At 60.4% G+C, this 57,671-nt stretch carries 41 protein-coding genes and 1 tRNA gene (1 of these 42 only partly in view); 14 read left to right on the top strand and 28 right to left on the bottom strand.

The features are described from left to right. Positions 1-543 precede the first annotated feature (543 nt). From JW929_00505 to JW929_00475, 7 genes are all read right to left on the bottom strand, one after another. Positions 544-3,609: a type I restriction endonuclease subunit R gene (locus tag JW929_00505; protein ID MBN1437863.1), complete on the bottom strand. Its 3,066-nt coding sequence runs from the start codon at positions 3,607-3,609 to the stop codon at positions 544-546. Next, positions 3,573-4,637, bottom strand: a complete 1,065-nt coding sequence (locus JW929_00500) for a macro domain-containing protein (GenBank protein ID MBN1437862.1) — start codon at positions 4,635-4,637, stop codon at positions 3,573-3,575. The genes JW929_00505 and JW929_00500 overlap by 37 nt, the downstream gene beginning before the upstream one ends. 11 nt (positions 4,638-4,648) lie before the next feature. Next, positions 4,649-5,056: a DUF4433 domain-containing protein gene (locus JW929_00495; GenBank protein MBN1437861.1), complete on the bottom strand. Its 408-nt coding sequence runs from the start codon at positions 5,054-5,056 to the stop codon at positions 4,649-4,651. 12 nt (positions 5,057-5,068) lie between these two features. Next, positions 5,069-5,161 carry a DUF4433 domain-containing protein gene (locus tag JW929_00490; protein MBN1437860.1) on the bottom strand — a complete coding sequence of 31 codons (93 nt, stop codon included), beginning with the start codon at positions 5,159-5,161 and terminating at the stop codon, positions 5,069-5,071. 128 nt (positions 5,162-5,289) lie between these two features. Beyond that, on the bottom strand, positions 5,290-6,642 hold the full coding sequence (locus tag JW929_00485) for a restriction endonuclease subunit S (protein MBN1437859.1): 1,353 nt from the start codon (positions 6,640-6,642) through the stop codon (positions 5,290-5,292). Continuing rightward, entirely contained in the window at positions 6,639-6,872 is a 234-nt protein-coding gene (locus JW929_00480; GenBank protein MBN1437858.1) for a hypothetical protein, read from the bottom strand. The genes JW929_00485 and JW929_00480 overlap by 4 nt, the downstream gene beginning before the upstream one ends. Before the next feature lie 455 nt (positions 6,873-7,327). After that, positions 7,328-9,310 carry an SAM-dependent DNA methyltransferase gene (locus JW929_00475; GenBank protein ID MBN1437857.1) on the bottom strand — a complete coding sequence of 661 codons (1,983 nt, stop codon included), beginning with the start codon at positions 9,308-9,310 and terminating at the stop codon, positions 7,328-7,330. Positions 9,311-9,465: 155 nt separating this feature from the next. Here JW929_00475 and JW929_00470 point away from each other — a divergent pair, with 155 nt between their 5' ends. From JW929_00470 to JW929_00455, 4 genes are all read left to right on the top strand, one after another. Next, positions 9,466-10,368, top strand: a complete 903-nt coding sequence (locus JW929_00470) for a hypothetical protein (protein MBN1437856.1) — start codon at positions 9,466-9,468, stop codon at positions 10,366-10,368. A 988-nt stretch (positions 10,369-11,356) separates the two neighbouring features. Then, positions 11,357-15,691: a tetratricopeptide repeat protein gene (locus JW929_00465; protein ID MBN1437855.1), complete on the top strand. Its 4,335-nt coding sequence runs from the start codon at positions 11,357-11,359 to the stop codon at positions 15,689-15,691. Further along, the gene (locus JW929_00460) at positions 15,691-17,931 is read left to right on the top strand and encodes a hypothetical protein (protein ID MBN1437854.1); all 2,241 of its coding nucleotides are present in this window, start codon (positions 15,691-15,693) and stop codon (positions 17,929-17,931) included. The genes JW929_00465 and JW929_00460 overlap by 1 nt, the downstream gene beginning before the upstream one ends. Further along, positions 17,924-20,122 carry a protein kinase gene (locus tag JW929_00455; protein ID MBN1437853.1) on the top strand — a complete coding sequence of 733 codons (2,199 nt, stop codon included), beginning with the start codon at positions 17,924-17,926 and terminating at the stop codon, positions 20,120-20,122. The genes JW929_00460 and JW929_00455 overlap by 8 nt, the downstream gene beginning before the upstream one ends. Positions 20,123-20,488: 366 nt before the next feature. On the opposite strand, the gene JW929_00450 is transcribed toward JW929_00455, so the two are convergent. From JW929_00450 to JW929_00425, 6 genes are all read right to left on the bottom strand, one after another. Then, positions 20,489-21,133: a hypothetical protein gene (locus tag JW929_00450; GenBank protein ID MBN1437852.1), complete on the bottom strand. Its 645-nt coding sequence runs from the start codon at positions 21,131-21,133 to the stop codon at positions 20,489-20,491. A gap of 347 nt (positions 21,134-21,480) precedes the next feature. Further along, positions 21,481-21,849: a hypothetical protein gene (locus JW929_00445; protein MBN1437851.1), complete on the bottom strand. Its 369-nt coding sequence runs from the start codon at positions 21,847-21,849 to the stop codon at positions 21,481-21,483. Positions 21,850-21,933: 84 nt separating this feature from the next. After that, positions 21,934-22,299 carry a hypothetical protein gene (locus tag JW929_00440; protein ID MBN1437850.1) on the bottom strand — a complete coding sequence of 122 codons (366 nt, stop codon included), beginning with the start codon at positions 22,297-22,299 and terminating at the stop codon, positions 21,934-21,936. Between the two features lie 261 nt (positions 22,300-22,560). Next, positions 22,561-24,141: a HAMP domain-containing histidine kinase gene (locus tag JW929_00435; protein ID MBN1437849.1), complete on the bottom strand. Its 1,581-nt coding sequence runs from the start codon at positions 24,139-24,141 to the stop codon at positions 22,561-22,563. Beyond that, positions 24,138-24,842, bottom strand: coding sequence for a response regulator transcription factor (locus JW929_00430; protein MBN1437848.1), 705 nt, complete (start codon positions 24,840-24,842; stop codon positions 24,138-24,140). Before JW929_00430 ends, JW929_00435 begins: the two co-directional genes overlap by 4 nt. 460 nt (positions 24,843-25,302) lie before the next feature. Beyond that, complete coding sequence (locus JW929_00425) at positions 25,303-25,527, bottom strand: hypothetical protein (GenBank protein MBN1437847.1); 225 nt, start codon at positions 25,525-25,527, stop codon at positions 25,303-25,305. 96 nt (positions 25,528-25,623) lie between these two features. Between JW929_00425 and JW929_00420 the strand changes: the two genes are divergently transcribed. The 7 genes from JW929_00420 (at position 25,624) to JW929_00390 (ending at position 32,482) form a co-directional block, all read left to right on the top strand. After that, positions 25,624-26,298, top strand: a complete 675-nt coding sequence (locus JW929_00420) for a hypothetical protein (protein MBN1437846.1) — start codon at positions 25,624-25,626, stop codon at positions 26,296-26,298. A gap of 875 nt (positions 26,299-27,173) precedes the next feature. Continuing rightward, a complete protein-coding gene (locus tag JW929_00415; GenBank protein MBN1437845.1) occupies positions 27,174-27,728 on the top strand; it encodes a hypothetical protein in 555 nt (184 codons plus the stop codon). A 132-nt stretch (positions 27,729-27,860) separates the two neighbouring features. Next, positions 27,861-28,673, top strand: coding sequence for a 16S rRNA (cytidine(1402)-2'-O)-methyltransferase (gene rsmI / locus JW929_00410; GenBank protein MBN1437844.1), 813 nt, complete (start codon positions 27,861-27,863; stop codon positions 28,671-28,673). Positions 28,674-29,239: 566 nt separating this feature from the next. Continuing rightward, positions 29,240-30,304, top strand: a complete 1,065-nt coding sequence (locus JW929_00405) for a bifunctional phosphoglucose/phosphomannose isomerase (GenBank protein MBN1437843.1) — start codon at positions 29,240-29,242, stop codon at positions 30,302-30,304. Positions 30,305-30,429: 125 nt separating this feature from the next. Next, positions 30,430-30,516 (top strand) — tRNA-Ser (locus JW929_00400). A gap of 48 nt (positions 30,517-30,564) precedes the next feature. Beyond that, positions 30,565-31,473 carry a glutamate formimidoyltransferase gene (ftcD, locus tag JW929_00395; protein MBN1437842.1) on the top strand — a complete coding sequence of 303 codons (909 nt, stop codon included), beginning with the start codon at positions 30,565-30,567 and terminating at the stop codon, positions 31,471-31,473. A 61-nt stretch (positions 31,474-31,534) separates the two neighbouring features. Next, positions 31,535-32,482, top strand: a complete 948-nt coding sequence (locus JW929_00390) for a hypothetical protein (protein MBN1437841.1) — start codon at positions 31,535-31,537, stop codon at positions 32,480-32,482. A 98-nt stretch (positions 32,483-32,580) separates the two neighbouring features. Here JW929_00390 and JW929_00385 read toward each other — a convergent pair whose 3' ends face one another. The 3 genes from JW929_00385 to rpoC form a co-directional block, all read right to left on the bottom strand. Then, positions 32,581-33,708, bottom strand: coding sequence for a PD40 domain-containing protein (locus tag JW929_00385; GenBank protein MBN1437840.1), 1,128 nt, complete (start codon positions 33,706-33,708; stop codon positions 32,581-32,583). A gap of 399 nt (positions 33,709-34,107) precedes the next feature. Then, complete coding sequence (locus tag JW929_00380) at positions 34,108-34,419, bottom strand: hypothetical protein (GenBank protein MBN1437839.1); 312 nt, start codon at positions 34,417-34,419, stop codon at positions 34,108-34,110. A gap of 153 nt (positions 34,420-34,572) precedes the next feature. Then, positions 34,573-38,787: a DNA-directed RNA polymerase subunit beta' gene (rpoC, locus tag JW929_00375; protein ID MBN1437838.1), complete on the bottom strand. Its 4,215-nt coding sequence runs from the start codon at positions 38,785-38,787 to the stop codon at positions 34,573-34,575. A 570-nt stretch (positions 38,788-39,357) separates the two neighbouring features. Here rpoC and JW929_00370 point away from each other — a divergent pair. The 3 genes from JW929_00370 to JW929_00360 all read left to right on the top strand — a co-directional run bounded on the left by JW929_00370 (position 39,358) and on the right by JW929_00360 (position 43,629). Next, a complete protein-coding gene (locus tag JW929_00370) occupies positions 39,358-40,668 on the top strand; it encodes an MFS transporter (protein MBN1437837.1) in 1,311 nt (436 codons plus the stop codon). A 76-nt stretch (positions 40,669-40,744) separates the two neighbouring features. Then, a complete protein-coding gene (locus tag JW929_00365) occupies positions 40,745-41,710 on the top strand; it encodes a DUF4349 domain-containing protein (protein ID MBN1437836.1) in 966 nt (321 codons plus the stop codon). 296 nt (positions 41,711-42,006) lie between these two features. Further along, positions 42,007-43,629, top strand: coding sequence for a glycosyltransferase family 39 protein (locus JW929_00360; GenBank protein MBN1437835.1), 1,623 nt, complete (start codon positions 42,007-42,009; stop codon positions 43,627-43,629). 184 nt (positions 43,630-43,813) lie between these two features. Here the strand turns inward: JW929_00360 and JW929_00355 are convergent, their stop codons facing one another. The 12 genes from JW929_00355 to JW929_00300 all read right to left on the bottom strand — a co-directional run. Continuing rightward, positions 43,814-44,440 carry a hypothetical protein gene (locus JW929_00355; protein MBN1437834.1) on the bottom strand — a complete coding sequence of 209 codons (627 nt, stop codon included), beginning with the start codon at positions 44,438-44,440 and terminating at the stop codon, positions 43,814-43,816. A 234-nt stretch (positions 44,441-44,674) separates the two neighbouring features. Continuing rightward, positions 44,675-46,405: a putative DNA binding domain-containing protein gene (locus JW929_00350; protein MBN1437833.1), complete on the bottom strand. Its 1,731-nt coding sequence runs from the start codon at positions 46,403-46,405 to the stop codon at positions 44,675-44,677. A 6-nt stretch (positions 46,406-46,411) separates the two neighbouring features. Continuing rightward, positions 46,412-46,837, bottom strand: a complete 426-nt coding sequence (locus tag JW929_00345; GenBank protein ID MBN1437832.1) for a response regulator — start codon at positions 46,835-46,837, stop codon at positions 46,412-46,414. Between the two features lie 60 nt (positions 46,838-46,897). Next, positions 46,898-49,525, bottom strand: coding sequence for an endopeptidase La (lon, locus tag JW929_00340; protein MBN1437831.1), 2,628 nt, complete (start codon positions 49,523-49,525; stop codon positions 46,898-46,900). A 31-nt stretch (positions 49,526-49,556) separates the two neighbouring features. After that, complete coding sequence (locus JW929_00335; GenBank protein MBN1437830.1) at positions 49,557-49,985, bottom strand: Hsp20/alpha crystallin family protein; 429 nt, start codon at positions 49,983-49,985, stop codon at positions 49,557-49,559. Between the two features lie 102 nt (positions 49,986-50,087). After that, a complete protein-coding gene (locus JW929_00330; GenBank protein MBN1437829.1) occupies positions 50,088-50,840 on the bottom strand; it encodes a ribonuclease Z in 753 nt (250 codons plus the stop codon). Beyond that, complete coding sequence (locus tag JW929_00325) at positions 50,834-52,282, bottom strand: stage II sporulation protein M (protein ID MBN1437828.1); 1,449 nt, start codon at positions 52,280-52,282, stop codon at positions 50,834-50,836. Before JW929_00325 ends, JW929_00330 begins: the two co-directional genes overlap by 7 nt. Continuing rightward, positions 52,279-53,223, bottom strand: coding sequence for an ABC transporter ATP-binding protein (locus JW929_00320; protein MBN1437827.1), 945 nt, complete (start codon positions 53,221-53,223; stop codon positions 52,279-52,281). The genes JW929_00325 and JW929_00320 overlap by 4 nt, the downstream gene beginning before the upstream one ends. A 138-nt stretch (positions 53,224-53,361) precedes the next feature. Beyond that, a complete protein-coding gene (lgt, locus tag JW929_00315) occupies positions 53,362-54,213 on the bottom strand; it encodes a prolipoprotein diacylglyceryl transferase (GenBank protein ID MBN1437826.1) in 852 nt (283 codons plus the stop codon). 31 nt (positions 54,214-54,244) lie between these two features. Then, on the bottom strand, positions 54,245-54,862 hold the full coding sequence (locus JW929_00310) for a CDP-alcohol phosphatidyltransferase family protein (GenBank protein MBN1437825.1): 618 nt from the start codon (positions 54,860-54,862) through the stop codon (positions 54,245-54,247). Positions 54,863-55,267: 405 nt separating this feature from the next. Further along, complete coding sequence (locus tag JW929_00305; GenBank protein MBN1437824.1) at positions 55,268-57,604, bottom strand: DNA translocase FtsK; 2,337 nt, start codon at positions 57,602-57,604, stop codon at positions 55,268-55,270. Continuing rightward, on the bottom strand, positions 57,601-57,671 hold the 3' end of the coding sequence (locus tag JW929_00300; GenBank protein MBN1437823.1) for a S1 RNA-binding domain-containing protein. 1,084 nt of this gene lie beyond the right edge of the window; only the last 71 of its 1,155 coding nucleotides appear in the window; the start codon falls outside the window, past its right edge; it ends in the stop codon at positions 57,601-57,603. The genes JW929_00305 and JW929_00300 overlap by 4 nt, the downstream gene beginning before the upstream one ends.

The raw sequence follows: 57,671 nt of genomic DNA, 5'->3' as shown, positions 1-57,671 counted from the left end.
GCCAAAGCCCGCGGCCGATTCGCATTCTGGTGGAACATTACCCGAACACGGAGATTCCCCCTGGAGATCTCTTCGAAGAACGCATGGATAAGCCGTTTGTATTTTTCAAGATACCGATCGGTGACTTTCTCCCATTTGATCTCGCCAAACAGATTTTGACCGGTTTTAACTTCTCCAAGGCGCCTTGAAACGCGTTGATATTATGATGCACCTACCAGGACTCCGCCATAGAAATTGGAATAGTATTTGCCGCGCTTATCGGACTCGTCGCAGAATAGAATATATTCTTTTTCGGACACTGCTTCCCCTCGTCTATTTCGGCTCCCATTCGTTATCGGGCATCATATTTGGCGATGAAATCCAATTCCTCATCGTTCACCCCCCCCCCGATAACGAGCCGGTGTTGCGTCAACCTAATCCATTTATGGGTTAGCGAGACGCGGGTAATATTTCATCAGAAGTAACCCTTCCGGCTGTTTGATGCTCTGTGCATCTCGGTCCTTGCCTGCCGCTCAGTCTGAAAATTCCGGCATGTTACTCCGTCTATGGTCTTGGGGATTCATACGTCAGCCCGAACACCGTATCCGTCAGCCAGCGCCGGAATCCCTCATTATCCATGAACTGTTTGAACAACTCGGTGTCGTCCCTCAGCACCGTCGTCATCACCCGGGCGAGCGCCTTGTCGTGCTCGATCCGGGCGTTTTGTCTGTCGGAATTCAGTCGCGCATTTTGGTACGCCTTGTCCGCAGCGACCCGGCTGGGGATGTCCTCGGTGATCAGCTTGTGTACCCGGTCGGCATCGGACCAGGGGATGTTCCCGAATTGGTCATTGAAGGCTTTGATGATGTTGGAAAGCCGGTCGAGTTCGGGTTCGGGCAGGTGGCCGCCGCCGAGCGCGGGGACCGGGCCAATCTCCGCGTCAGCGTCGGGAAGCTGGATCCGGATGGCCGCCTGTTTTTCCACTCGATAACTGTCCATGTCGATCGCTTCGAGGATCCCACGCGCGAGGTCTTCTTCCACCGGCGCCGGTAATTTGGGAACCAGGAATGTTAAGAAGATTGAAAGCTTTTCCCAATCGGCATTGGTATACGGCAGGATCGAGGATAGGAATCCGTATGTCCGCAGGAAGGCTTTGGCCTTTCCCTTGAAATCGACCTGCCCGTCCTCGTTCAGCCGCCCCCGGTATTCCGCGACGCTGGCGTCGAGGATCGGGTCGAGCCGGTCGCGGTCGGCGCCGCCCAGATAGAGCGCTACGAGCTCTTCCACCTGCACGGGTGCATAGACCTGATAATCGTCGAGTGATGCCTTCAGGTCGTGCAGTTTGTTGGGATCGGTCTCCTCCGCCAGAATCGTCGTCCGGTAGTAGTCGGAGAACGCCAACTGGATCGTGTCGGAGTCGTTCATGAAGTCGAGCACGAACACGTCGTGCTTCTTCGGATGCGCCCGGTTGAGGCGCGAAAGGGTCTGCACGGCCTTGATCCCGGAAAGCACCTTATCCACGTACATCGTGTGCAGAAGCGGTTCGTCGTATCCGGTCTGGAATTTATCGGCGCAGATCAGAAAACGATACGGATCCTCCTGAATTTTGTCGGCGATTTGGCTGGAAGGGAAACCGTTGAGAGACGCCTCAGTGACCTTGACCCCGCCGTATTCGTGCTCGCCCGAAAACGCCACAATCGCCCGGTAACGGCTCTTGCGCTCGGCCAGGTAGTCGCGGATGGCGTGGAAGTACTGTATTGCGCGCTCGATGCCGCTCGTCACGACCATCGCCCGCGCCTCGCCGCCGATTTTATTCAGCGCCAAAACTTGCTCGTGGAAGTGGTCGACCATGATCTCGGCTTTGAGCCGGATGGCGTGTTCGTGGCTTTCGACGTAGCGGCGCAGTTTTTTCTTCGCCCGTTTGGTGTCGAATTCGGGGTCGCCCTCGATTTTCTTGACCAGCTTGTAGTAGCTGTCCACCGGCGTGTAATACTTAAGCACATCCAGGATGAAACCCTCCTGGATGGCTTGCTTCATCGTATAGCTGTGGAACGGCCGGTGCTTGACCTTGCCGTCCGGCTGCGGCTCGGGCTCGCCGAAAATCTCGAGCGTCTTGTTCTTGGGCGTGGCCGTGAAGGCGAAGTAGCTGGCGTTGGGCAGCAGCTTCTTGGATTCCATCAACCGGTTGATCTTGTCTTCCAGCGTTTCGTCTTCGTCCTCGGCTCCGGCCGCGGAGAGCGCCATCGACAACGCCGCCGAGGTGCGGCCGCCCTGGCTGGAGTGCGCCTCGTCGATGATGATCGCGAATTTCCGCCCGCGATGCTCGCTGCCGATCTCATCGAGAATAAAGGGGAACTTCTGCACCGTGGTGATGATGATCTTCTTTCCCTCGGCGATGAACTTGCGCAGGTCCCCCGAACGCTCGGCATGGCCGACCGTGGCGCTGACCTGGGCGAATTGTTTGATCGTGTCGCGGATCTGCTGGTCGAGGAGGATCCGGTCGGTGACGACGATGATCGAATCGAAGACAGCGGCGTCGTTCTTTTTCAAGCCGATCAGCTGGTGCGCCAGCCAGGCGATGGAGTTGGATTTTCCGCTCCCCGCCGAGTGATGGACCAGGTAGCGCCGGCCGGCGCCGGCTTCCCGGATGTCGGCGAGCAGTTTGCGCACCACGTCGAGCTGATGGAACCGCGGCCAGATTTGAACCGCTTTTTTCTTACCGGACTTCGGGTCCTTGGTTTCGATGATCTGCGCGTAGTTTTCGAGAATGTCTGTGAGGCCGTCGCGGGTGAGGATTCGCTTCCAGAGGTAGTCGGTTTTCAAGCCGTCCGGATTGGGTGGATTGCCTGCGCCGTCGTTCCAGCCCCGGTTGAAAGGCAGGAACCAGGCGCTCTTGCCGGCGAGGTGGGTGCAGAAACGCACTTCATGGTCGTCCACGGCGAAATGCGCCACGCAGCGCCCGAACTCGAAGAGCCTCTCGCGCGGATCGCGGTCGCGCTGGTACTGCTGGATGGCGTCCTCGACCGTTTGCTTGGTCAGGCTGTTCTTCAGTTCGAAGGTGGCGACGGGCAGACCGTTAATGAATAGGCACAGGTCGAGCGAATGCTGGGTTTCATCCCGGCTGTAGCGCAACTGGCGGGTGACGCTGAAACGGTCCGCGGCAAAGCGCTCGGCAGCTTTGGCGTTGCCCGGCGAGGGGGTTCCGAAAAACAGGTCGATGTGGTGCGGTCCGTGCTTAATGCCGTTGCGTAAGACGTCGATGGTTCCGCGCTTGCTGATTTCGCCCTGCAACCGCGCCAGGAACGAGCGGCGCGCAGGGCCGTCGCGGCCGAGTTCGAGCGCGTCGGCGGTTTCCGGCTGGGTCGCGTTCAGGAAAGCCGATAATTGGGCGAGGTCGACGCAATATTCGCGGTCGTAGGCTTCCGGATCGCCGCAGATCCATCCGGCTCCGTAGGCCGCCGGCCGTTCATGGACAGCTTGGGCGTCTCCCGTTTCGCCCGCCATCGCCGAGCCTTCGGCGGACAGACACGGCGAGCCGGTCAACGCCGCGCAGATCAGACTTTCGAGGCCGCGTTCGGAGATGTCGGTGACGCTCACTGCGAGATTTGCCCAGGCAGGGGAGACACCCATTCCTTTTCCATGAGGGTCTCCGCTGCGATTTTTATTTGACGGGGGGTAAACTGACGCTTGCGCTCGTTCCACGAATAGGTGCGATCGACTACCTCCTCCTGCGAACGCACCGGCTCGTTCTTCATCACCCAATGGACGGTGGAAAGCAATTCCAATCCAAACGGCGATTCGAAACCATCCACCAGCGAAGCCACCCGGTCGAAACGAACGCGTGTATCCTCATGCTCATTCAGGATAGTTTCGGCATCCGCCACCGCCCCGGGCACAAGAGTTAATTGCTTATGGGGCGCGTCGCCGCCGTTGTTGTATCCGGCGACCATGTACCCGTCGATTTCATGCAAAACGTGGCGTAAATTTTCCGCATACGGGCCAAAGAGACCTTGCTTATATCGAAGCTGTAAAGGCTCTCCGGCCTCCTGCATAAAATACATCAGTTTATGCAATTCCAGAAGAGTAATGAAAGGATCGAGCAGACCGCCGAGATAGCGGGACATCAATCCCACCAAGGCGGCCCGGCCGGGAGTCATTTTTGGCACATCACGGCGGTGCTTCATGACGTCCGACGCCGGCGCCCCTTCCGGCTTATAAATGAGAACGGTCACATCGGTCAGCGGACTCAATGCTTGCTCGATGCGCGGCCGCACCTCGCTGGCCCAATCCAGCCCGCCCAGACCGGCCCCCAAGGGCGGGATCGCAATCGAATGAATACCCTTGGAACGAATGACTCCCGCAAGCGCCGTCAATCCGGCTTCGATATCTTCGATCCGGCTCTTACCCCGCCAGTGGCGTTTGGTGGGGAAATTGATAATGAACCGCGGAGGGTCTATCCGGCCGGTTTCAAAGACAAACATGCGGCCGGGCTGAATTTCCTCCCGTTTGCAGGCCGCGGCATACGCTTTGAAGTTGTCCGGATAGGCGGTTTTGAACTGCAACGCGATTCCGCGCCCCATCACGCCGACGCAATTGACGCTGTTGACGAGCGCGTCGGCCTTGCTGTTCAAAATGTCGCCGCTTTTATATTCGATCATCGCGGTCTCCTTCATGGATAATACCATTCCGTGCGGATTTCCGCCCCCGGATGATGGCCCGTTTTCGGAAGGGCATTCGCCACCCTTTGGTAGATTCCCTGCGAATGTACCCCGATCCGTTCCACCAAGCTCCAGGGAAAGCTGCGTTCCAGAAGGAATTCGGCTTGTTTTCCGTCTTTGCATAACCTCCATTCGGTGGCTTCCACCGCGTCCCAATTTATTTCGCCAAGCCGGTCAAGGTCGCACCGGTCCTCAAAATACCGGGCGCCCGCGTTGGATAATGTGAAAGCCCAACGCCGGCCATTTGCATCGGCCCAGGCGACTACCGAACGCAGGTCGGCTTCGAGATGGATAATGGGATCCTGCCCGCCATGGTAGGTTAGTTCCGGATGATTGCCCTGGGCGATCATGTACAGCATGACCGAACGCGGTCAAAAGTAGAAAGGCACGCAATCCCCCACGAACAGGTCGGGATGGCTGGAAAGACGCAGCTCTTCAAGCCGCCGCCGCTTAACCCCGCTCATCCCGATGGGAGTTCCGGTAAGCGGATGCCTTTGTTTCTCCCGATCGCATCAGATTTGTCCGTCGGCAATGATGGATTCCAGCAGGTCCACATGAACGATATGATAAATCTTGGGCTGCGCCGGAACGGTCATGATTCGGCCTCCTCCGGCGCCTCATCCATCTCACCGGATTCCGCTTCTTCCGCGCCATTCTCCGATTCTTCTTCGATCGGCTCGGGTTCCTCCATCTCATCCGGCAGGCGCGCCGCCGCCTCGCGCACGTCGAGTTTGCCGGTGACCACGTCGGCGATAAGGCGGGTGCGGTATTCGCGGATAATTGAAATCTCGCGATGCATTTTTTCGATGGCAATCGCTAAACTTGTTGTTGATCCTTGGATTTTTTCAGCAATAAACTCCTGTTCTTGTCTGGGAGGAATTGGTATTGTAAGGTTCTGAATCCTTTCGACGGCAAGCCCAGGTTGTGCCGCTGCTATTGAATATTGATTAAGATTCATTATTCGTAATACTGCAGCTAACCAATTTAAATCGTTGGTTCCATGGAGTGTGGTTACTACTGCATGCTCTGAAGCCCAAAAACGGCCATGTGCAACATGAACATTTCCACATAATGCCCCTTGACGCCCGAGTAAAATAAAATTTCCATCATGTGTATATTGAGATGTATAACCTCGTATCCCGTTACCACCGAATACGGGATAATCACCCTTCGGCTCGATTGAAATTGCAGTAATGCCCTCACCACTCCTCATTGAGCATAGGTTTTTTAATCGCCTAATTTCCCAGTGCTCCGGCACCTCCCCCAACCACGCCACGCCGGACGGCTTGAGGCGGACGTTTGGATCGAGCCCGCGGGTGACGGCGCGGTGGATGATGGCCTGCTTCTGCTCCTCCAGCAGTTTGATCAGCTTCTGCTTGGCGCGAATGTATCGCCGTATCCGCCGGTCCATGTAGTCGAGGAAGCGGACGATGGCTGCTTGTTCGCCGCTCGGCGGAAGAGGCAATAATTGTGAAGAGAATTCCTCAAAACGGAAATCCGTTGATCTCTCCCGTATTCCCTTTGCTAGGGCTTGAATCCACGCGCTCCGAGCCATCTCTCTTACTGTAAATGCAAAGTAGTGCGAGTTAGCCGCCTGCATAGGCTTACATACCGAATAAACAGGTGTGCCCTTTCCATCGGAATCAGCAACCCCGATTGCACCCGCAAAGGCATCCATTGCATGTATTACAAGGTCACCCTGCCGAATTCCTTGATATCCGATTTCCTTCAAGGACTCGGTAAATCCACGTAGTCTTCTGTTCTTCCTTAATGTAACTGAGCCATCGCGAAAACAAGTAACCACTTCATCAAAATCGCGAACGATACGATTCATTTTTCGAAATAACCATTTCGCGCGCCTCATATTCCAATGGTACGGGATCTTCCCGAGCCACGGCACGCCGGAGTCCTTCATTTTAGGATAAGCCTTTAGCTCGGCGATCATACGTGTTTACCCTCGCCCGGAACCTGGAGCGGAATGCCGTCGGCCCGCGCGTGTTCCTGGTTTTCGGCATCGTACGCCCACCGCGCAGGATTCGCGGCGATATACTCGCGGATGCGCCGCAACGACGCCTCGTCGCGGATGATGTGTTCGTAATAGTTGCGTTGCCAGACGTTGGCGACGTCCGTGTTCGATCGGAACCATTTCGTCACGCCGATTTTAAACCCGCGCACAATGGATCCCACGGTCCTGGACGGGGAACGGAACCGCACCGCCGCGCGGACATCCGCACCACGGGATGCGGTCCGCAACACGGGTCCCCGTAGGGGCGAATAATTATTCGCCCCTGCGGAAATACCGTTCGCCCCTGCGGAAATACCATTCGCCCCTGCGTCCCGCGCCATCCCGATATCCGCCGAATTGTCAATCACGATGATCCCGTGAATATGGTTCGGCATCACTACGAACGAATCCAATCGCACCGCCGGGTAATGGGCGGGAATTTCCATCCAACACGCCCGCGCTGCTCGACCGCCGTCTTTCAGGATGACCCGGCCGCCTGCCGCCTCTCCAAACAGGCATTGGCGGCCGGCCGTGCAGATGGTTACAAAATAGGCGCCGTCGGCCGCGTAATCGTAGTTAGGCAGCCGGAGCGATTTACGACGAGGTTTTTCCGGTATATCGCCCTTCATGCCCCATTGCCCCCGATGATCTCATCCAAGAGACCCTTGGTTTCCTTGTCCAGCGCCAGGATGTCGGTGCGGATTTCCTCCAGCGTGCGCAGCGGCTGCGGCTTGTAGAAGTAGCGCGTGAAGCTGATCTCGTATCCGGTCTTGACGCTCTCGGCGAGGATCCAGGCGTCCGCGGCGTGCGGAAGCACTTCGCGGCGGATGAAGGGCTCGACGCCGCCCTTTTCCAGCATCGGCACCTGCTCGGTGTCGCGCAGGTCCGGGTCGGGCTCGTATTCGACGACGGCCGCTTTTCCGCCGATGGTCACCGGGAACAATCCGCGCAGCGGATCGGCGGCGGTTCCCTTCCTATGAATCTTGCGGATGACCGGCGGCGCATCCTCGGCGCGCTCGGAACTTTCTTTGAGCGCCTTGATTTCCTTCGGCGAATATTCCTTTTCGGGGTCGATGCCCTTCAACCGGAGCGGGCGTTCGACCGTCACCTTCCAGTAGCCGAAGGCGGCGTTCGGGAAGATTTTCGATTGCTCAGTTTCCTCGAACCGCAGGAATGCGTCGCAAATCCGCTCGATATCTTCAGGCGAGAGCTCGCAGTTCTTCTTGCCCAGGTTCTTACGCAGCGGCTTGTACCACTGCGTGGCGTCGATGAGCTGCACCTTGCCGGCGCGGTGTTTGGGCTTGCGGTTGCCAATCACCCAGATGTAGGTGGCGATGCCGGTGTTGTAGAACATATTAAGCGGCAGGGCGACGATCGCCTCCAGCCAATCGTTCTCGATGATCCAACGGCGGATGTTGCTCTCGCCCTGCCCGGCATCGCCGGTGAACAGCGATGAGCCGTTGTGCACCTCGGCGATCCGGCTGCCGAGCTTGTTGCCGTGCTTCATCTTGGAAAGCATATTCGCCAGGAACAGCATCTGGCCGTCGCTCGAGCGGGTTATCAGCGAGTATTCCGGATCCCCCGCGTGCTCGATGACAAAGCGCGGGTCCTTGATCCCGCCCTTGCCGCCCATCCGCTCCAGGTCGCTTTTCCAGCTTTTTCCGTACGGCGGGTTGGAGAGCATGAAGTCGAATTCGCGCGAGGGGAAGGCGTCGTTGGAGAGCGTGGAATACTCGGGGCCGCCGACGATGTTGTCGGCCGCCTCGCCCTCGCCCTTGAGCAGCAGGTCCGCCTTGCAGATGGCGTAGGTCTCGGAGTTGATCTCCTGTCCGTAGAGGTGCGTGGCGACCTGCTTGCCGTGCTTCCCGGCCAGCTCCTTGAGCGTCTCTTCCGCCACGGTCAGCATGCCGCCGGTGCCGAGCGCGCCGTCGTAGAGCAGGTAGGTCCCGGATTCGATTTCGTCGGCGATCGGCAGGAAAATCAGGTTCGCCATCAGCCGCACCGCGTCCCGCGGGGTCCAGTGCTCGCCGGCCTCCTCGTTGTTTTCCTCGTTGAAGCGCCGCACCAGCTCTTCAAATACGGTCCCAATGGCGTGGTTGTCGAGGCCGGGTGTCTTTTCCGAGCCGTCGGAATTCAGGACCGGGTTCGGGCTGAGGTTGATTTCGGGCGAGAGGAACTTCTCGATCAGCGTGCCCAGCGCATCGGCCTTCGAGAGCCTTGGAATTTGGTTGCGGAACTCGAAATTTTCGAGGATCTCCTGGACGTTGGGCGAGAAGCCTCCGAGGTAGGCTTCGAAATCAGCCCGGAGCTGCTGCTGGCTGGCGCGGGCCTTTAAATCGCGCAGGGTGAATTTGGAGGTGTTGTAAAAACCCTGCCCGGCCGCCTGGCGGAGCGCCGGATCCTGGTTGGTAATTTTCGCCTTATCGAGCTTCTTCTTCATATCGAGCACGGCCTGCTTGGTAGGCTCGAGCACCGCGTCGAAGCGGCGCAGCACCGTCATCGGCAGGATCACGTCGCGGTACTTGCCGCGCACGTAGAGGTCGCGGAGCACGTCGTCGGCGATTCCCCAGATGAAGTTGGCGATCCAGTTCAGTTGTGGTTGGTCCATAGCGCTCCGGTGTTGTCGTTTCTTAGGGCTTGCCACGCTTGTAAAAGCAGGGAATATGCCCAATTATAGATCAATCCCAATACTCTGGTTCTGAAGCGGAGTAGCCGGGACCGCATTTCCGCTTCGGTGGCCGGAAAATTGCGCGAAAAAAATCCATGATTTATCTCCCGCCCCGGCGCGGCGCGGTATCTTACAGCGCCTACTTCGGCCACCCGGGACCGCCGGCCTTCTCCGACGACAGCCTGGTGGAGAACGTCGTCATAAAAGACAACTTCCTGGATCCGCAGGGCGTGGGCAGCGACGCCTCGCGCCCGACCGGGATCCTCCTCCTGGCGGGGAACATGGGCAACAGCGGCAACTTCATCCGCGGCGTGGAGATCACCGGCAACGAAGTCTCGGCCGACGCCGAGTACGGCGTGGCGATCCACGCCGCGGCGATCGACTCCTCCTCCTACCTGCCGGATCCGGGCGCCGCACTGCGCGAGAACGCCGTGGAGGACGTGCCGGTGGAAGGCAACATCCTCCGCACGCAGATGGCCGCGATCACGATGTATGCCGCGTCGGGGGAATATTACCTCCCCGCGCCGGGTGATCCGCCGCTTTCGGGTGAAACCGGGCGGCCGGCGAACATCCGCATCCTCTCGAACCAATTGCCGGATTTCCAATTCGAAGGGATCAGCCTGTTCGGCGGCGAGGGCGCCGGCGACAACCGGGTGGACGGGGTGCGGATCGAAGCGAACACCATCGCCTCGAAGGACATCACCAAAGGGGTGGCGTTTTTCGTCTACGGCGGAGGGTGCAGCGGCCGCGGAGTGGTCTCGGAACGCAACCAAATCACCCGCCTGGTCATTCAAGGAAACCAAGTCGCTTGCAACAGCCTGCTGTGGCTTTCGGGCGGGATGGAAGAACTCGCCGCCGACAACCTGGTGGAATTCTACCTCGCGGAGAACGGCGTCACCCCCGCCGGGGCGGAGACGGGGATCGTCGATTCCGCCGCCAAGGAGAGGCGGGGAAACCGCGCCGTGCGGCTTGAAACCGAGCCGGCATGGGATTTTTAGATTTAGATTTTTCCATCGAGCGGCCGCCGGGCGATGATTGTGAAATCGGCCCGGGCCGTGGGGCGGGCCGCGGAAGCATCGCCCCAGCGCGGCGCCGGGCGCCATCCCGCCCTGCCCCTGCCATCCTCCCCCGCATCCCGTGGCATGGGAAGCGGGGGGGCGGGATGGCGGATTCACCCTGCAGCCGGCAGCCATCACGGGGGGGCGGAATGGGATGGATGGAACCGGGCCGCTCGTTGCCTGCGGACGGGAATTGAGGAGCGGAAAGCGGATGGAGTTCAATGCGATCCATGGGCGATTGACGGCAGGATAAAGAAGATCGCTCCCCATCGGACTGAATTTACAGAATGAAGGATAAGCTAACCGCAGTTTGCGAACGGTTCATGAAGGTCTGTAATAGGGAATGTCCGGATCATCCTTCCATTCCGCATCCGAAACGATTGGCCTGTTAATTTTGTGGCTATTTCAATTCAAGAACGCCCCCATCCAGGCAAGGATCAACGCATTCCAAACCGTCCTGACCGTCCAGCCATTCGCGGATCCGGAGAAATGAGGTCGGTTGCATTTTTTGGGGGACCCTGCCACAGCTATTCCCGGGTTCCAAACCCCTTACCGACCAATTATTCCAACGGATAAGTAAAGCATCTGGGATGGGTTTGGTTGGGGGGAGTGATATTCCGGAGGGGATGGATTGTACGGCGACCTGCATTTCGCGTTTTTCTCCAGTCGCCTATAGAGGTATACTTCCTTACACACCGCGGGATGGTTGATAGGAGAGACACAGGATCAAGAGAATTGATTCGATTGGGTATCGCCAGTAGAGGCAACATCGGCGCCCAGAAGCGGGTTTTCTTTGACGCTTGGTTGCGCGAAGGCTTTCACTGGCCGGGGACAGATCCCGGCGGCAACGTATGGCTTAACAGTTGCTATGAATAGATAAAGAGTCCGAACCAATCGCGACCCGTGCAAAGGATAAAAGTGAGTGAATATGGACGAAATTGTAAACCCATATATTGCCGGCGCACCCGTTACCGAAGCCAGGATGTTCTTCGGCCGGGAGGATGTCTTTGATTGGATCCGGAATAACCTTTCCGGACGGTATGCCGACCACATCTTGGTTCTCCACGGTCAAAGGCGGGTGGGGAAGACATCCGTCCTCAAGCAACTGGGAAACCGCCTGCCGGAGCGTTTTATCCCGGTTTTCTTCGACTTTCAAGGCCGTACGCACACGACCCTGGACCGTTTTTTATGGTGGCTCGCGCGTGAAATTGTCCGGGGGCTCAAGCAAGCCCATAACTTGGACGTTCCGTTGCCGGAAAAAGGCCTCTTTACTGCCGATTTGGAATATTTCGAACATCAATTTATCCCCGGCTTAAAGCCCATTCTTGGCGACCATTCGCTGCTGCTGACATTTGACGAATTTGACAATTTGGAAGAATCGGAGGTCCGGGAAGCGCTGGCCCGCCCGCTGATCGATTATCTGCGCCGGCTGCTGGAACAACAGGGGCTTAATTTCATATTCTCCATCGGTTCCTCGGGACGGAAACTGGAAAACATGCAGGCCGCGTATACCGATTTTTTTAAAACGGCCCTGTACAAAAAGATCAGCTTTCTTTCCGAGGATGAATCGCGCAACCTGATCACACTGCCGGTGGAAGGCCTGATTAATTACCAGCGTCCGTCCGCCCATTCCATTTATCAGATCGCTTCCGGTCATCCATACTTCACCCAGCTGATCTGTCATGAATTATTCGCGCGCTGCCAGCGGACGGGCCAACGGGAAATCGGCAAATCGGATGTCGAAGCCGTTCTGGACGATGTGGTGGAACGCGGAACGGTCAATTTAAAATTCCTCTGGGACGAGGCCGCGGATCTGGAAAAATGGTCCCTGGCGGCCCTCGCACAGCTCGGTCCGGCGGACAGCCGCGGCCTTGCCGACTTTCTGCGCAAGCAGCGCGTCCGTTTCAGCGACTCCAATTTGACATCCGCCTTGCTCCACTTGCGCGAGAAAGATGTGCTCACTCCGGACAATCACTTTGTCATCCACCTGCTCAAACTGTGGTTGTGCAAAAACCGCCCCCTGGAGCAAGTGCGCGAGGAACTGACCGAGATAAATCCCATCGCCAACCGCTATATCGAGATTGGGATGGAGTTCAAAGACAGCGGCGTTTACGAAAAGGCCATTGAAAGTTTCCAGGAAGCGCTCGCGGTCGCCCCGGAAAATGCCCAGGCCCTGGTCAACATCGCCCTGGTGTATATGGAGCAGAAATCCTATGAGAAGGCGGTGGTCGAGTTTGAGAAGGCATTGGCGATTGACGACGAAGACGTTGCGGCCCGGTCCGGGTTGTGTGAAGCGCATCTGGCGATCGGCAACGCCGCCGCGGACCGGGGCCGGATCCGCGAAGGAACCCAATCCTTTCAACGCGTATTGTCCATCAACGCGGAGCATACCGAGGCGCGCCAACGCTTGGCCGAAATCCAGCGCCAACAAGCCGAAAAAGCGCTCAAGGAAGGGCGGGATGAGCAAGCCTTGTCCGCATTTGCCGAAGCGTTGAAATACACCCCCGAAGATCCGATCCTCATCGAACGGGTTCAGTCCGTCCAGTCGGAGAAAAAAGCAAAGGTTTTGGCAAGTCTCGTCGCAAAATCCGAGAAGGAGATATCTGCGAAAAACCTGGATTCCGCGGCGGCCACGTTGGAAGAAGCGCTTCGATTGGCTCCCGAGGACGCCGCGCTTCAAAAGCGGTTGGCGGAAGTCCGTCAATTATTGCAAACCGCCCGCTTGGAAATCCTCCGGGCGCGGTCGAAACAAATGGAGGCGGAAAAAAACTGGGAAGCGGCCATCGCATCCCTGAAGGAATATCTGGCCTTAATGCCGGATGACGAGAGCGTCCAAAAAAGGCTGGCCGCAAATCAGATCCAGCAGCGCGAAGCGCAGCGAAATTCCCTGCAATCAAAAGCGCAAAGTTTATCGAAGGCCGAAAAATTCAGCGACGCCTTGACCGCATGGAACGAGCTTTTATTGCTTGCGCCCGATGACGCGGAAATGATTCGCGGGGAGATGGGTAAAGTGGAAAGCGCCCAATCCCTGGCGCAGACGTATTCCGAAGCCCAGCGGGCAATGGCGAAAAAGAATTACGCCAAAGCCATCGGCCTGATGAAAAGCATCGTCATTAATAACCCGGACTACAAAGACGCTTCGCAAATATTGGCCCAGGCGGTTGAGCTGCGCCAGAAAACACGCAAATTCTGGCAGTCGCGGTGGCTTTGGGGAGGCGTGGGAGCAATGGCAATCCTGGTGCTGGGTGGGTTGGCTTTGCAAAGGATGGTGCCGTCGTCGACAAGCCCGACCGCCGTCTCTACACAACCGACGTCCCTCTCCAACCTGTTGGGCGCATCGCCGACCCGCACCGTAACCGCAATGCCCTTGCCCACTCTTCCACCGACGCCGATCCCGTTTCAATGGATCCGGCTGAATGCGGGACAGTTTTTAACCCGCAGCAAAGTCACGGCGATAAAATTTGATCCGGAGGATCCGGGGATCATCTATGCCGGGACGGCGGATGCCGGTGTGTATAAAACGATCGATGGAGGGGCTTCGTGGTTTCCCGCGCACGCCGGCCTGGAAAGCGCCGCGATCTCAACCCTGGCCATCGACCCGAATAATCCGCAGATCCTTTATGCCAGCGTGTTGCCCGGCGGGATCTATAAAACCACGGATGGGGGTGCGAACTGGAAATCCGTGAATTCCGCGAATATCGGGTGGGGTTTCACTTGGTTCAGCGGAGTCACCATCTCCCCCACGAATTCCAACAACCTCTATTATCTCAACAGCAACGTTTATCAATCCTTCGACGGAGGAGATTCCTGGCGCCCGTCGACCTTCTGTGACGGCGGGAAATATTGCCCTCCCAACGCGGGTTGGATTGTCGAGTCGCCGGTTGATCCGCAGACCTTGTTCGTCTCGAATTTCGGGTTGGGAGCATCGGATGGCGGCGTTTTCCGATCCACGGACGGCGGAGACACTTGGTCATTGGCCTCTCCGAAAATCGAAGATCTGGGCTGGGGAGAAAATCTCCAGATCAGCCGGGATGGCAACACCATTATTGCCTATGCCCGCGACGGGGTTCATGTTTCCTCCGACGGCGGCTCAACTTGGACCCACCCGCTCACCGGTGTGTTTACGGCCTGTGCCATTTCCCCTCAGGATGGTCGAATGATCGTTTGTGGTAAAGAAACCAACGATCTTTTCAAAAGCATTGATGCGGGAAAACACTGGCAAAAGCTCCCCTGGACGAATGGAACGATCATTCAGATCGCCATTAAACCCGGTGCTTCCGACACAATACTTGTGGGAGGAGAGGTAGTATACGAATCAGTGGATGGGGGGAGTTCCTGGACGGATAAAAGCGACGGCTTGGGAGGATTTCGAACCGAATTATTACTAAATCAAAATTCCGGCGATACCAATAGCTTCTATCTGCAAGGACAGCGAACGGAATGGCCAGGTGTTCCTCTCTTTTATTCCCCGGACAAAGGAAAGAATTGGAGTCCATTAACCCAGAAGGGTTATGGATTGGCCTTCAGCGCGGATGGCCAGACGTTATTCCGGTCCGACTTCAACGGTTTACTACGCTCTCAAGACGGCGGGAAGAATTGGGCATCTTTACCGGGTGTCCCCGATCCGATTTCGCCAGGAATTGTCGCCGCCCACCCCTCCATCGACGGGAAGGTGTACCTGCCATATTTCAATCGCATTTTAATCTCCTTGGATAAGGGAAACACCTGGAAGGAGAGTGGCGGTTTTCCAACCGATGAGCTCCGGCAGGGTGAAACCATCTCACTCTTTTTCGGTTCCGATACCGACGTATATGTTTATGGAAATGAAGGAGATTATCCGCCTTATCGGTCCAGCGATTCCGGGGAGACATGGTCAAACTGCAATCCACCCGGCGATCTCGACGCGTTCACGGAAACAATCTCCATGATGGCCGTCAATCCTCAAGATCGTAAACGGATTTGGGCGGCAACGCGGGGCGGCGGCGTGATGGCGAGCCCGGACGGCTGCCTCTCCTGGACAAGGATGAATACCGGCCTCCGCAACTTGTTCGCCCATGCCATTGCCATCGATCCGAACAACCCTCAGACCATGTATGCGGGGACGAACGGCGGAGTGTATATCTCTTTCGACGCAGGCCAACACTGGGATCCGATCAACGATGGATTGCTGGGGGCGACGGTCGTCTACTCCATCGTGATCGACACGCAATCCAACGTCTACGCGTCCACCCCTTATGGAATATTCAAACTGGAAGGAACATAATGGCTGACGACCAAGAACTGGAAAGCCTGTACACCCAAGCCAAGGCCGCCCTATCGGCAAAGGATTACGACCGCGCCAGCGATCTGCTCAGGCAACTCCTGGCCATCGACGAGAACTACAAAGACACTTCCCGGCTGCTGGCCCGGATGGTGCGGCTCAAGCGCCAGCGCTGGTACAACAATCCCAAATCATGGGCGGCGTTGGGAGCCGTTGCCCTGGTCGGATTGGCCGTATGGTCGGCTCCCCGCCTGAAAGCCTTCTCCCCAAGCATCGCTTCTCCTGCTGAAACGACGGCGCCGTCAACAAATCCGCCATTTACCGCAACACCCTATTCCACCAGCACGCCCGAACTTCTCCCTGCTTTCACATCCACGCTCATCCCCTTAAGGTGGAAACGGCTTTCCACCGGCCAGGAATTTTCGCGGGATGAGATTACCAGCATCGTTATCGATCCCAACGATCCGGATGTAGTCTACATCGGCACACGCAACGCCGGGATCTACAAATCCCTCGACGGCGGCATTACTCTGATGCCGATTCAAAACGGCTTGAGCTTCGCCGGCATTTCCGGGCTGGCAATCGATCCGAAGAATCCGCAAACGCTTTATGCCGGCACACCGTCCAACCTGATCTTCAAAACCGTGAATGGCGGCGGCGCATGGCAGGCCATCGACACGCGGATGGAAAATTCTTACGCGGGTGATACATCCGTGTTGATTGATCCGTTCGACAACCAACATATCTTCCTGGCAGCGCCGGATTATGGCTGGATGGACTCAAACGACGGCGGCACGACCTGGAACGAGACGAGCCTTTCCCCTTGCCCATCGGCCATTGGGGCCTTCCTCGTGCATCCGCAGGTAAACGGAAAACTGTACGCCACTCAAATACGGGAAGATTCGGATTGCCCGGCAGGTGTTTTTCACTCTACCGATGGCGGCGGGAATTGGACGCGTCTCGGCCTGGAAGAAACCGGCATTTATGCGATGGCCATCGGCTCGGACCCAAGCGGCCGGGAAATCCTCTATGCATCCTCTGTGGGATCTGAAAACAGGCTGTATGCCTCGGATGATGGCGGGCAGAATTGGAGCGAATTGGCGCAGATCGCCTGCAGCGCTTTATATGTCAACCCGGCCAATCCATCCACAATGTATTGCCATGGCGTGAACGGCGGGTATTCCTCCACCAATGCAGGCTTGTCATGGAACCCATTGCCGGAGCGGTGTTGTGCACCCGTTGCATTTTCGGTCGATGGGACACGCATGCTGGGCGGGGGCGAGGGCGGATTATTGTCTTCCTCCGATTCCGGCATCAGCTGGACGGAGATCGGGAATGGTTTGGGGAACCTGCGGATAAAGCTGAAAACGGATCCGGCCCATGAAAGCCTCTATGCGGAAGACGCCTACGGCTATATTTTCCATTCCCCCGATTGGGGGATTCCGTGGCAACAAGCCAGCCCCTTTTTTGGAGGCTCATACGAGGTGGAATGGCCGCGATATTGGCTTTCCATCGGAAAGAACGGCGATTTGTACCTTGCCCATGAACAGACAATCCGGATTTCAAAAAACCAAGGAACAACATGGGATTTCCTTCCCGCCCCTGTGGATACCGCGAATAGGGGCGTCCTATTGAATGTCAGTTCCCGCGAGGATACGCTCTTCGTATCGGATATCTCCATGGATCCCAATCGGAGCCTATTCATTTCCATGGACGCGGGTCAGAACTGGGCGCACAATACGGGCGAAGACATCCCGTATGGCCGTTTCTACTTCCCGCCCGCCCCATCGGAAATAATCTATTCCGTCGACATCACCGGATACGGTTCTCCGGCCTACGTTTCGACAGACAACGGGGCCTCCTGGCAACTTTGCGGTCTGGAGCCCGAAGCGGTTCCTACCTCTGTGGATATCGTTTCCGACGATCCCCAAAGACTATACCTGGCCACAAAGGGGGATGGGATTCTTATCAGCGCAGACGGCTGTCGATCCTGGAATCCCAGCAACGACGGATTGGGCGGCCTTTTCGTCAACTCGGTCGCTGTGGATCCATTCCATTCTGAAATCATCTATGCCGGCACGGACGGAGGAGCGTACGTTTCTTTCGACGGCGGGATTCATTGGGGTTCCATTAACGACGGCCTGCTCGGCGCAACGGTTGTCTATTCCATCGTGATCGACTCGCAATCCAACGTCTACGCGGCCACGCCGAACGGCGTTTTTCTGCTGGGGGCCAATGGATAACTCTTCCGAAACCCCGATTGTCCCTCCGGGCAAAAGCAAATCCATCGGCCGCTATCCGATCCACGGCGTCATCGGACGCGGCGGCATGGCGATCGTCTACCATGCCCGCGAGCCCAAGTTCGACCGTGACGTCGCCATAAAGATCCTTCCTCCCATCCTCCTGATGGATCCGGTTTTCAAGCAGCGCTTTCTGCGCGAAACCAAGATACTCTCCTCCCTCGAACACTCCGCTATCGTCCCGGTTTACGATTTCGGCGAGGAACAGGGGCAACCCTACCTGGTGATGCGCTACCTCGCCGGCGGCTCCCTCCTGAGCCGCATCGGTGCCCCGTTTTCACTTCCGGAAGCAACCCGCATCATCGGACGGGTCGGCCTTGCGCTCGACGCCGCTCATTCCCGCGATATCATCCACCGCGACGTCAAGCCGGGCAACATCCTCTTCGACGAGTTCCACGAGGTGTACTTATCCGATTTCGGTATCGCCCGGATCTCCCAAGCCGGGAACCCGCTCACTGGCTCCCAGCTCATCGGGACTCCCACTTACATGAGTCCGGAGCAGATCGAGGGCGGCGCCGCGATCGGCCCCCGGTCCGATATCTATTCCCTGGGAATCGTTCTCTTTGAGGCTTTATGCGGCCAGCCGCCGTTCGCTGCCGATTCGCCGGCGCAGGTCTTGATGATGCATCTCCATGAGCCGGTCCCCTCCCTGGCGGCGATCCGGCCGGACCTTTCCCCCGCCGTCGGGGAAATCCTGCAGCGGGCCCTGGCCAAGGATCCCGCATCCCGTTTTGACAAAGCCTCCGATCTCGGAGAGGCATTAAAAGCGGCCGCCGTCCACACGGCCTCCATGGCCGCCGGCGTCTCAACGAAAAAAAACATTGTCCATCCTGGAGAACGAATGAAGCCAAACCCCTTTACGTTCGGGAATCCCATCCGCGAACCGGAGCGCTTTTACGGGCGGAAGGCGGAACTCCGCCAGATTGTCAACCGTCTGCTTTCCAGCGCCCACGAAAGCACCTCCATCGTCGGCGAGCGCCGGATCGGGAAGACCTCGCTGCTGACTCACCTTTCCAATCCCCAAGTGGCCGCCGGCCTTGGGTTAACCCCGGACAAATTTTGCGTTGTCTACGTGGATTTCCAGGGTCTGACCGATATTACCCCCCAGCGCTTCTGGCAGCGCATCCTGGAAAAAATCTCGCGAACCGTCGCGGATGAAAGCATGAAGCCGGCCCTGCAGGCACTCAGCAAACAAGCCGCGTTCGACTTATTCGACCTGGAAGACCTCTTCGAATCGGCTCAAAACCGCAACCTGACCACCGTTCTGCTGATGGACGAATTTGAGTACGTCACCCAAAACAGCAACTTCACCGCCGATTTCTTCGGCGGGTTGCGGGCGCTGGCCATCCATCACGGCTTGGCGCTGATCCCGGCCACGCGGCGGGAGCTGGTCGATCTGTGCCACTCCAACGAGATCAAAGGCTCCCCGTTTTTCAACATCTTCTCCAACGTCGTCCTGTATCCCTTCCCGCGTTCCGATGTGGAATTGCTTTTCGACGGCTATTCGAAGCAGAGTGATTGTGCGCTTGCAGCCGCCGAACGCGATTTCCTATGGAATCTTGCAGGCGGTTATCCATTTCTCATTCAGATGGCCGGCTATTTCCTGGTGGAAGGAAAAACACAAGGCCTCTCCGGGGAAGGGTTGATTCAATTTGTCTCCCGGAACTTCGACCAACAGGCCGATTCGCATTATTCCTACCTGTGGTCACATTGTTCGGAAAGTGAAAAAATCACCCTTCTGACGGTATTAATCCTGGGATTGCAAAAGCCCTCCCAGAAGACGATTCCCACTCGGGAAGTGATTTCCGGATTCCGGCCGCGAGCGCTCCACGACCTGGATGCGCTCGGCAAGCGCGGCATGGTGGAGGAACGCGATGGGCGGTATGTCCTTTTCTCTGCATCGTTGGCGCGATGGATCCAGCAGGAGGTTATTGCCGAGCCGGGCGATGAAGAAGATCAACAAAAAGCGGATGAATGGCTTTCTGCAGGTGGTTTGGAAAATTTAAAGGAGATCAAAGGAGTCCTGCCGAAGTTCAAGAATAAATATTGGAAAATCCTCGCCGAATTGGGCAAAGACTTCTCGATCAACTTCGCCGCCTCCGGCGCCCTGGAATTAATCAGGCTTCTGATGTAGGAAGGAAAAAGCCGCCCATAAACAACCGTCGGTCCATCGTGTCGAATGAATTGCCGGCGTTGCAACACGCTGTCAATTCAAGTCGCTTTTTTCAATTGTGCCGGCCACTTCACTCATCCTGCCCAGTATCACCCGAAAATGGGGGATTTCCCCCTTCCTGTATGATTATTCGTTTTGATCTCCATCCCCCCCCACCTGGGTGCGAAATGAACCTTGCGCCCTGCCCGTTCCGGGTTTCAATTTTGCAATGGATTCACCATCAAATCAAGGGTTGGATGAAACCACAACCGTCTCACTCGCCTTGGGTGCCCTTGCGGATGTATCCCGAAGCAAAGCCGACTTGCTGGTGGAAAATGCCACACTGCGTCACCAAGTAATCGTTCTCCACCGATTAGTGAAACGGCCGCGGCTGACCCATAAGGACCGGATCGCCTTGTTCTTCTGGCTCGCTGCACCAAGTCCTGGGACCAGGCTCTTTACATTATTCAACCGGATACGCTCCTCCGCCGGCATCGCAATCTCTTTCGTCTTTTCCGGCGGCATATATCCAGGAATTGGCGGAAGAAACCGAGAATATCTCCAGAAACCATCGGCGTTCTTCGACAAATGGTTTGGGAAAATCGTCTTTGGGGCGCCGAGCGGATCCGGGGTGGGCTCCTCAAATTGGGCATCACATTGAGTAAACGAACCATTCAGAAATACATCCATAGAATGCGGAAGATCCCATATTCGAACCACAATTGGGGCACTTTCATCCGGAATCATGCCGGTGATATTTGGGCGCGCGATTTCACGACCGTATACGACTGGTTGTTTCGGCCCCTCTACATCTTTGTCATTATGAAACTTATAAGGCGCCGAATTATCCATGTCGCCGTCATCGATTCCCCCATCGACGAATGGACAACGCAGCAATTGCGGGAGGCCACTGCCTGGGGAGAAAAGCCGAAATATCTTCTTCGCTATCGTGACAGCAAGTCCGGAAACCGGTTCACCGGTATTGCTTTTCATACCGGAATCCTGGTGCGGAAGACGCCTTTTCGCGCCCCAAAAGCAAATGCATGTTCCAAGCGGTCAATGGGCGGTTTGAAGAGTGAATGTCTGGATCAATTGTATCTGCTCAGCCTCCCCCTCGTCCATCCTCACGCCGCCTTCCCTCGCCCCGATCGGGAAAGGTGCTCCGGACAGGAATGGGAGGATGGGATGAGGGGATGAATAATTGGGCGTTTTTTGGGGGGCGATTTTTTCAATACTTGCATCAGGCTGAGCAAATACAACGGTTAGTAAAAAACAGGAAGATGGACCGTAAACCAACGGTCCATCTTCCTGTTGCGGTTTATGGTTGCTTCCTTGCGGCTTCAATCCTTCATCGTGGATTTGCGCGGACGGCTGACCGCATGCACGATCACCAGCCCCAACCCGAGCAGGAACGGGATATACCCCAAGAGCATCCAGGGGCCCAGCCCCAGCGGGTACTCCCAATTAATCATGCCCAAGGGCAATAAACCCAGTATTAGCGCCAGCCCCACAGACGCGATCACGATCCCCCAGCTCAACGCGGGCGAGTCGTGATCACCGGATTTTTCCTCCGCCAAGGCAATGCCCTTGTTCACGGACTGGATGATCTCCTTGTGTCGGAGAATGCGGAAGATCACCGCCACGATGAAACCCAGCACCACGAAGGGCGAGAGACAGAATCCCACCGCCGCAAATTGTTCGCCAAACATTTTCACCTCCTGGTATTTTGATGGATTGCACAGCAATCCGGTGATTGACATCCGCCGCGTATCGTCCGCGGCTCCCGTGTGCGCCTATCCCCCGCCCCGCCGGTCCCGACGGTTCATCGCATGAACCGTCAGCAGACCAAGTGCGATGCAAACCGGCAGCGCGCCCAGCAGCATCCACGGCGTCAATCCAAGCGGATACAGCGGATTGGTCATTCCCGCCGGCCAGATTCCCAGCGCGATTCCCAGCCCGGCAAACAACAGCACCACCGCCCACCGCAACGGATCCGATCCCTTGGTCACGGAAGCGGCGTCCGCGGGGATGAGATCCTTCGATACGTACAGCATCTTCTCCCGATGCCGAAGCAGCTGCAACAACCCGGCGTATAGAAACATCGCCGAGCCGATCGGCATAAAGAAGATAATGTACGCCACCAACCAGCCATCATTCATGATCGCCTCCTATCCGGCACTTCATTTCCTGATCAGGCAAACAGCGCCTGCCTTCCCCCATCCTGAACACCACTCTAGCAGCCGAATGTATGGATTTCTTCCTTTTTGTTTCGCAGAATTGTCGCAGAGGTTCCTGCGGAAAGAGCCGTCCGTGCGGATCCGCAGGCTTTTACGCCCGGAAACGCGCAAACATCCCTCGGCGGGAATGCCGCGAGCAAACGCACGAAATCGATGAAGAAGGGGAGCCGCCCGGACGGGGAATTACGCTCGCGGCAGGAACAGCGTGAAGACGCTGCCCCTGCCCGGTTCGCTTTTAACCGCGACGGTACCGCCCATCGCTTCTGTGTATTCTTTAACGAGTGCCAGACCGATTCCGGCGCCGTTATCTTCGGCCTCGTGCCTGCCCCGGTAATACCGGTCCCAAATGTGCGGAAGCTCTTCCGGTTCTATCCCCCCGCCCGTATCCTTGACTTCAATGCGCAGGAAATCGGGTTCCGGGGACACACCGGCGACCACCAGTCCGCCGGGCGGCGTGTGCCGGATGGCATTCTGCAACAGGTTGGAAAGAACCTGCTCGAGCCGTGCGCGGTCCGCTACGGCCGGGGGAAGATCCGGGAGGATATCCGCGCCGACCGATACGCGGCCGGTCTGCCAAGCGAGGGGGGCAGCCGCTTCCACGCGCTGCCGGACCACTTCGCCGATCTGTATCGGTTGCGGATCGATCGTCAACCTGTCAACTTCCGCCTGGGAGACCGCAAACAATTCATCGATCAGGCCCTGAAGACGTATGATTTCACGGTCCATGGTCGCCAGAGTCTGCGCCGAGGCGGCGGACGGCGATCCGGATTTCTGTTCCGATTCCAGCATTGCGCGCAGGGTCGCCACCGGAGTGCGCAGGTCGTGGGAGATATCGACGATCAGTTCCTTGCGCGATTTCAGCAAGCCACTCACGCGGTCGCGTTCGGTTTTCAAATCCCTGAGTGTCCGTTCCAAATCCGATGCCATCGAATTGAAACCGGCCTGCAAGCGGGCCACCTCATCTTCGCCCGAAACCGTCACGCGCGCGTCGAGACGCCCCTGCCGCATTAAATCCGCGGCGCCGGCTAACTCGGTCAGCCGCTTGGTCGTACGGCGCGCGACCCAGAAGGAAAACACCGCCGCGAACGGGAGCAATCCGGCGATCAGGCAGAAAACCGAAACAAAGGAACCCATGAACAACGATACGAGCAGCTGCAAATTGGCGAATATCCAAATTCCCAACCCCGATTCGTTTCCCAGATTCGCGCTGGAAGAGTTGGTAAAAACCCCAAGGATTGCGATGAAGAACATAAAAATCGCCCCCCCGATCAGGGCCGTACTGAGAATGGCGTTGGTCAGCGAAAGAACCATATACCGGCGTTGATATCGGCTCCACAAACGGAGAAACCACACGCCCAGCCGGAGAATGAAATAACTCGGTCCGACAAAAAGCAGTGAAAAATAGAAGGACGTGATCGGGGCGCCTTCTTGAATGCGTCGCCAAATGTCCAGGGCGGCGCCTCCCGCGAAAGATACCGGTAAAACGACGCCCAGGATAACGGCCAACTGGACGAGGACAGGAAGCGCAATTTCACGCAGAGCCTTAATCATTCTTCTCCCCCCGATAAACCGGATCCGCAAGGCGCACCATATCGCACACAATGGGTTTAATAAGAGCAGGGCCACCGCCAGGGTCTCGCCGGAAAGATAAGGCGTCAGGAGAACCACGATGAGAATATACGCCAAGCTGCAGGCGACAACCTCCAGCATAGCCTGCCAGGAGCGCGCCGCTCCAAAAAACCGGACGGGGAAGAGGCGGTTCATTCCAGCGGTCTCAACCGGTATCCGACGCCCCAAACCGATTCGATCGCATCGGCCGGGCCGCCGATTTTCTTCCGCAGGCGGGAAACGGTATTATCCACGGAGCGGTCGCCCGGCACATGTTGTTCGCCCCACACCGAATCGATCAGATACTCGCGGCTGAACACCCGTCCGGGATTGCGCAGCATGAGGTGCAGCAATTTGAATTCCGTGCGGGTCAGGGCGAGGGTTTCGCCGCCGCAGTCCGCATGGAACCCGGCCGGAATCAGATGGAAGGGGCCGTATTGGATTTCGGTCTCGTCGTCGATCCGGTCGGCGTGGATCAGGGACTGGATCCGTTGGACGCGCCGCAACAGCGCTCGCACCCGTGCAATCAGCTCGCGCATTCCGAAAGGCTTGGTGAGGTAGTCGTCGGCGCCGAGCTCCAACCCGACCACGCGGTCGGTCTCCTCGCTGCGCGCCGTCAGCATCAGCACCGGCACGGCGCAATCCGGATCCTGCCGGATCCGCCGCAGCACTTCCAATCCGTCGAGGCCGGGCAGCATCCAATCCAAGATGACCAGGTCCGGCTTCGAGGCACCGAATAGCTGCAATGCCGCCACACCGTCGGCCGCGCGGAGAACCCGGTAGCCCTCCGCCGATAGCTCCCGCGCCACCCTATCGGCCAACTCGATCGCATCTTCCACCAGCAAAATATCCGCCATGTGGAAAATTATACTGGAATGGATTGCCTTTCGCGGAGTTATTACACTTTTGAGACAATCTGCACCGGCCGCATCCAGCAAACGCTGCGGCCCTTCCCCGCTTATCGGTTTTGCCCATTCCTCTGAAAGGGAATGTCTGCCGCCGAGTCGGCGGGTTTTCCCCGGTCACCTGTGCGCGCACCACGGGATCCGGAAATCCTCCATCGCGCCATGAGAATTCGACTTCCGCGTTTATCCCCCAGAGTCAAGATCCTTAGGGAGATAGTCTGGGAAGCCCCTACTCCGGCCTCATTGGAAAACACATCGAGGCGGAATGGCTTTTTCAAAAAAGGAACTACCGCGCAGCAAGCTGCGCGGTATTCAGCGGGAGGATTCAATAATATTGGTTTACGGCTGTGTTACTTCTTCCCATTTTGTAACTAAAACATTCCTGTAAAATGTCTCACGCTGTCGCAGATATTCAATAAAAGTGGCCATTTTTTTTCACTTTTGGCCGGGTTTCCTCGAAAAAGACATCCTTCTGATGCCCAAGCCAGTCATAGCAGACGTTAATACTGGCGGTATCCAATTGGCTATGTTCGGTGGTTAACGTTTGAATTAACCGGGTAATATCTTCCGCGATCCGATCCGCCTCATGGGGATGAAAGGTGACTTGCCGGTAGACGGGCGCCTTGTTATTGGTCATGGCTTCCCCCTCCGAAGATAATATTGCCGATTATTATAAATCATGATAATATTACTGTCAATATTTTACTTATCCCCTCCTTCAAGGAGGGGGAAAATGACCGACTGGATAAAAGTCAACACTGAACTCCTCAGATCATATGCCGGCGGCTATGAAAACCATTCAAAAACCATCGGCGGTTCCGGTGAAAAAACCAAAAACTCGTTGATAATGGTTGCGAGCGCCATGCCGGAATTCGATGGGAAGTTACAAAAAGCCGCCCGAAACGATGCCGAGGAAATTTACAAGCAATGTAATAATTTATCTTCGGGCTTTAAGGACGATTCGGATCTATTAATTAGAATTTTAAAAGCCTTTGAAGATGTTGATGGGCAAACAGTAAATATCTTTGAGGATTGTAGCACGACATGTAGTGAAGCCTGTAAAGCTGACTCTGCAGATTTATCCAGCCCAACAAAATATTATTGGAGGAGAGTCGGAGAGCCTTATTTATATTATGGTCCTTGGACCGATGGCCCAAGCAAAGGAGGGGCGAATCTACATATTGACTACGATTTTAATCAGATATTCTCCGCCGGGCCAATAAGCATTGAAGCTGATTTAGGATTACCAAAAGGAGAACTCGATTGGGGAAAATTTGAAGCCAGACAAGTGGCCTGGGCCCAAAAAGAAGAATATGTGGAGGATATGTGCGGGTTCATTACCGTGTTGGATACTAGGGAAACCGCGGAGGGAACTCCATGGGTCGAGACGAGATATGTCGCCCCATAAATATATATTTGTTTGCGCCGGGATGGAATATTTCCATGCCAAATGTTTCCTTAACTGAGGATCCTTTCTTTCCTGTTTATTCAAACCAATCTATATATTCTCATGCAGAAATCATTGGAAGGAATGAACGGTGAATAATGAACCGAAAGTGTTTTCCATTTTTTAATACCCTACTTTTTATCACGACTATCTTGTTAATCGTCGGTCTGCTTACCGGCCCCTGGCTTGTGAAGGTGTCCGAGATCGTCCTGGGGCAATCGCTGGTTTCACTGCATCAATGGGAAGTTCCACTTTTTGAGATGTCCTATGCTTTGTGCTTATCATTTTGCTCTGTATGCGCGGGATGGATTCTGTTCTTATATTCAAAGACATTCCACCCCAAACATCATTTATTTCCCTTCGTTATTTTTCTATTAATTATATTATTTATTGCAAGTATCATATACGCCTTTCGCCTTCTTTTGTTTAAAGTACAGGTTCGTTACTTTGATGAATTATGGACATTTGAAATAAGCATTAATGCCCTGTATGGATTATTGCGCTGGAGTGTCGGAGCGGTAGTCGTTCTTACGGCGGTTTTTTCATTGCTGTTTGTGTTTTTTCGGAAACTAAAAGACTCATGGAAGCCCGGACAATTTTCAACTGAAGATATGCACTAAACGGGGAAGTTGCTCGCGCATTGCGTCATCCGCACGCCGACGATCTCGTACCACGAGCATAACCAACTGGCGCGGGTGGAGGATTTTTTCATGCATCTGGTACAAAGCAAAACACGTCACCGACGCCGTCACTCCTTCCAATATAAATTAAAATGACAAGGGATGATATTATTCCGTATCAGAATATATCCAATGATTTCTCCAAGGATAACCGCCATGCCGGCACTTTTGAAAGTGTATTGCATCCACAGTGAGTTTATCGGAGGCTTTGGGATAAACCCGCTTGTCGATCTGTTCGGTATATTTTCAATCTTTATTGATAACCAAAAAGCAGGCGATATCGTCTCTGACCTTACAAAAACATTCCCCCTGCAAAGCGGACCTCATCAGATCTCATTGCGCGGACTTGTGAACCAGTCCTCTTTGCCCGTCAACCTGGATGCCAAGGACGGTTTGACATACTCGATGGTGTGCGGCATTACCCGAAAAGGGAGATTATTTATCGAGCAGGAGTCCTCCCCATCCGCCGCCGATCGTTCCGATGGAGAATATTCGTACCAGAAACCCGGCAGCTTGTTGAGAGCGTCGGCTCGGCTTTTCTTCTTGGTGATCAGTGGTATTTTATCGATGGTTATCTTTACTATCCTAGCCCCGTTTTTACACGTCGAAGGATGGCTATGGATTCCCTTCCTCTTCGCCTGCGCCTTGGTCATGGTTCTGATCTTGCTCTTCCTATCTTGGATCGCCAGAAAAGCAAGCCATAAACCGTAAGAGTGAACGGGGGGCGGCCGGAAAATTTTCTGCAGGGCGGTATCTGGTGGAGAGACAACAATCATCCCCTTTTCCGTTCCCCTTTCTTTACCATCGCCCCGGACAAGCGATCTATGTTAAAATCCCGCCGCCATGGGAACGCTGTTTCTGGTTGCCACGCCGATCGGCAATCTGGAGGACGTCTCCGCCCGCGCGTTGCGCGTCCTGCGCGAGGCGGGCTGCATCGCCGCCGAGGATACGCGCCAAACGGCGAAACTGCTCGCCCATTACGGCATCCGCACGCCGAGGATCTCCTACCACGAGCACAACAAACTGGCGCGGATGGAGGAGATCCTCGCCCGGCTGGCGGAAGGCGACGTGGCGCTGGTCAGCGACGCCGGGACGCCCGGGCTGAACGATCCGGGCTACGAGCTGGTGCTCGCCGCCCTGGATGCCGGGTATAAAGTAACTCCCATTCCCGGGCCGTGCGCCCCGGTCGCCGCGCTGACCGCCTCGGGCCTGCCGACCGACTCCTTCATCTACTTGGGCTACCTGCCCCGGAAATCCGCCCAACGCCGGGCTCTGCTTGCCGGGTTCGCCGGGGAGCGCCGGACTCTGGTCGCCCTCGAGGCGCCGCACCGGTTGGTGGAATCGCTGGAGGATATCCTCGCCGCCCTCGGCTCGCGCCGCCTGGCCGTCGCCCGCGAGTTGACCAAGGTGCACGAGGAATTCGTGCGCGGCACGGCGCCGGATGTGCTGGCGCACTTCCGCGCCCATCCGCTCCTCGGAGAGATCACGCTGGTGATCGGCGGCGCGGAGGAGGCGCAAAAATGGACGGAAGCGGACGTCCGCACGGCGTTGCAGCGCGCAGCAAAGCGCGGCCGGCCGGCCGGAGAACTGGCGGAAGAGATCGCCAACCAAAGCGGCTGGAACAAGCGGGATGTGTATAGGTTGATTCACTCCTAATCCGCTCCCCCTCCTTTGTCCTCCCCCGTTTGCTGCGCAACCGGGGGAGGATGCCGGACGCCTTTGTCTCCCCCGTTTGCTGCGCAAACGGGGGAGGATGTCGGACGCCTTCGTCCTTTCCGTTTGATGCGCAACCGGGGGTGGATGTCGTACGCCTTCGTCTCCCTCGCCTGCCGCGTAACCGGGGTAGGATGTCGGACGCCTTTATCTCCCCCGTTTGCCTTGCAATCGGGGGAGGATGCCGCAGAGGGTTCTTTTTCTCCAAGATCGGTCTACAAAGGTAGAGAGGGCGTTGTGATCGATACCCGGCAGTCGTTGGATCGTCATCCCGGCGTGGCTCCCCCGCGCCCGCCCTCGCGAAGCGTGGGAAGCGGGGTTCCAAGCCGGGATCCAGGGGTTTTGCAACCGGATCCCTCTTGGAACACACCGCTTCATGATCATCCCGATCCCCCTTTTCCACTAACCGGATATTTCACGGGGCGGACGCGAGTCAGACAATCCGGTGTATACTCTTGACTCTTTTCAAACGGCGAAAGAATAGTAGGGGGAAAAAATTGAGAGGACTCATGATCCTAGACGACTTGCAGACCATGAAGAAAATCGACGCGCAAGACATGCTCGGCGCGATCGACCGCCTGCCGGACCAGCTCGAGGAAGCCTGGCAGGCCGGGCAATCCTTCCCGCTCCCGGATTCTTACAAGAAGGTCCGGCGGGTTCTGATCACCGGCATGGGCGGCTCGGCCATCGGCGGCTCTCTGCTCTCCGCCTACGTTGCGCCGCTTTCCGGAGCGTCGGTCACGGTCTGGCGCGATTATTCCCTTCCGGCCTGGGCCAAGGGCCCGGAGACGCTGGTGATCGCTTCCTCCTATTCCGGAAACACCGAGGAGACCCTCTCAGCCTATCAATCCGCGCGGGAGAACAAATGCGCGTTGCTGGCTATGACTACCGGCGGCAAGCTGGCGGCGGAGGCGGAAAAGGACGGAGTTCCGCTGTGGAAATTCTCCTACCGCGGCCAACCGCGCAGCGCGGTCGGATACACCTTCGCACTGCCCTGCGCGGCGGCCGTCCGGCTCGGGCTGATCCCGGATCCGGCGGCGGATGTTGCCGCCGCCGCGGCGGCGATGCGGAACCAGCAGAAAAGCATCGCCGCGGGGATGCCCAGCGCAGAAAATCCCGCAAAGCAGCTGGCCGCCAAATGGCCCGGCAAGTCGGTGATCGTTTTCGGCGCGGACTATCTGGCGCCGGTCGCCCGCCGTTGGAAAGGGCAGGTTTCCGAGGTGGCCAAAGCCTGGAGTCAGTTCGAAGAACTGCCCGAGCTCGATCACAACACCGTCGCGGGCACGGTCCAGCCGGGGGAAGTGATCGAGCGGTCGTTCGCGGTGTTCCTGCGGTCGACCTGCAACCACCCGCGCAACGTCCGGCGGATCGAAATCACCCGCGGCCTGTTCGCCCGCCAGGGATGGCAGACCGAGGTGATCGAGGGTTCCGGCGGCGGGCCGCTCTCGCAAATGTACACCTGCCTGCACTTCGGCGATTACGCCGCCCTCTATCTGGCTTTCCTCTACAACACCGATCCGAGTCCCGTGGCGGTGATCGAGGACCTGAAGAAGATGCTGTTGACCCCGCCCTAACCCTCCCCAAAATGGGAAAAAGGAACCACGGGATACGGGTTTTCCGCCTTTCCCATTTTGGGGAGGGCAGGTGAGGGGGTGGTATAATCCCCGCGCGCCGACGGAGACCCCGGCGCGCAACACCTGGAGAGGTTGCATAGTCCGGTCTAATGCGCGCGCTTGGAGAGCGCGTGAGCTGAAAGGCTCCGTGGGTTCAAATCCCACCCTCTCCGCCTGAGGCACCGCCGTCCGCGGTGCTTTTTCCTTCCCGGGAGGATCCGTTGGCGGGACCGTTGGTCGAATGCGTTCCGAACTTTTCCGAAGGCTGCGACGGGGCAACGATCGGCGCGATCCTCTCCGCCGCACGCGCCGTCCCCGGCGCCTGCCTGCTCGATTCCTCCGGCGACCGCGACCACAACCGGACCGTCGTCACCCTGGCCGGGGATCCCGCGGCAATGCTGGAAGCCGCTTTTGCGGCCGTCCGGCGCGCCGCGGAAAGGATCGACCTCCGCCGGCACACGGGCGTTCATCCGCGGATCGGCGCCGCCGACGTCGTCCCGTTCATCCCCTTGCAGGGCGCCTCCATGGAAGATTGCGCCGAGCTCGCCCGCGCGCTCGGCCGCCGGATCGGCGACGAACTGGAAATCCCCGTCTACCTTTACGGCGAAGCCGCCGCCCGGCCCGAGCGCAAAAACCTCTCGGCGATCCGCCGGGGAGGGTATGAAGGACTCGCCGCCGCGATCGGTTCCGATCCCGCCCGGCGGCCGGATTTCGGCCCCGCCCGGCTCGGACCGGCCGGCGCGGCCGCCGTCGGCGCGCGCGGCCCGCTGATAGCCTTCAACGTGTATCTGAAAACCGGCGATGTGGAGATCGCCCGCGCCGTCGCCGAAAAAATCCGCGCCTCCTCCGGCGGCCTTCCGGCGCTCAAGGCGCTCGGCTTGCCGGTCGGCGGGTTGGCCCAAGTTTCCATGAACCTGACCGATTACCGCCGGACATCCGTCCGGCAAGCCTTCGAAGCCGTCCGCGCCGAAGCCGCGTCCCTCGGCGCGGAGATCGAGAAGTCCGAGTTGGTCGGCCTGATTCCCCACGAGGCGGCCGCCGGATGGGATCCGGAAAATCTCCGGTTGACGGATTTTTCCGACAGCCGGATCCTCGAGGTCCGGTTGCGGGAAGTCGGGCTGCTGAGCTGACCCCTCGCCTCCCGCCCCACCGTCCCTTCCCATGGGAGAAGGGAAGGCGGGAAAGATTGGAATGGTTTCCGAATCATCGATGTCCAGCCGGAAGGTAAATCCCCATCCATCCTCCCCCCTGCAATCCATATCCCCGCATTCCTCCGGATCCAAAGGCGGCTGGAAGGACGGGCTCAAACGGAATCCTTTCCGTTCGAAGAAACCGCTCGGCCTTCCCACCCGCGGCAAAACCTCCGCCAACCGCCTGCGGCCGACTGATGCGTATCTGTCGCTGTGCCACGCCGAATTCATCCGCTCCCTTTCCGCCTTGTATGTTGATGTGGGCTACGGGGAAACGCCGCAGACGACACTCGAATCCGCAGCCCGTCTGCGGCGCTTGAATCCGAATCTTCGGTTCCTCGGCGTGGAAATCGATCCGGCGCGGGTGGCCGCCGCACGGGAGGCGTCCGGGCCGGGGATCGAATTCCGGCTGGGGGGATTTAATCTGCCGCTCCGCGAAGGGGAACGCGCGGCGGTGATCCGGGCGATGAACGTCCTCCGCCAGTATCCGGAGGCGGAATATTCCTCCTCATTGGAAACGCTGACGGGATATTTATGCGACGGGGGGTTTTTGCTGGAAGGAACCAGCGATCCGTTGGGGCGGATGATGGTCTTTCATCTGTATCGCCGCGCCCGGACCGCGACCACGCACGACAGCCTGATCTTCTATGTCCGTTTGCAGCACCCCTTTTCTCCGCGCGGCTGGCAGGCGGTCCTGCCGAAAGACCTGATCCACCGCGCCGGACCCGGGAGTTCGCTGGATAAGTTCTTCGACGATTGGGAAACCTCCTGGCGGCGGGCCTTGCGGCAAAGCCCGGCGGATGCGCGGCATGGGTTCGTCCTGGCCGCCGGGTTCCTGGCTTCCGAGTACGGGCATCCGGTGGATCGGCGGACGGCCCTTCTGCGGCGCGGCTTCCTGCGCCTGACCGCCAACCCTTGGGAACCCTTGGGAACCCTAAGGGTTGTCTAAACTCCCGCCGCCGCACGGATGAATCAAGATTGTGCGGTCGTGAAACGCGTTTTCGGAAGAATGAAGCGACGAGGCCCCGGTTGTGGCACCAGGAAAGGTCAGGGTAGGCAAGGGGCATTCGACGGATTTCGCGTTAATTGGATTTCCCCGGTCCCATCCGCGTTAATGACATAGATGTTAAGGAAACCGTTCCTCTTCGAAGTAAACGCGATTCGCGTCCCGTCCGGCGACCACACGGGCGAGGAATCCTCGTATCGATTGTCCGTCAGCCGCACAAGACCGCTGCCATCCGGGTTAACGATGTAAATTTCCGGATTGCCGTCGCGTTCGGATACCAAGACTATCCTCGAGCCATCCGGCGACCACTTCGCACGCCAATCGGTGGCCGGAGCATCGATGAGAAGCTTTACATCCGTCCCATCGGATTTCATCGTGTATGTTTTGGGATAACCGCACCCTGAGGAAATGCCGCATTTGCTTTCCGGTGTAGGTCCCCCCATGTATCCGCCGCGCCGGGACAGGAAAGCTATTCGCGTCCCATCCGGTGACCATGATGGGGACCAATCGTCGGAAAACTCGTCGGTCAGCCGTTTTGGCGAATTTCCATCCGATTGTACTTTGTATATTTCTAAATTACCAAATATATTGGTCACATAGGCGATGAACATCCCATCCGGCGACCAACTGAGATCATTGTAGATTGTGCCGGTAATGTAGGGATATTCTTTTGTGTTGGCGCCGTCACTGGTCATGATTTGCAGGACGAGTTCGGTTGACCAAAAGGCCAGGCGAGTCCCATCCGGCGACCAAGCGGGTGCCGCCATGGGGGTGCTATCGTTAACACACGTCGGGGAATTTTCATCGTCGTCAAAAACAGCGATAAAGCATCCGGATGATCGACCGCCGGCAAATGCCAAGCGGCGCCCGTCCGGCAACCATCCCAGATTGACAGTATCCACAAAATCGCCGTTTGCCTTTTCTTCACTACCATTTTCATCGATGATATAAACATCATCGGGCGGGAAGGGCCAAAGGGGGATTGGGCTGAAGTAGTCAGCCCGCGTATAAGCGATCCGCTCTCCAGGCGACCAGGAAAGGTCAAAGTATCCCAATTCCCGACACGCCACGACGGATCGGATTCCCAGGCAGGCACCCAAACTCATCAGCACAACAACAAGGATTAGGCCGCCCTTTACCCATATGTTGTTTCCATTGCGTTTATTCATTGTCATATGTATCTCCAAATAATGGCTTAATCGGAAGTCTGGAAGCGTGGGGGAAGAATTTTCACCACTGTTCGGTCCGGTTTCGTGGCAATTTACTAGTGTCCGACGGAAAATGCAAAATCGATCCGGTTAGGAAGTGAAAAAAGATTACCTAATAATATCACCGAAAAGTAAAATTCCCGGTTTTATTGTTTTCGCAAGCATCGGGATGCAATGGAAGGCCATACTCACGCTCCCGCGGGACCCACCCGCCCAATCCTCGCTGTTTACATTGAATTCCTGAAAATCGGGCGGAATTTTCACGACCCTTAGGGTTTCGCCAACCCTTGGGAACCCTTAGGGTCCCCAAGGGAAACCAAAAGCGGCTCTGGGAGCCGCTTTGTCTCATACCGCGCCCGATCAGCGCTTTACTTTCCGGGCCGATTTGGCCTTCCGTTCCCGGAGCATTTCCCTTTCCATCTTTTTCCGGAATTTCACCGCGGCGGCGATCGCCGCCTTCTTCGAGGGGAACAGATGGATGTAGAACCGCTTGTTGTGCACTTTCCCCTTCAGCTTGTAATAGACGCTCACCACCGGCATGACCGTCCGGCCTTTGTTGCCCTTGGTGTAGGTTACGCTGACGCCGTTATACCCGGTTCGGTTGTTGCGCTGGGGTCCGGCGCGGAAAGGCGCGCGGTTCCGGCGGGGCTTGGCAGGGGTTTTCGTTTTCATCATTCACCTCGTTGGTTGAATCCCTTTTTTGTTTTTCGAGAATCCATTCCCGCACCACAAGCGTGGTGAACAAGAGCGCCATGCCGTGTTGCCCCGTCGTCATCACCTCGATTCGTTTTTAGAATCGGAAGCCGGAGCCGCTTCCGGTCTCCGTCATTCGGCCGCCGGGTCGGGCGTGGCCGCCTCTTCCACCGGCTCCTCTTCCACCCGATACCCCGTTCCGGCGGGGATCAGTTTGCCGATGATCACGTTTTCCTTCAATCCGAGCAGGGGATCGTGCCGCCCTTCGATCGCTGCACCCGCCAGGACCTTGATCGTGTGCTGGAAGGAGGACGCGGAGAGGAAAGAATCGGTCGAGAGGGACGCCTTGGTCACCCCCAGCAAAACCGGCGCCGCCGTGGCCGGCTGTTTCCCCTCGGTCAGCAGCTTTTCGTTGATGTCTTGGAGCCGGAACCGCTCCACCAATTCGCCCGGCAGAAATTCCGTATCCCCGGGGCGGACCACCTGGACCTTGGCCAGCATCTTGCGCAGGACCACTTCGAAGTGCTTGTCGTTGATGTTCTGCCCCTGGGCGCGGTAGACCTTCTGAATTTCGGTCAGCAAATAGAGCTGGCAGGCTTCGCGGCCCTGGATGCGCAGGATGCGGTGCGGATTGAGCGAGCCTTCGGTGAGGTTCTGCCCGGCTTCCACCCGCGAGCCTTCGGCGACGATCAACCGCGCGCCGCTGGGGATCTCGTATTCGGCTTCCTCGCGGTGTTCGTAGGTGACCACCGCTTTGTGCTCGCGAACGCGCAGTTTCCCGGCGTGCTCGGCGACGATTTCCGCCTCGCCGCGGGTGGCCAGAACCGCGCCGGCTTCGACGGTGGTGTTGTCTTCGGCCTTCAGGGACCAGTTGCCCGGCACCTGGTACTCGTCGCGCAGAATTTCGCTGGAGACGATTTTCACCGTCCGGTGGCCGGTCTCGGACCGGTGGACCTCGACGATCCCGCCGATCTCGGTGACGATCGCCTCGCCCTTCGGCTTCTTGCGGGCTTCGAACAATTCCTCCACGCGCGGAAGGCCGGAGGTGATGTCGCCGCCCGCCGCCACGCCGCCGGTGTGGAAGGTTCGCAGGGTGAGCTGGGTGCCCGGCTCGCCGATCGATTGGGCGGCGACGATGCCCACCGCCACGCCCATATCCACCAGCTGTCCGCGCCCGAGATCCAGCCCGTAGCACATCTGGCACAGGCCGTGCCTAAGGGTGCAGGTGAGCGGGGAGCGGACGACCACCTCTTCCAGGCCGGACGCGGTGATCTGCTTGGCCTGCTCTTGGGAGATGATTTCGTTCCGCCCGGCGATCAGCTCGCCCGAGTTCGGGTCCACCACCTTCTGGGCGGTGATCCGCCCGAACAGGCGCGAATCAAAGGTCTGGCCGGCGACGTCGTCCTTGCGGCGGATGTGGATGCCCTCCTCCGTGCCGCAATCGGCGTCCATGATGATCAGATCCTGGGCCACGTCCACCAGCCGGCGGGTGAGGTAGCCGGCGTCGGCGGTGCGCAGGGCGGTATCGGCCAAACCCTTGCGGGCGCCGTGAGTGGAGATGAAGTATTCGAGCGCGGTCAAGCCGTCGCGGAAATTCGAGCGGATGGGCAATGGAATGATGCGCCCCGCCGGATCCGCCATCAGGCCGCGCATGCCGGCCAACTGGGAGATCGGGCCGAATCCGCCCTTGGTCGCCCCGGAGAGCGCCATGGTGCTCAGGTTGCCGGTCGGATTCATGTGGCGGCGGACCGCGTCGGTGACGTCGATCAGCGCCTTCTGCCACAGGTCAATGATGCGCTCGTTCTGCTCCTGCTCGGTGAGCAGTCCGCGGCGGAAATCCTTCTCCAGCTGGGCCTGTTCCTCGAGGGTATGGTCGATGATGGCCGGCTTTTCCGGCGGCACGGTGATGTCGGAGACGGCGATCGTGGTGCCGGAGCGGGTCGCGAAATGGAACCCGATCTCCTTGATCCGGTCCACCACCTCGATGGTGGCCTCCGAACCAAGGACCTGATAGCACTGGGCCACTAATTTCTGGAGGGAGCTTTTATCGAGATTCTGGTTCACGAAACGCATGTTTTCGGGCAGGATCAGGTTGAACAGCACCCGGCCGGCCGTGGTCTGGGTCAGGCGCTTCTGGGCCCGCGCATAGCGCTCGCCCTTTTCGCTGAACCAGGTGGCAGCGAGCAGGGTGATCGGGGCGTGCAGGCTCAGTTTGCCCAGCCGGTAGGCGAGCTCCACCTCTTCCATGCTCCCGAAGTGCGGCCGCTTTTCCGCGGCCTGCAATTCCAGTCGCGGATCAGTCAGGGTCAGGTAATACACCCCGAGCACCATGTCCTTGGTCGGGCCGACGATCGGTTCGCCGTCCGCCGGTTTCAAGAGGTTCTTGGTGGAGAGCATCAGCGACCGCGCTTCCAGGACGGCCTTTTCCGAGAGCGGGACATGCACCGCCATCTGGTCGCCGTCGAAGTCGGCGTTGAACGCGGCGCACACCAGCGGATGGATGTGGATCGCTTTGCCTTCCACCAGCACCGGTTCGAAAGCCTGGATGCCCAGGCGGTGAAGGGTCGGGGCGCGGTTGAGAAGCACGGGGCGGTCGCGGATCACCTCCTCGAGCACCTCCCACACCTCCGGGCGTTCGCGCTCGATGAACCGGCGCGCGCCCTTGACGTTGTTGGCGTAGCCGTAGGCCACCAGCTTGGCGATAACGAACGGCCGGTAGAGCTCGAGCGCCATGACCTTCGGCAATCCGCACTGGTAGAGCTTAAGCTTGGGGCCGACGACGATCACCGAGCGGCCGGAATAATCCACGCGCTTTCCCAACAGGTTGCGGCGGAAGCGGCCCTTCTTGCCCTTGAGCATGTCGGAGAGCGACTTCAACTCGCGGCGGCCGCGGCGCGAAAGCGCCTTGCCGCGCTGCGAGTTGTCGATCAGGCTGTCCACCGCCTCCTGGAGCATGCGCTTTTCGTTGCGCACGATCACATCCGGCGCGCCCAACTCGATCAGCCGTTTTAGGCGGTTGTTGCGGTTGATCACCCGTCGGTAAAGGTCGTTGAGGTCCGAGGTGGCGAACCGTCCGCCGTCTAGCTGGACCATCGGTCGCAGTTCGGGCGGAATGACCGGCAGGACCGTCAGGATCATCCACTCCGGCCGGTTGTGCGAGCGGCGGAACGCCTCCACCACCTTCAGCCGCTTGGAGGCTTTCTTCTTGCGCTGCTTGCTCTTGGTGGTGCGCACGTCCTTCCATAGCGTCTCGGATTCCTTGTCCAGGTCCAGGTTGCGCAGGATCTCGTAGAACGCCTCGGCGCCCATCTCGGCCTTGAACACCTGGCCCCAGCGGGTCTTGAGTTCGCGGTAGCGGCTCTCGCCGATGAACGAAAGCTTCTTGATCTCCAGCAGTTCGTCGCGCTGTTGGAGGAGAGATTGCCGGGCTTCCTGGGTCTGGTCCTCCATCTGGCCGCGCAACTGGCTCAGCGCCTCCTCGGCCTCGGCCTTGGCCTTCTCCTTGTCCATTTTGATCTTGTCGACGGCCTTGTCACGCTTTTCCTTCAGCTCGCTTTCGATCTCCTCCAGCCGGCCCTTGACCGCCTTCTGCAGTACGGCGATGTGCTTGGCGGCGATCGTCTCGCCCTTGTCGGCGATCGTCGTCTTGGTGGGCGCGAACTCGATCGGCACGCGGATGGTCGAGCCCTGCTTTTCCTTGAGCGACGCTTCCAGCCGCTGGCCTTCTTTGATCAGCGGATCGAGCCGCTCGCTGACGTCCTCGTCGAATTTTTCCTTGGCGTTTTTGATCTTTTCGTCAAGGTCGCCGAGGCGCTTATCCAACTGGACCTTCACCTGCTTGATCTTCTGGTTGATCTCGTTGCCCTGCTTGTCTTCCGCCTTGGCCAGCTCCTCATCGAGCCGCTTGAGAGCCTTTTGGCGCGCGTCTTCATCCACGTGGGTGATGACGTACTGGGCGAAATAGAGGACCCGATCCAGGTTGCGGCGGCTGATGTCGAGCAGCAGTCCGAGGTAGGAGGGCACGCGGCGCGTGTACCATACGTGGGCCACCGGGGCGGCCAGCTCGATGTGTCCCATCCGCTCGCGGCGGACAGAGGAACGGGTGACTTCCACGCCGCATTTGTCGCACACCACCCCGCGGTGCCGCACATTCTTGTATTTGCCGCAATAGCACTGCCAATCGCGGGTCGGACCGAAGATGGCTTCGCAGAACAGGCCGTCCTTCTCGGGCCGCAGGCGCCGGTAGTTGATCGTCTCCGGCCGCGTCACCTCGCCGTAGGACCAACTGCGAATCGTATCGGGGGAGGCAAGAGTCACCTTAAGCGACGTGATACCTTTGGCTTCCACTATTCACTCTCCGGGTAGAAATCCGAGGCTTGGACCCGGAACACCCCCTGCCGGGTTAACGCAGGCAAAACAAGCGCATGGGGCACCGCCCACGCGCTCATGGTTGGAGGTTTATCTTGGTGGGGAAATTATATCCATCCGCCTGGAATTGGTCAAGGATAGGCCAAAACCCATCCAAAATATCCATTTTCAAAGGGTTTTCTTCCATTTCGGGATCGTACAGCCCGAGTCGGGCTTAAGACCGACTCGGCCTTAAGGCCGGCTAGGCGAAAGAAAAATGCCCCCGGTGGATTTCTTGACCCAGTCTGAGTGCCGAAAAAAGCCGCATACAATTTCATCGCCTGGATCTCCTCGCGGAGCGGGGGCGACCGGAGAAGCGAAGCCCGTTCCGGCAAACCCACCGGGCCGGGGACGCTTCGCTTCCCCAACCTCGCCGCGGTCTATCCAACCCTCGCAAGGCGCGGGCCGGGGCGGAGCCCGCGGAAAACTTGCCGCGCCTAATCCACACCCTGCTATACTCATACCGTGCCCGCCAACGCCCATCCCAATCCCATCGGAAAAGGTGACGCCGTGAAAAGAAACCTCAATCCCCGCTGGTTCATCGTCCTGGTGATGTTCCTCTTCATGCTCCTCCACCAAACCGACATGCTGATGATCAACTCCCTGCTCTCGCCCATCATGGACACCTTCGGGATCACCGAGAAGGAGATCGGCTTCGTGATGAGCGGATCGCTCCTGGTCGCGGCGGTGCTCTACCCGCTGTGGGGATTCCTCTACGACCGCTTCAGCCGCGCCAAACTGCTCGGGATCGCCTCCTTCGTCTGGGGATCGACCACCTGGTTGAGCGGAATTGCCCCGACCTACCCATCGTTCATGGCCGCGCGGGCCGCCTCCGGCATCGACAACTCCTCCTACCCCGGCCTCTACAGCCTGATCGCCGATTACTTCGTTCCCACCATGCGTTCGAAGATCTACGGCATCCTGCAGCTGGCCCAACCGCTCGGATACCTGCTGGGGATGATCCTGGCCCTCGTCCTGGGCGGGCTCGTCGGCTGGCGCAACCTGTTCTTCGCCACCGGCGCCTTGGGCATCCTCCTCGCCTTCGTGATCTTCTTCGGGGTGCGCGAGGCGCCCCGCGGGAAAAGCGAGCCGGAGATGGAAGGGCTGGAAAACGTCGGCGTGTTTCATTTCGAAAAAAAGCTCGCCCTCGGCCTGTTCCGCAAGCGCGGTTTGCTGCTGCTCTTTGCCCAGGGCTTCGTGGGCGTCTTCCCCTGGAACGTGATCACCACCTGGTTCCTCTACTACCTTGAGACCGAGCGCAACTACACCGAAACCGAACGCCTGATCACCATGGCGCCGGCGGTCCTGATCCTCGCCGGCGGGTATTTCCTCGGCGGATTGCTCGGCGATTCGCTGTTCAAGCGCACGCCCCGCGGCCGGGTGATCATCTGCCTGATCGGCGTGCTGACCGGCACGGTGTTCCTCTGGCTGACAATGCTGGTCCCGGCCGAAGACAAGCTGCTTTTCTTCGTTTTGCTGTGCCTGACCGCCCTGGTGATCCCCTTCTCCTCCCCCAACGTCGTTTCGACCGTCTACGATGTGACCGTGCCGGAGGTTCGCAGCACTGCCCTCGCGGTCCAATATTTGATCGAAAACGCCGGCGCGGCGACCGCCCCGGCGCTGGCCGGGATCATCGCCTCCGCCTACTCCATGCACACGTCCATCTTGCTCATTTGCACTTCGGCTTGGGCGCTGTGCACGGTCCTTCTGGTGGGGACGGTCTGCGTGATCCCCAAGGACATCCGGGATCTGCGGCAGGTGATGCGCGAACGCGCGCAGTCCCTGGGCGCGCCCCCCGCTCCAGGCGGCTCGGCCGCCTGACCCCTCCCGCGGCGGGAACTTCGCCGCGGCGCACGGCGTCTTCCTGGATATCCACATCTGCATCCAGGAGGCAACCATGTCCGCGCACCGTGTTCTTCCCGCCGTTTTCATCCTTCTTCTCCCCGCGCTGCTTGCCGGTTGCGCCGCCGATAAATCCGCGCGGAACGCTCTCTCCCCGGGTTTGCAGGCCTTCTCCGATTCCGGCGATGCGGCCGTCCAACCGGGCGAGGTCGGGGAAAAAGCCGCCGACGAGGCCGGACTCCCCCGCCTGCCGGCGAGCGCGGCCCCCGCGGCGGATTTGAGCGGCGCTCCGGCGGGCGGGGCCGGAGGGTCTCCGCTGATCATCAAGCAGGCCCAAGTCCGCCTGGAAGTGGCGGACACCGACCAAGCCATCGACCGCTTCACCCAGATCGTCTCCGACACCCGCGGTTACATCATCAGCAACCGGATCTGGTATCAGCCCGCCGGCGGGGAGAATTTCAAATACGCCACCTACACCATCGGCGTGCCGGTCGACATGTTCGAGACGGCCCTGCGGCGGATCCGCTCGCTCGGCGTTCGGGTTCTCGATGAGACCGCCGGCGGCCAGGACGTGAGCGAGGAATACGTCGACCTCGAATCCCGCCTGCACAATCTCGAGGCCACCCGCGACCGCATCCGCGGCTTCCTGGATCAAGCCCAGACGGTTGAGGAATCGCTGCGGATCAACAACGAACTGGCCGCGATCGAAGAACAGATCGAACAGGTGCAGGGCCGGATGCGCTACCTCGCCGGACGGGCGGCCTATTCGACGATCACCGTGCAATTCGATCCCTCCCTCCCCGCCGCCCCGACCCCGACCCCGACGCCCGAGCCCGTTCCCTACGTCTGGGATCCCGGCGCGACCTTCCAGCGCGCAAGCGGCATGGCGGTGAAGGCCGGCCAGTTCCTGGTGGACGCGTTCATCTACCTGGCGGTATGGCTGCCCTTCGCGGTTCCGGCGCTGATCGTCTGGATGGCGTACAAGATCGCCACCCGCAAGCGGAAGGTCATCCAATCCTAACCGCGGATATCTCCCCGCCTCCGCCCTCCCGTCGCTCCGCTCCGGGACGGGTCCGGGCACCTTCTCCCAGCCCATCACTCCCAGCCGACAGACTCGGAGTATCGCAATCCTCCGTCCACTGAGGTGAGGCTGGGAGAATGAATCCCGTCACTGTCCCGCGTGGAGCGCGGGACAGTGACGGGAGGAAGGGATGCGGGGCCAGGAAAAGCGGTTGCATCCGTACAATCGTTTTTCTATTCCGTGCACTCCACGGATCCCCGGATGTTATAATTTCTCGCGGCAGAAAAAAGCAACCCATGATCCAAACCATACTGGATGTTCTGTTTCGCGCCAGGGCCGCCATCCGCGTCCTGCTCCTCGGCCTGACCGCGCTGGCGCTGGCGGCGGTCTGCGGATATTTGGCCGTCTACCTGTGCCTCGCCGCGGCGCGGATGGGCTATCCGTACGAATTGGAATGGATCGAAGGCGGGTTCGCCGGACAGGTGAGCCGGATCCTCGCCGAGCAGACCGTCTACGGCCCGCCGTCGATCGAATTCACCCCCTTCATCTACACCCCGCTCTACTTCTACCTTTCCGCATCCGCGGCCCGCATTTTCGGGGACAGCCTTTTTTCCCTGCGCCTGGTATCCGTCCTCTCCTCGCTGGCCGCGATGGCCGGAACGTTTGCGCTCGTCTTCCGGCGCAACCGCAACCTCGTCGCCGCCGCGCTGGCCGCCGGGCTCTTGGCCGCCTCTTACCGCATCACCGGCGCCTGGCTTGACGTGGGCAGGGTGGATTCGCTGTCCATCGCGCTGTTGGTGCTGTTCTGCTGGGCGCTTCCACAATCCGCAAACCGGTTCCGGTGGGTTGCGGCGGGCGGCATCGCGGCCTTGATGGTGCTCGCCAAGCAATCAATGACAGTCGCCGTCCTGCCGTTTTTCCTCGTCCACATGGCGCAATACCGCCGCCGATCCGCTTGGATGCTGGCGGGCTTTCTGGCGCCGCTGGTCGTGGTCACCGGCATCCTCCATGCCGCCAGCGACGGTTGGTATTCCTTTTACACCGTCGAAATCCTCGGGGCGCAGGCGGATTGGCTCGGCGGCGAGGTGGCCCTCGGCTTTTGGACGACCAACATCCTGCGGCACTACTTCGTTTCGCTCAGCATCGGCGCGGCCGGGCTGGTCCTCATCCTCCGCGAGCGCCGGAAGGAATTCTGGCAATGGCTGGCGCTGCTGGCCGGCGCGCTGTTGAGCTCCTTCCTGGCGCGGATCAAAGCCGGCGGGTTCGACAACGTCCTCCTGCCCTCGGTGGCCGTGATCGGCATCTTGCTCGGAATCGGCTGGGACCGAATCGCGGCCGCGTTGTGGAAGCGGCCGGAGTTCCTGCGCGACGCCGCCAGCATTCTGCTGACCGCCGCCGCCCTGTATCAGCTCTACCACCTCCGCTATTCCCCGGCGGATCAGCTTCCCACGCAGCAAAACCTCCAAAGCGGAGCGGCGTTCGTCGAGTACCTGGCCGAATTCCCCGGCGAGGTGTACGTTCCCTACCATACCGGGTACGCCGTCCTGGCCGGCAAGCCGGCGCTCGCCCATCAAGCCGCGCTGTGGGACGTCCTGCGCGGCGATGCGCCCAACCGCGGCAAGAAAATCCTTCTGGACGAGATCACCGCAGCCGTCCTCTCGCAACGGTTCGACGTGGTCATCCTGGACGGGGCCGGAGAGTGGAATTTCCTCGCCGGATTGGAGCAGGTGTATGCGCTCCAACCGGCCTGGCTTCCGCCGGACCTTTCCCCCACGCCCCTGACCGGCTGGCAGGTCAGCCCGCAATCGATTTTCCTTCCAAGGGACGGCGCAACAAGCGGCCAACTTCTCTCCGGATTTATCGCGTTGGATCCGAATTCCGGAAAGGACTGGCGCTCCCTCTTTCCATACCTGGCATAAGCAAGAAAAAATGATCGTCATGCCCGCATGCATTTGGCGGGCATCCAGAAATCCATCGGCGGATATCTTCAAGCATCAGCCCAGCCCCCACCCTTCCTAAACACTCTGGGGTTTCGAATGTTGATTGCCCCCTCCCCGTTGATGAAAAAAGACCGGGACGGTCCTTGAAACCGCCCCGGTAAAATTATTGAACGACCGTTTGGCATTCGCCGTATTCGTCAATCACCTCGATATGGATGCTTTGGATGCCGCTTCCCGTATCAAAGGCCGTGCCGAAGATCCGCACCGGAACAGGCTTGCTGTTCGGCGGCCTGAGTTCCATAGGATCGGCGAATACCTCCATCGTCGGCGGTTCGACGTCCGCAACGATTTCGACCTCGATCTGTTGTGTCGCTCCGACATTGTCGGCCAAATCCATTGCGCGGAAGAAGACGGTATGCGGGCCGGATTGGTCAAGCATGATGGGATCGGTATATGCCTGCCAGTTGTTTTCCGCATCCAAGCTGAACTCGATGTATTTCAATCCAGAGCCCGGATTGCCATCGGTGAGCGGCGGGTTCTCGACAGTCACCTCCACCAGCGCACCGGGAGCGTATTGGCTTTCGGATACCTGTTCCCCCGTAACGGCGGCCGAGCTAATCGGCGATTCAAGATCCACCCAAATTTCAAGCAGATCGCTTTCATTTATGTTGCCGGCTTTGTCGATGGGCCGAAATTGCAGCGCATGATATCCAGAGGAGTTGAGCAGGATGTCATCGGTGAATAAAATCCATTCCTCCGAACCGTTTTGGCGGTACTCGATCCGGTCCACGCCCGATCCCGGAGAACCGTCGGTCAATTCGGATCCGCCATACTACTTAAATGGACTTGGATGGGTCTGGTGCGGGGATGTTCCCGCCAGGATAACGCGGGGACGACGTGGCATAAAACGCGCAGTCTGTAAGAGCGGGAAAACAACAACCGATCACGCAAGGATAAGTTGATCTTCTATAGTCTATGGTCCATGGTCCTTGGTCCTTGGTCCAAGGTCCATCGTCCGATTTTTCTACTCTTCTTCCGCGCCCACCAGCCGCTTCCACTCGCCGTGGATCCCGTCCTCGCTGACGCCGAAATAATAGCGGATGCCCTTCGGGGTGCGCTGGACCAGGTCGTAGCTCTCATCCCCCCGCCGCGTGCGCTTCTTGAGCAGTGCCAGGTCGCCCTGCCAGCCGAAGGTTTCCGGGGCCGGGAGCTTGGCGTGCTCTTCCAGTGCGTAATGCCACAGCCGCCGCGAGGAGGCCAGGGTGACGTTCTTCACCATGCTGCCGTTGCGCAGGTCTCGCACGGTGTAGTAGCGCACGCCGTCGCGCTCCTCGAACGAGACCACCTCCACCCCGGTCCGCGGGGCGGCGATTTCCTGCTCGCTTGCGGGAACCGCGGCCGGTTCGGCCGATGTCGGCGCGGCGGGGGCCTCGGCCGGCGGCGGCGCCTGCGCCCGCGCTTTGCGCCCCACCAGCGTGACGATCTCGTCCCGCACCGCCAGGCCGGTTTCATCTTCGTTGCGGACGTAGATCTTGCTGCCCTCCACGGCGTAGGGCGGATCCTCCCCGCGCGGAACCATGACCCGGATGATGTGCTTTCCGCGCGATTCCTGGACGTCGACCGTCACCGGCAGGGCCGGCGTGATCCTGCGCCCGATCTCGCGCTCGAGCATCGCCGTCGCTCTGGCCGCGTCGGGGACCCCCGCCGGAGGCGCCTTCGGATCCGCCCGCGCGCCAACGAACAGAGTCCCGCCATTGGTGTTGGCGAAGGCGCACACGTTGGCGATCACCTCGTAGAGTTTGCCGCCTTTTTCCGCCATGCTCTCGTGGAAGTCCTGGACGATGGTCGGGCCTTCCTCGCGCGCGTTCTGGATGAAATCGAAGGCCTCCGTCTCCTCTTCTTTGGAAGCCCGGTGGGCCCGGGTGCGCGAAAAATCGTTGCCCAGGAACAGGTCGCGCAGGGCGGAGAAAGAAAGCTCCGGCAGCAGCACGTCGGTGGTCCGGTCCCCCACCCCCAGGTTTTTACGGTTGGCGGGGTCCGTCCTCAGGCGGTGGGCGTCGGATCCCTGGATGCAGTGCATCCGCCGCGGGTATTCCGGCTTGGCGCCGTTGAAGAAGGCGGCGGTCGAGCGCCGGCCGCGCTGTTCCATGTCGGTCACCTCCAGGGCGTGCAGGTGCGGATCCTGGGTGTAGGCGATTTTGGTCTGGCCGCCGAAATCGAATCCGCGCATCGCCACGCCGTTGGTGCTGTTGGCGTGGGCGGCGATCGCCAGTCCGCCGGCTTCATCGATCTTGCGGTAGGCGGTCAGCACGTCGGCCGAGGCGCCCACCGTCACGGATCCGAGGTCGATCCGGTCGGAGGGGATGTTCAGGTCGAGCAGGATGTGCTCGATCTCGCGCACGTTCTTTTCCGGCGGGAACACGCCGAGGATGTGGAACCCGAACGTGGCGGTGAACTCGAACCCCGGAAAGACGACCAGCTTCCCCAGCAAGCGGCGGAATTCCTCCAGCCGCGCCCGCTCCTCGGCCGTCAGCCGCCCGCCCTTTTCGAGCGTTTCCAGGAAGACGATCTCCTCGCGCATCCGGCGGTAGCCGGCGACGGTGTTGTGGTCGGTGACGGCGATCGCCGAAAGGCCGCGCGCCTCGGCGCGGCGGAGGATGTCGAGCATGTCCACCCCCGGCTCCTGGTAATCCGACGAGGCGGGGGTGTGCAAATGCAGGTCAACGGTGTACCACTGGCGGTTTTTTCGGCTCATGGCTCTCTAGAGGAATCTCTGAAAGGATGCGGAGGAGGGCGGTTTCGGGCTCTCCTCCCGGTGAATCCGGTCGGCCGGCGCGGCAAGCACCGCCGCGAGCAGGCGTAGAAGATTTTCCGGCATGTACGGCTTGACGATGAAGGCGTTGGCGCCGGCCTGCAGGCACTCCTCGGTCAGGTTGATCCCGGAGGTCATCACCACCCGTACATCGTTCAGGTTCGGATTTTGCCGGATCTCGCGCAGAATTTCCACCCCGTCCTTGCCGCCGAGATGCACGTCCAGCAGGACGAGGTCGGGGTTTTCTTCTTCGACCTGCGCCGCGGCGGGGCGTTTGGCGTCGTACGACCGCACCGCGTATCCCTCGATCTCCAGCAGGGTTTGCAGGAGCATGGTCATATCGCGGTCGTCTTCCAACAACAATATTTTCGGCATTCCGTTCCTCCAAATCCGCCCGAATGCTGTCCGCCTGCTCCCGGTCGGAAGGGGAAGCCTTCAGCGCTTCCCGCCGCTCGCCCGCCGGGCGCCGTTTTTCCGCCCCTTCCCCGGAATCCGCCTTTTGGCCGCGGAACCGGCCCGCCTTCCGTTTCCGGATTCGGGCGAGAGGGCCTGGCGGAGGACTTCGTCGACCGTATCTACGAAGACGAACATCATCTCCTTGCGGACGTCGTCCGGGATGCCCTTAAGGTCCTTTTCGTTCCGGCGCGGAAGGATGACCGTCTTCAGCCGGGCGCGGTGGGCGGCCAGCACCTTCTCCTTCACCCCGCCGATCGGCAGCACCTTCCCGCGCAGGGTGATCTCGCCGGTCATGCCGATATCCGAACGCACGGGCCGGCCCGCCATCAGCGACACCAGCGCGGTGGCGATGGTGATCCCGGCCGACGGCCCGTCTTTGGGCTGGGCGCCGCCGGGGATGTGCAGGTGGATGTCGTGGGTGTCGAAGAAATCGGCCGGCAGGTTCAGGGATTTCGACTTGGAGCGCACGTAGGAAAGCGCGGCGTGGGCGGATTCCTGCATCACCTGCCCCAGCGAGCCGGTCAGCTGGAATCCGCGCTTGCCCGGCATCTGAGTCGCCTCGATGAAGAGCAGGTCCCCGCCGACGGGGGTCCAGGCCAGAGCCGTCGCCACCCCGGGAATCGAGGTCCGTTCCTGGACCTCCTCGGCGTTGAAGAACCGGCTCGGGCCGAGGTACTCCGCCACCTTTTCGGCGGTGATCTTTTCGCGCATCGCCTTGCCCTCGGCCACGGCGGTGGCCACCTTGCGGCAGATGGAGCCGATCTCGCGCTCGAGGCTGCGCACCCCCGCTTCGTGGGTGTAGTGGCGGATCAGGGTCCGCAGGCCGTCCTCCCCGAATTCCACCTCCCCTTCGCGGACGCTGTTCTCGCGCAGCTGGCGCGGGATGAGGTAGTGCTTGGCGATTTCGATTTTCTCGCGCTCGGTGTAGGAAAGGATCGCGATCACTTCCATCCGGTCCAACAGCGGCCCGGGGATGGTTTCGATCTGGTTGGCGGTGGTGATGAACAGCACCTGCGAGAGGTCGAAGGCCACCTCCAGGTAATTGTCGCGGAACTCGCGGTTCTGCTCCGGATCCAGCACCTCGAGCAGCGCCGCCGCCGGATCCCCGCGGAAATCCGAGCTGAGCTTGTCGACCTCGTCGAGCATGAACACCGGATTGCGGCTCTCCACCCGCCGCAGGGCCTGGAGGATCCGCCCCGGCATCGAGCCGATGTAGGTCCGCCGGTGGCCGCGGATCTCGGCCTCGTCGTGTACTCCGCCGAGCGAGATGCGGACGAACTTGCGCTCCATGGCGCGCGCGATCGAACGGCCAAGCGAGGTTTTGCCCACCCCCGGCGGGCCGATGAAGCACATGATCGCCCCTTCGCGCTCGCGGCGGATGGCGTCCCCCGGTCGCAACCCCGAAGGCATCTCCCCCTTCCGTTCCAGCCTCAGCTTGCGCACCGCCAAGTATTCCAGGATCCGCTTCTTTACGTCGTCCAGCGCGTAATGGTCCTCGTCGAGCACCCGCCGCGCGTGGGCTACGTCGAGGTCGTCTTCCGTCACTTTGTTCCACGGCAGTGCGATCAGCCAATCCAGGTAAGTGCGGATGACGCCGTACTCGGCCATGGCCGTCGGCAGTTTCGCCAGCCGCTCGAGCTCGCGCTTGGCCTGTTCGGCCGCTTCCTCGGGCAAGCCGGCGGCCTCGGCCTTGGCGCGCAGTTCCGCGACCTCGGCGGCCTGCTCGTCGGTTTCCCCCAATTCCTTCTGGATCGCCTTCATCTGCTCGCGCAGGAAATATTGGCGCTGGACCTTCTCGATCTCGGAGCGGGCTTCCTCCTGGATCTTCGCCCCGAGCTGGAGCACGTCCAGCTCTTTGGTCAGGAGGCCGACGAGCAGTTTCAGCTTCGCGGCGGCCGAATCCATCTCGAGGATCTTCTGCCCCTGATCCAGGTCCATCCGCTGGTAGTTGGAAATGGTGTAGGCCACCTGAAGCGGATCCTCGAGGCTGACGATGGTGGTCACCAGCTCGCGCGGCACGGAGGGAATCAGCTCGGCGATCTTGGCGAACTGGTCCCGGACGTTGCGCGAAAGGGCTTCCACCTCCAGCCCGGTGTCCACCGTTTCCGGCGCCAGCTCCACGCGGGCCTTCAGGTACGGCTCCTCCGCGACGTACTCGAGGACCCGAATGCGGGACAGCCCCTGGACCACGATTCGGATGGTGCCGTCCGGAGCGCGGAACAGGCGGTGGACGATCGCCGCCGTCCCGATCGGGAACAAATCGTTCGGGCCGGGGGAGGCGAGCTCCGGATCCTTGGAGGTGACCAGGCCGATGATCTTCTCGCCCACGGTGGCGTCGTCCACCAGGCGGATCGACCGCGGCTGACCGACCGTCAGCGGCACGACCGTCTGCGGGTAGACCACGACGCCGCGCAGGGGCAGGATGGGCAGCGAATCGGGAATGTGGAATTCCGCTTCTCCCCCTTCCGGTTTGGGAACCGCCTCGGCTTCGGCCGGTTCCTGGATCTGGGTGGTGATCGACGGCAGTGCGATGTCCGCCGGAAGCGGGGCTTCGGCGATTCCTTCGATCAATTCTTCCGTGGAGTTCGTCCACCGGGAGGCCGGCATGGGCAATGTTCTTTCTTTCGGTCCGGTCCCGTCAGGCGGCGTTGTCCGGCGGGGTTCGGGTTTTACGCAATTCGACGATCAAGAATCCGTCGTGGTAATCCGCCTGGATGAAATCCGGCTCGACCCTCACCGGCAGTTCCACCTCGGTCAGGAATTCCCCGGTATGGATCTCCATCTGGTGGTAGATCCTGCGTTCCGCGGAAGCCTTCCGGCAGCCGGAGATCCGCAGTCCCATCCCCTCCATCGTCACGGAAAAATCCGCTTTCTCCATTCCCGCCACTTCCACCTGGACCCGGATGGCCTGTTCGGTCTCGAAGACGTCCGTCGGAGGGCGCCAGATGTGGGAATGACGGATCCAGACGTAGCGGGTGGTGATGTATTCGTGCTTGTGTAGCGGGCCGGTGTGCAGTTCGCCGGTTTCGCCCCGATGCTCCAGAAGGTCGACCGAGGAAGTAACCATAACCGCCGCCTTTCTTGGGCCGTTGACTGTTTATTGTATCACGCGTGTTTCCGGGGATTTTGCCCGCGGCGCGCCGAAGACGCCCCGCCGGGCGGCCGCCCGTCACCAATCGATCTCCATTTTGTCCGCGGCCAGGGCGGTTTCGCCGTCGAAGATCCGGTTCGCCTCGGCCAGCAGGGCCCCGCCGTCCGCGCGCGGATCGGTGTGGATCAAAAGCAATTTACCGGCGCGGGCGTCGCGGGCCGCCGCCGCGGCTTGCGCCGCGCTGCTGTGGCCCGTCCCTTCCCCCGTCGCCTCGTGGATCAGCAGGTCGGCACCCCGCGCCAGCTCCACCAGAGCGGCGCAGGGTTCGGTGTCGGCGGAGTAGACGAAACTGCTCCGCGCGCGGATGAGCTCCACCCGCACGGCCAGCGTGGGAACGACGTGGCGGACCGGCGCCGCGAAAACCCGGAAATCGCCGTTCTCGAGAACGGCCGCCCGCCGGCCGCGCGGCACGCTGTGGTAGCGGAGGGGGAACCGCTCCGGCATCCTCCCCCATCCGAACATCGCCGTCAGTCGGCGCAGCTTGCGGACGGTCTGCGCGCCGGCGTGGATCCTCAGCGGCGCGCGCCTTCCCCGCAAGACGGATTCCATCAGGAAGGCCGGCAGTCCGGCGGCGTGGTCCGGATGGAAATGGGTGATGAAGACGTCATCGATCCGGCCGGCGTCCGCGCCCAGGTCCTCCAGCCTGCCGCAGGGGGATGCGCCGCAATCGATCAGCAGGCCGTGCTCCGCGCCCAGGCAGGCCAATTGGGTCGGCCTCCGGTTCTCGGCCGTCACCGCGCTGGAGGATCCAAGGACCAACAGCCTCACCATCCCATCACTCCGGCGGCCGCCAGCGGCGTCACCCACGTTTCGAGGACGGCGGCCAGAAGCTGCAACGGCAGAACCGCCCCGAGCAGCACGCAGAGCCAATCCGCCAGCGCCTGCAGCCAGATCTGCCCCAGCGACCGGCCTTCGGGTTTGGCGAGCAGGCAGTTGCCGAGGCGCAGGATGGCGGCCCCGGCGATCCACATCGCCGGAATCTCCACGATCCCGTGCGGCAGGACGAACCCCAGGAAGAACATCCAGGGTGAAGCGCCGGCGCCCGCCATGGCCGCCGTGGCGTAGGCGATGATCCCGATCGGCAGCATCAGCACCACCAGACCCATGATCCCGAGCGAGATCATCCCCAACATCGAGGCCAGGAAGATCGCCTGCAGGTTGTGGGTGAAGATCATCCAGGTTCCGCCCGCGGTAAAGAAGCCGATCGATTCCAAGGCCTCGAGGAATTCCCCCCGGCGGGCCTGCAGATTGACCGCTTCGGCCGGGATGGGGAACCGCTCCGAAAGAACGATCCCGAGGACGGCGCCGAGGGCCAGCGCCGCCGCCGTCCACGGAAAGGCCGGCAGCGTGCGGCGCAGCGCGGGCAGGACGGCCAGGCGGTGCCAGGCCAGGGGATGGCGCGCGCCCCCGCTGAAGGCCCGCCAGAAGTAGGCGCCCATCCGGTCGAAGCGCAACTCCTCGACTTCGCGCGAGAGCAATTCCTCGCGCCGGAACTGGCGCAGGCCGATGCGGATGAAGATCACCGCCAGCAGGACCACCCCGGCGATCACCCACCACAGCGCCCCGTACATGCGGTAGAACATCACCATGCTTTCGCCCTGCATCAGCAGCGCGAAGGGGACGATCACGAACGACGCCAGCAGGTTCGCGGCGCGGACCGAGTTGGTCTGGGCCGAGATGACCACCGCGGCCGAAACCATGCACACGGCGTGGGCCGCGGTGAGGATGACGATTTGGAATAGCAGCTCGAGCGGCGGAAACCAGCCGGCCAGGAAGTACATCCCCGCCAGGTAGGCCGTGATCCCCAATCCCGCGGCCGCCAGCGGGGTGAGGACCGAGGCCGAGACCTTGCCGAGGAACAGTTCGAGATCTGTCAACGGAGTCGCCAACAGCGGCTCCAGGCTGAAGCGCTCCTTCTCCCCCACGAAGCTCTCCAGGGCGATCACCAGGCCGACCGAGGTCGGGAAGAAACCGACGATCATTAAAAGGAAGGGGAAGACCGCCTCGGCCACCACCTGCCCGCCGTATTGGTTGACGTAATTGATCACCGCCCGGGCGGCGAAATTCATCAGGACCGGGAAGAAGAGGGTCAGGATGGCCATCGGGATGACCACCCGCCAATCGCGGAGCTGGTCGCGCACCTCCCGTTTGACCAGCGCCCCTAGGCGCGCCGCCCGGAAGCGCAGGGAGACCGCCGCTGCCGGCGCGTTCATCGGGCCTCCCCGGCCGGCTCCGGCCGCTCGTCCTCGGCCACCGCCTGCAGGTAGACCGATTCGAGCGACGGGGTGATCTCGCGCAGCTCCATCACCATCGCACCCCGCTCCGCCGCCCGGCGGAGAATCTCCGGATTGGACCGGCGCGGATCCGCCGCGCGGAACCGGATCCGACCGGGTTCGCGGCTCACCACCCCCGCCAGCCCCTCGAAGGCGGGCTCCAGGTCGTCGTTTGCCTCCGCCAGGCGCAGCTCGAACACGGCCGGACCCAGCATCCGGGCCCGCAGTTCGCCGGCCGTCCCTTCGGCGATCAGGCGCCCGCGGCGGATGATGGCGATCCGATCCGCAAGCTCCTCCGCTTCCGAAAGATTGTGGGTGCACACCAGGATGGCGCACCCGTCTGCGCGCATCGACCGCAAAAGATCGCGGACCACGCGCGCGGATTCCGGATCCAGCGCTGAAGTGGGTTCGTCGAGCAGGAGGATCCGCGGGGAATGCAGGAGGGCCCGCACCAGCGCCAGCCGTTGGCGCATCCCCTTGGAAAACTCGGCCAGCCAGGCGTCCGAATCCACGTCCAGGCGCAGGTCCCTCAGCAAGCGGCCGGCGCGCTCCTTCCGTTCGCGGGGTGAAAGGCCGTAGAGCGCGCCGAAAAAATCCAGGTATTCCCCGCAGCGCATCCGGTTGTAGAGGCCGTGCTGTTCGGTCAGCACGCCCACCGCCGCCCGGACGGACTCGGTTTGGGCGAGGACGTCGAATCCGCCGACGCGGGCGCCTCCCGAATCCGGCCGGAGGATCCCCGCCAGCATCCGGGTGGTGGTGGTTTTTCCCGCGCCGTTGGGCCCGAGCAGGGCGAGAATTTCCCCCCGCCCGATCCTCAGCCTCAGGCGGTCCACCGCGGTTATCCGTTCGTAGCGTTTGGTCAACCCGTCGGCTTCGATCATGATCCTCTTCGCCCCCTACCCCCGTCCCCTCCCCCCACTTCCGGCATATGCCGGGAGAGGGGGGAGGGGACGGGGGATAGGGGTGAGGCGGAAAAAGAAAACGGAGAGACTCGCCTTCCGTCTCTCCGTCGCCACGCGCTAGATCGTGGTGGGCTCCTTCGCCGTGCGGCGGGCCCGGATCCAATCCCCGAGTCCGTGCCGCCAAATCAGGATGGCGACCGCCCCCACCGCCGTCACCGCCATCGTGATCTGGTTGACGTTGAGGCTGGTTCCCGCCAGCGGGGAATAATCCAGCCGGACGTATTCCAAGAAGAAGCGGATCAGCCCGTAGTTGAGCAGGTAGACCAGGATCAGGTCGCCGTCCTTCAGCTTGGCGGAATACTTCTGGCCCAAGAGGATCAGGATGGCGAAGTTGACGATGTTCAAGAGCATCTCGTACAGGAACAGGGGATGGTAGCGGTCCTCGTTCGCGTACTCGGTAATGCGGTATTCCGGCGGGATGTAGACCGACCATGGGAGATCGGTCGGCCTCCCGTAGACTTCGTGGTTGATCCAGTTTCCCAGCCGGCCGAAGGCGTGGCCGATGGCAACTCCCGGAACGGCGATGTCGCCCCACACCAGGAACGAAAGGTTGTTGCGGCGGACGTAAATGATCATGGCGATCGCACCGCCGATGACACCCCCCGGAAAGCCGAGGCCGCCCTTGGTCAGGTTGAGGGCGTCGAAGGGATGGGTCAGGTAGTAGACGGTGTCCATGCCCATGTCGACCATGCTCTGCTGCGGGGTGAGGATGTGCCAGATCCGCGCGCCGACCACCGCGCCCACCACGACCCACAGGAACATGTCCCAGACGATTTCCGGATCGTATCCCTTGCGGCGGGCGAGCACCTCGCCCACCCAGGCGATCAGCAGCGCCGCCGACATGAGGATGATTCCGTAATAGCGGACGTACACGACCCCGAAGCGAATGCCCAACTCGTCAAAACTCATGGCGTACCTCTCCCGTGCGAAAAATGATCTTTCATGCGCCGCCGGCTTGGCCGCGGACATGCCAGATCCGCTGCAGCGCGGTGAAGTTGCCGAGAACCGCCACCGCCCCGACCGCCGCCAGCGGCAGATTCAGGATCAGCAGCGGGCAGAGCACCATGTAGCGCTCCATGCGGGTGAGCAAGCCGACCTTGCATTCGAACCCCAGGGCTTCGGCGCGGGCTTTTTCGTAGGAAACCATCACCGAGCCGATCGCCGCCGCGAACGTCAGCCCCACGCCCAAAACGTCCGCGCCGAGCGCGAAATGCACCCCCAGCCCCGCGAACAGGAAAAATTCCGAAAAGCGGTCCGCGGTCGAATCCAGGAAGGCTCCGAACCGGCTGGCCTTCCCCTGCAGGCGCGCCAGAGTCCCGTCGAGCGCGTCGGTCGCGCCGCTCAGGAGGATCACCCACCCGCCCAGCGGAATCTTCCCCAGCGCCAGCAAAACCGCGCCCGCCGCCGAGCCCGCCAATCCGAGCAGGGTGACGGCGTTGGGGGAGATCCCCAGCCGGCCGAGTGCTCCTCCGACGGCGTCCAGGACGCCTTTGAATTGCGCCCGCATCCGATCGGTGAAAGTCGCCGGGCGGACGGCCGGCGGATTTTGACTCTGCATCCAGTTCCCTTTTCGGCGGGTTTCCCCGGCCGCTGTGATGCTACCGGCGGGGGCAGGTTCTGTCAACCCCGCCGTACCCCCCCCGCAGACTATGGAATTCTTCGTCGGAAAAACCCATTTTCCACCGCAAAGACGCGAAGAGCGCAAAGACTTCTTCAATAAAAAGCATTGCTGCTCAATCCGTTTCAATTCAAATGGATATCCCGCCTTTTTCTCCCTCACCTCTGTCCCCAGTCCCCTTCCCCCTCTCCTGGCGCCTGTCCTCGCGGAGCGGGGGTATGCCAGGAGAGGGGGAAGGGGTCAAGGGGTTGGGGAGTGAGGATTGGACGATGGCGGGATGCTGAGCAGTCACAAATTGGCGTTCTCTACGCCTTGGCAGGCAAATCAAGTGCGCCTGCCGCGGTCTTACTCGTCCTCGCCGTTTTCCCCGTCGTCCGCGCCTTCCCCGCGCCGCAGGACCTCGCGGGTCTTACCGCCCGTTTGCTGTCGTCCGATGATCCCCCGCTTTTGGAGTTCATCCATCAGCCGGGCCGCCTTCGGGTAGCCCAGGCGCATCTTGCGCTGCAGCAGCGAGGCGCTTGCCCTGCCGTACTGCCGGATGATTTGAGCCGCCTGGTCGATCTCCTCTTCCTCCGCGCCTTCGTCAGCGTCCGCCGGCTCCCGGACCATATCCTCCCAGGGCGCCTGCAGGGAAGCGGCGGCGGGAGCGGGTTCGGCCGCCTTCGCGGAGGCTTTTGCCTCCCGTTTGGGTTCGGCCTGCGGGGCGCCGGGTTCCTCCTCCGGATATTGTTCCTTCCAGAAATCGATCAACCGTGTGATTTCGCGGTCGGTGACGAAACAACCCTGCAGGCGGACCGGCGCGCCGGCCTCCGGCGAAAGGTACAGCATATCGCCCCGCCCGAGCAGGGATTCGGCGCCGGGGGTGTCGAGGATCACCCGGCTCTCGATCGAGGACGGAACCGCGAAGGCAATCCGCGCCGGGAAGTTGGCCTTGATCAATCCGGTCACTACGTCGGTGCTTGGGCGCTGGGTGGCCACCACCAGGTGGATCCCGACCGCCCGGGCCATCTGCGCCAGGCGGATCAGATGGCGCTCGGTCTCGTCCGGCGCGGTCATCATCAGGTCGGCCATCTCGTCGAGCAGGACGACCAGCCGCGGGAGGGGTTCGCCCTCCCCGCGCGCGGCCGCCTTGCGGTTGTAATCGTCGATGTGCCGCGCGCGGAGTTCCTCGAGCAGCTTGTAGCGCCGGTCCATCTCGCGCGTGCACCAGCGCAGGACGGTCACGATCCGCTCGAGTTCGGTTTCCACCCGCCCGAGGATGTGCGGCAGGCCGTTGAAGCGCACCAGCTCGACCATCTTCGGATCGATCAGCACCAGCCGCAGCCGCTCGGGCGGATTGTTGGCCACCAGGCAGGCGGTGAGCGCGGTGATGCACACCGATTTCCCCGAGCCGGTCGTCCCGCCGATCAGCAGGTGCGGCATGCCGGCCAGGTCAGCGCAATGCGGCGCGCCGGCCACGTCCAAGCCGAGCGCCACCGCCAGCGGAGATTTGACCTTCTGAAAGGCGGCCGATTCCATCACCATCCGCAGGCGGACGAGCGACGTCCGCCGGTGGGGGACTTCGATCCCGACGTAGGATTGGCCGGGCACGGGCGCCTCGATCCGCAGGGTGGGCGCGGCCAGCGCCAGCGCCAAATCGTCGGTGAGCGAGGAGATCTGCGAAACGCGCACTTTCGCGCGCCGCAGTTCGCCGTCGGAGCCGGCTTTTTCCACGAAGCCCGGCTCCACGCCGTATTGGGTGACGGTCGGGCCGGTGCGGAACGAAATCACCCGCGCCGGGACGCCGAATTCCGCGAGGGTCTTCTCGATCGTCCCGGCGATCTGGTTGATCTCGCGGATCGACGGGGCGGTCAGTTCTCCGCCTTCGAAGATCCCGATCGACGGCAGGCCCCGCTCGCGCTTGATCCTCGCCGGCGCCTGCTTTTCGATCAGCGCCGGCCCGGGTTTGAGGTTCTTGCGGAAAGCGTCCGGCAGGCGCGCGGCCTGCTTAGCCGGCAATTCGATTTTCGCCGGCGGCGCCGGGGCCGCCGACGCCGTCTTTTTCACGGAAGCCTCTCCGACGGCTCCCGCCTCGGGGGGAACCGCCGCCGGAGGCGAGGGGCGGCCGCGCGTAACCTTTCCGGCCGCGCCCGTTCCCGCCGGGCGGAGGATTGTCTCCAGGGATAGGTCGAGCCCGTATCCCGCCAGAACCGCGATCAGCGCGGCAAGCAGGATTCCCTCCCAGATCGGACTCATGATTTGTCCGAGGAGATAATGAATCCCCCAGCCGATCAACCCCCCTCCGCGTCCGGATTCGGATTCCGCCAGCGTCGGTGCGGCGGCCAGCGACGCCAATCCCAGGCCGGCGAGAACCGCCAATTCCACCGCGATCACGCGCGTCCAGGATACCGGTCGATCCCTACCGAGCCGGGCAAGGAGCAGTTTCGCAGTGGTCCACAGCAGGGCGAGCGGAAGAAACGCCGCCCCCCAGCCCAGCCACCGCCGCAACAACCCTCCCAGGGCGTCGATCAGACTGCCGTGCGCCAAGCCCAACAGGGCGATCAGGCATAACAGGGCGGACAATCCCAACAGGACGACCGCCACGTCCTCCGCGTACGGGCGGACCAGCACCAGCAGCTGGGCGATCCGCTCCCAGCCCTTGGGAAGCCGGGCAGGGGAGCGTCCGGGAGGGGAATTTTTCATCCCTCGATGTCCGTTGCCGCTGCGGAATCCGTTGCTTCCGCCGGGGCCGCGGAATCGTCAGGTTCGG

The organism is Anaerolineales bacterium (genome assembly GCA_016928575.1).
Classification (GTDB): domain Bacteria; phylum Chloroflexota; class Anaerolineae; order Anaerolineales; family RBG-16-64-43; genus JAFGKK01.
This window is presented reverse-complemented; position numbering and strand designations above follow the sequence as displayed.

Excerpts from the sequence above, each read along its gene's own strand:
- JW929_00505 (MBN1437863.1), bottom strand. The coding sequence starts at position 3,609 with ATGGGTGTCTCCCCTGCCTGGGCAAATCTCGCAGTGAGCGTCACCGAC.
- JW929_00500 (MBN1437862.1), bottom strand. The coding sequence starts at position 4,637 with ATGATCGAATATAAAAGCGGCGACATTTTGAACAGCAAGGCCGACGCG.
- JW929_00495 (MBN1437861.1), bottom strand. The coding sequence starts at position 5,056 with ATGCTGTACATGATCGCCCAGGGCAATCATCCGGAACTAACCTACCAT.
- JW929_00490 (MBN1437860.1), bottom strand. The coding sequence starts at position 5,161 with ATGAGCGGGGTTAAGCGGCGGCGGCTTGAAGAGCTGCGTCTTTCCAGC.
- JW929_00485 (MBN1437859.1), bottom strand. The coding sequence starts at position 6,642 with ATGATCGCCGAGCTAAAGGCTTATCCTAAAATGAAGGACTCCGGCGTG.
- JW929_00475 (MBN1437857.1), bottom strand. The coding sequence starts at position 9,310 with ATGGACCAACCACAACTGAACTGGATCGCCAACTTCATCTGGGGAATC.
- JW929_00470 (MBN1437856.1), top strand. The coding sequence starts at position 9,466 with ATGATTTATCTCCCGCCCCGGCGCGGCGCGGTATCTTACAGCGCCTAC.
- JW929_00465 (MBN1437855.1), top strand. The coding sequence starts at position 11,357 with ATGGACGAAATTGTAAACCCATATATTGCCGGCGCACCCGTTACCGAA.
- JW929_00460 (MBN1437854.1), top strand. The coding sequence starts at position 15,691 with ATGGCTGACGACCAAGAACTGGAAAGCCTGTACACCCAAGCCAAGGCC.
- JW929_00455 (MBN1437853.1), top strand. The coding sequence starts at position 17,924 with ATGGATAACTCTTCCGAAACCCCGATTGTCCCTCCGGGCAAAAGCAAA.
- JW929_00450 (MBN1437852.1), bottom strand. The coding sequence starts at position 21,133 with ATGAAAAGCAATACCGGTGAACCGGTTTCCGGACTTGCTGTCACGATA.
- JW929_00445 (MBN1437851.1), bottom strand. The coding sequence starts at position 21,849 with ATGTTTGGCGAACAATTTGCGGCGGTGGGATTCTGTCTCTCGCCCTTC.
- JW929_00440 (MBN1437850.1), bottom strand. The coding sequence starts at position 22,299 with ATGAATGATGGCTGGTTGGTGGCGTACATTATCTTCTTTATGCCGATC.
- JW929_00435 (MBN1437849.1), bottom strand. The coding sequence starts at position 24,141 with ATGAACCGCCTCTTCCCCGTCCGGTTTTTTGGAGCGGCGCGCTCCTGG.
- JW929_00430 (MBN1437848.1), bottom strand. The coding sequence starts at position 24,842 with ATGGCGGATATTTTGCTGGTGGAAGATGCGATCGAGTTGGCCGATAGG.
- JW929_00425 (MBN1437847.1), bottom strand. The coding sequence starts at position 25,527 with ATGACCAATAACAAGGCGCCCGTCTACCGGCAAGTCACCTTTCATCCC.
- JW929_00420 (MBN1437846.1), top strand. The coding sequence starts at position 25,624 with ATGACCGACTGGATAAAAGTCAACACTGAACTCCTCAGATCATATGCC.
- JW929_00415 (MBN1437845.1), top strand. The coding sequence starts at position 27,174 with ATGCCGGCACTTTTGAAAGTGTATTGCATCCACAGTGAGTTTATCGGA.
- rsmI (MBN1437844.1), top strand. The coding sequence starts at position 27,861 with ATGGGAACGCTGTTTCTGGTTGCCACGCCGATCGGCAATCTGGAGGAC.
- JW929_00405 (MBN1437843.1), top strand. The coding sequence starts at position 29,240 with ATGATCCTAGACGACTTGCAGACCATGAAGAAAATCGACGCGCAAGAC.
- JW929_00390 (MBN1437841.1), top strand. The coding sequence starts at position 31,535 with ATGGTTTCCGAATCATCGATGTCCAGCCGGAAGGTAAATCCCCATCCA.
- JW929_00385 (MBN1437840.1), bottom strand. The coding sequence starts at position 33,708 with ATGAATAAACGCAATGGAAACAACATATGGGTAAAGGGCGGCCTAATC.
- JW929_00380 (MBN1437839.1), bottom strand. The coding sequence starts at position 34,419 with ATGAAAACGAAAACCCCTGCCAAGCCCCGCCGGAACCGCGCGCCTTTC.
- JW929_00365 (MBN1437836.1), top strand. The coding sequence starts at position 40,745 with ATGTCCGCGCACCGTGTTCTTCCCGCCGTTTTCATCCTTCTTCTCCCC.
- JW929_00360 (MBN1437835.1), top strand. The coding sequence starts at position 42,007 with ATGATCCAAACCATACTGGATGTTCTGTTTCGCGCCAGGGCCGCCATC.
- JW929_00350 (MBN1437833.1), bottom strand. The coding sequence starts at position 46,405 with ATGAGCCGAAAAAACCGCCAGTGGTACACCGTTGACCTGCATTTGCAC.
- JW929_00345 (MBN1437832.1), bottom strand. The coding sequence starts at position 46,837 with ATGCCGAAAATATTGTTGTTGGAAGACGACCGCGATATGACCATGCTC.
- lon (MBN1437831.1), bottom strand. The coding sequence starts at position 49,525 with ATGCCGGCCTCCCGGTGGACGAACTCCACGGAAGAATTGATCGAAGGA.
- JW929_00335 (MBN1437830.1), bottom strand. The coding sequence starts at position 49,985 with ATGGTTACTTCCTCGGTCGACCTTCTGGAGCATCGGGGCGAAACCGGC.
- JW929_00330 (MBN1437829.1), bottom strand. The coding sequence starts at position 50,840 with ATGGTGAGGCTGTTGGTCCTTGGATCCTCCAGCGCGGTGACGGCCGAG.
- JW929_00325 (MBN1437828.1), bottom strand. The coding sequence starts at position 52,282 with ATGAACGCGCCGGCAGCGGCGGTCTCCCTGCGCTTCCGGGCGGCGCGC.
- JW929_00320 (MBN1437827.1), bottom strand. The coding sequence starts at position 53,223 with ATGATCGAAGCCGACGGGTTGACCAAACGCTACGAACGGATAACCGCG.
- lgt (MBN1437826.1), bottom strand. The coding sequence starts at position 54,213 with ATGAGTTTTGACGAGTTGGGCATTCGCTTCGGGGTCGTGTACGTCCGC.
- JW929_00310 (MBN1437825.1), bottom strand. The coding sequence starts at position 54,862 with ATGCAGAGTCAAAATCCGCCGGCCGTCCGCCCGGCGACTTTCACCGAT.
- JW929_00305 (MBN1437824.1), bottom strand. The coding sequence starts at position 57,604 with ATGAAAAATTCCCCTCCCGGACGCTCCCCTGCCCGGCTTCCCAAGGGC.